The organism is Actinoplanes cyaneus (assembly GCF_016862095.1).
Taxonomy (GTDB): Bacteria; Actinomycetota; Actinomycetes; order Mycobacteriales; family Micromonosporaceae; genus Actinoplanes; species Actinoplanes cyaneus.
In genome coordinates this window covers 57672-98919 of the sequence record NZ_BOMH01000030.1, presented here as the reverse complement: position 1 = coordinate 98919, position 41248 = coordinate 57672, and the positions used below count along the sequence as shown (strand labels likewise).

General features: G+C 71.6%; 37 protein-coding genes and 1 tRNA gene (1 of these 38 running past the window's edge). 19 read left to right on the top strand and 19 right to left on the bottom strand.

What is annotated here, in order from left to right:
• Positions 1-178 precede the first annotated feature (178 nt).
• Entirely contained in the window at positions 179-1978 is a 1800-nt protein-coding gene (locus Acy02nite_RS20085; protein ID WP_203742685.1) for a S8 family peptidase, read from the top strand.
• Positions 1979-2099: 121 nt separating this feature from the next.
• On the opposite strand, the gene Acy02nite_RS20080 is transcribed toward Acy02nite_RS20085, so the two are convergent.
• Positions 2100-2582, bottom strand: coding sequence for an NADPH-dependent FMN reductase (locus Acy02nite_RS20080; protein WP_203742684.1), 483 nt, complete (start codon positions 2580-2582; stop codon positions 2100-2102).
• Positions 2583-2821: 239 nt separating this feature from the next.
• Between Acy02nite_RS20080 and Acy02nite_RS20075 the strand changes: the two genes are divergently transcribed.
• Both Acy02nite_RS20075 and Acy02nite_RS20070 read left to right on the top strand, forming a co-directional pair.
• On the top strand, positions 2822-3385 hold the full coding sequence (locus Acy02nite_RS20075) for a winged helix-turn-helix domain-containing protein (RefSeq protein ID WP_425548228.1): 564 nt from the start codon (positions 2822-2824) through the stop codon (positions 3383-3385).
• A gap of 187 nt (positions 3386-3572) precedes the next feature.
• Positions 3573-4613, top strand: a complete 1041-nt coding sequence (locus tag Acy02nite_RS20070) for a S1 family peptidase (protein ID WP_203742683.1) — start codon at positions 3573-3575, stop codon at positions 4611-4613.
• A gap of 115 nt (positions 4614-4728) precedes the next feature.
• On the opposite strand, the gene Acy02nite_RS20065 is transcribed toward Acy02nite_RS20070, so the two are convergent.
• Positions 4729-5748 carry a hypothetical protein gene (locus Acy02nite_RS20065; protein ID WP_203742682.1) on the bottom strand — a complete coding sequence of 340 codons (1020 nt, stop codon included), beginning with the start codon at positions 5746-5748 and terminating at the stop codon, positions 4729-4731.
• 188 nt (positions 5749-5936) lie between these two features.
• Between Acy02nite_RS20065 and Acy02nite_RS20060 the strand changes: the two genes are divergently transcribed.
• The gene (locus Acy02nite_RS20060; protein ID WP_307872288.1) at positions 5937-6839 is read left to right on the top strand and encodes a serine hydrolase; all 903 of its coding nucleotides are present in this window, start codon (positions 5937-5939) and stop codon (positions 6837-6839) included.
• Here the strand turns inward: Acy02nite_RS20060 and Acy02nite_RS20055 are convergent.
• From Acy02nite_RS20055 to Acy02nite_RS20045, 3 genes are read right to left on the bottom strand one after another with little or no spacing between them, the layout of a single operon-like run.
• The gene (locus Acy02nite_RS20055) at positions 6829-7401 is read right to left on the bottom strand and encodes a DedA family protein (RefSeq protein WP_203742681.1); all 573 of its coding nucleotides are present in this window, start codon (positions 7399-7401) and stop codon (positions 6829-6831) included. The genes Acy02nite_RS20060 and Acy02nite_RS20055 overlap by 11 nt on opposite strands.
• On the bottom strand, positions 7398-8174 hold the full coding sequence (locus Acy02nite_RS20050; RefSeq protein ID WP_203742680.1) for an MBL fold metallo-hydrolase: 777 nt from the start codon (positions 8172-8174) through the stop codon (positions 7398-7400). The genes Acy02nite_RS20055 and Acy02nite_RS20050 overlap by 4 nt, the downstream gene beginning before the upstream one ends.
• Entirely contained in the window at positions 8171-8671 is a 501-nt protein-coding gene (locus Acy02nite_RS20045; RefSeq protein WP_203742678.1) for a DUF1990 domain-containing protein, read from the bottom strand. The genes Acy02nite_RS20050 and Acy02nite_RS20045 overlap by 4 nt, the downstream gene beginning before the upstream one ends.
• A 76-nt stretch (positions 8672-8747) precedes the next feature.
• Between Acy02nite_RS20045 and Acy02nite_RS20040 the strand changes: the two genes are divergently transcribed.
• The 4 genes from Acy02nite_RS20040 to Acy02nite_RS20025 are packed head-to-tail and all read left to right on the top strand — an operon-like array spanning position 8748 to position 13015.
• Positions 8748-9695, top strand: a complete 948-nt coding sequence (locus Acy02nite_RS20040) for a diacylglycerol/lipid kinase family protein (RefSeq protein ID WP_239175036.1) — start codon at positions 8748-8750, stop codon at positions 9693-9695.
• A complete protein-coding gene (locus Acy02nite_RS20035) occupies positions 9692-10696 on the top strand; it encodes a YihY/virulence factor BrkB family protein (RefSeq protein WP_203742676.1) in 1005 nt (334 codons plus the stop codon). Before Acy02nite_RS20040 ends, Acy02nite_RS20035 begins: the two co-directional genes overlap by 4 nt.
• A 35-nt stretch (positions 10697-10731) precedes the next feature.
• A complete protein-coding gene (locus Acy02nite_RS20030; RefSeq protein ID WP_203742675.1) occupies positions 10732-12189 on the top strand; it encodes a phosphatase PAP2 family protein in 1458 nt (485 codons plus the stop codon).
• A 46-nt stretch (positions 12190-12235) separates the two neighbouring features.
• A complete protein-coding gene (locus Acy02nite_RS20025; RefSeq protein WP_239175035.1) occupies positions 12236-13015 on the top strand; it encodes an endonuclease/exonuclease/phosphatase family protein in 780 nt (259 codons plus the stop codon).
• A gap of 217 nt (positions 13016-13232) precedes the next feature.
• Here the strand turns inward: Acy02nite_RS20025 and Acy02nite_RS20020 are convergent, their stop codons facing one another.
• Entirely contained in the window at positions 13233-14525 is a 1293-nt protein-coding gene (locus Acy02nite_RS20020; RefSeq protein ID WP_203742673.1) for an ammonium transporter, read from the bottom strand.
• Positions 14526-14582: 57 nt separating this feature from the next.
• Entirely contained in the window at positions 14583-15053 is a 471-nt protein-coding gene (locus Acy02nite_RS20015; protein WP_203742672.1) for a GNAT family N-acetyltransferase, read from the bottom strand.
• A 28-nt stretch (positions 15054-15081) separates the two neighbouring features.
• Between Acy02nite_RS20015 and Acy02nite_RS20010 the strand changes: the two genes are divergently transcribed.
• Positions 15082-15591 (top strand): mycothiol transferase, encoded by a 510-nt coding sequence (locus Acy02nite_RS20010; RefSeq protein ID WP_203742671.1) that lies wholly within the window; start codon positions 15082-15084, stop codon positions 15589-15591.
• Positions 15592-15647: 56 nt separating this feature from the next.
• Here the strand turns inward: Acy02nite_RS20010 and Acy02nite_RS20005 are convergent, their stop codons facing one another.
• Positions 15648-17231, bottom strand: coding sequence for a GGDEF domain-containing protein (locus tag Acy02nite_RS20005; RefSeq protein WP_203742669.1), 1584 nt, complete (start codon positions 17229-17231; stop codon positions 15648-15650).
• A gap of 91 nt (positions 17232-17322) precedes the next feature.
• The gene (locus tag Acy02nite_RS20000; RefSeq protein WP_203742668.1) at positions 17323-18834 is read right to left on the bottom strand and encodes a fibronectin type III domain-containing protein; all 1512 of its coding nucleotides are present in this window, start codon (positions 18832-18834) and stop codon (positions 17323-17325) included.
• 77 nt (positions 18835-18911) lie between these two features.
• Here Acy02nite_RS20000 and Acy02nite_RS19995 point away from each other — a divergent pair, with 77 nt between their 5' ends.
• Entirely contained in the window at positions 18912-19799 is an 888-nt protein-coding gene (locus Acy02nite_RS19995; protein WP_203742667.1) for a hypothetical protein, read from the top strand.
• Here the strand turns inward: Acy02nite_RS19995 and Acy02nite_RS19990 are convergent.
• From Acy02nite_RS19990 to Acy02nite_RS19975, 4 genes are all read right to left on the bottom strand, one after another.
• Positions 19794-19979, bottom strand: coding sequence for a DUF4236 domain-containing protein (locus Acy02nite_RS19990; protein WP_203742666.1), 186 nt, complete (start codon positions 19977-19979; stop codon positions 19794-19796). The genes Acy02nite_RS19995 and Acy02nite_RS19990 overlap by 6 nt on opposite strands.
• A 211-nt stretch (positions 19980-20190) precedes the next feature.
• Entirely contained in the window at positions 20191-20646 is a 456-nt protein-coding gene (locus Acy02nite_RS19985) for an RrF2 family transcriptional regulator (RefSeq protein WP_203742665.1), read from the bottom strand.
• 66 nt (positions 20647-20712) lie between these two features.
• Positions 20713-21594, bottom strand: coding sequence for a helix-turn-helix domain-containing protein (locus Acy02nite_RS19980; RefSeq protein ID WP_203742664.1), 882 nt, complete (start codon positions 21592-21594; stop codon positions 20713-20715).
• 209 nt (positions 21595-21803) lie between these two features.
• Positions 21804-22235 (bottom strand): SsgA family sporulation/cell division regulator, encoded by a 432-nt coding sequence (locus Acy02nite_RS19975; protein ID WP_020514863.1) that lies wholly within the window; start codon positions 22233-22235, stop codon positions 21804-21806.
• Positions 22236-22510: 275 nt separating this feature from the next.
• Here Acy02nite_RS19975 and Acy02nite_RS19970 point away from each other — a divergent pair, with 275 nt between their 5' ends.
• Both Acy02nite_RS19970 and Acy02nite_RS19965 read left to right on the top strand, forming a co-directional pair.
• Positions 22511-22918, top strand: a complete 408-nt coding sequence (locus Acy02nite_RS19970; protein ID WP_203742663.1) for a TIGR02611 family protein — start codon at positions 22511-22513, stop codon at positions 22916-22918.
• A 78-nt stretch (positions 22919-22996) separates the two neighbouring features.
• Positions 22997-23068, top strand: a tRNA-Val gene (locus Acy02nite_RS19965).
• Positions 23069-23551: 483 nt separating this feature from the next.
• On the opposite strand, the gene Acy02nite_RS19960 is transcribed toward Acy02nite_RS19965, so the two are convergent.
• Entirely contained in the window at positions 23552-25966 is a 2415-nt protein-coding gene (locus Acy02nite_RS19960; protein WP_203742661.1) for a hypothetical protein, read from the bottom strand.
• 46 nt (positions 25967-26012) lie between these two features.
• A complete protein-coding gene (locus Acy02nite_RS19955; RefSeq protein ID WP_203742659.1) occupies positions 26013-26390 on the bottom strand; it encodes a hypothetical protein in 378 nt (125 codons plus the stop codon).
• A 114-nt stretch (positions 26391-26504) separates the two neighbouring features.
• Here Acy02nite_RS19955 and Acy02nite_RS19950 point away from each other — a divergent pair, with 114 nt between their 5' ends.
• A complete protein-coding gene (locus Acy02nite_RS19950; RefSeq protein ID WP_203742657.1) occupies positions 26505-29378 on the top strand; it encodes an AfsR/SARP family transcriptional regulator in 2874 nt (957 codons plus the stop codon).
• Positions 29379-29539: 161 nt separating this feature from the next.
• Here the strand turns inward: Acy02nite_RS19950 and Acy02nite_RS19945 are convergent, their stop codons facing one another.
• Entirely contained in the window at positions 29540-32161 is a 2622-nt protein-coding gene (locus Acy02nite_RS19945; RefSeq protein ID WP_203742655.1) for a glycosyl hydrolase, read from the bottom strand.
• Between the two features lie 170 nt (positions 32162-32331).
• Between Acy02nite_RS19945 and Acy02nite_RS19940 the strand changes: the two genes are divergently transcribed.
• The 4 genes from Acy02nite_RS19940 to Acy02nite_RS19925 all read left to right on the top strand — a co-directional run bounded on the left by Acy02nite_RS19940 (position 32332) and on the right by Acy02nite_RS19925 (position 34834).
• The gene (locus tag Acy02nite_RS19940) at positions 32332-32760 is read left to right on the top strand and encodes a hypothetical protein (protein ID WP_203742653.1); all 429 of its coding nucleotides are present in this window, start codon (positions 32332-32334) and stop codon (positions 32758-32760) included.
• A gap of 201 nt (positions 32761-32961) precedes the next feature.
• Positions 32962-33684, top strand: a complete 723-nt coding sequence (locus tag Acy02nite_RS19935) for a class I SAM-dependent methyltransferase (protein ID WP_203742651.1) — start codon at positions 32962-32964, stop codon at positions 33682-33684.
• On the top strand, positions 33681-34025 hold the full coding sequence (locus Acy02nite_RS19930; RefSeq protein WP_203742649.1) for a hypothetical protein: 345 nt from the start codon (positions 33681-33683) through the stop codon (positions 34023-34025). The genes Acy02nite_RS19935 and Acy02nite_RS19930 overlap by 4 nt, the downstream gene beginning before the upstream one ends.
• The gene (locus tag Acy02nite_RS19925) at positions 34025-34834 is read left to right on the top strand and encodes a nitroreductase family protein (protein ID WP_203742647.1); all 810 of its coding nucleotides are present in this window, start codon (positions 34025-34027) and stop codon (positions 34832-34834) included. Before Acy02nite_RS19930 ends, Acy02nite_RS19925 begins: the two co-directional genes overlap by 1 nt.
• A gap of 10 nt (positions 34835-34844) precedes the next feature.
• Here the strand turns inward: Acy02nite_RS19925 and Acy02nite_RS19920 are convergent, their stop codons facing one another.
• From Acy02nite_RS19920 to Acy02nite_RS19910, 3 genes are all read right to left on the bottom strand, one after another.
• Positions 34845-35873: a hypothetical protein gene (locus tag Acy02nite_RS19920; protein ID WP_203742645.1), complete on the bottom strand. Its 1029-nt coding sequence runs from the start codon at positions 35871-35873 to the stop codon at positions 34845-34847.
• A 146-nt stretch (positions 35874-36019) separates the two neighbouring features.
• A complete protein-coding gene (locus Acy02nite_RS19915) occupies positions 36020-37819 on the bottom strand; it encodes an RICIN domain-containing protein (protein ID WP_203742643.1) in 1800 nt (599 codons plus the stop codon).
• A gap of 105 nt (positions 37820-37924) precedes the next feature.
• Positions 37925-38935: a LacI family DNA-binding transcriptional regulator gene (locus Acy02nite_RS19910; RefSeq protein WP_203742641.1), complete on the bottom strand. Its 1011-nt coding sequence runs from the start codon at positions 38933-38935 to the stop codon at positions 37925-37927.
• 269 nt (positions 38936-39204) lie between these two features.
• Here Acy02nite_RS19910 and Acy02nite_RS19905 point away from each other — a divergent pair, with 269 nt between their 5' ends.
• On the top strand, positions 39205-40929 hold the full coding sequence (locus Acy02nite_RS19905; protein ID WP_203742639.1) for an amylo-alpha-1,6-glucosidase: 1725 nt from the start codon (positions 39205-39207) through the stop codon (positions 40927-40929).
• 267 nt (positions 40930-41196) lie between these two features.
• Positions 41197-41248, top strand: the beginning of a protein-coding gene (locus Acy02nite_RS19900) for a hypothetical protein (protein WP_203742637.1). The gene runs 1229 nt beyond the window's last position; only the first 52 of its 1281 coding nucleotides appear in the window; its start codon is at positions 41197-41199; its stop codon lies off the right edge, out of view.

Genomic DNA, 41248 nt, shown 5'->3' with positions numbered 1-41248 from the left:
CCGGGCAGCGAAGCCGGTGCGGGCTGGGCCGGTCGCCGGCTTTCAGGGGACCGGGTAGCGAGGCTGGTGCGGGCGGCCGGGCGGCTTTCGGGGGACTTAGCGGCGCGGAGTTGGTGCGGGCTGGGGGTAGGACGGGTTCGGTGCTCAAGGGGTCGGGTCCGCGGTCGATCAACGCGGCATGCGTAAGTGGACCCTCGGTGCGTTCCTGACCTCGGCGGTAGCCGCCTCGGCTGCTCTGGCAGCGCCTGCCCCCGCGTTCGCCGCAGGGAACGTCATCGGGGCCGACGCGCCCGGCGCCGTGCCCGGGCGGTACATCGTGACGATGAAGCACCGCGGAACAACCCCGGCCGTGCACAGCCTCGGCACCGGCAGGGTGCTGCGCAGCTTCCACACGATCCCCGGGTACGCGGCGCAGCTGACCGCGGCCGAGGCCCGCCGGCTGGCGGCGGAACCGTCGGTGCGCTCGGTGGAGCAGGACCGGCGGGTGCGGATCGCGGGCATGGAGGGAAACCAGGCATGGAGCCGGGACCGGCCGGCGCGGGTCGCGGATACGCAGGGGAGCCCGGCGCGAGGTGAGGACCGGCTGGTACGGATTGCGGGTACGCAGAAGAACCCGGCCTGGGGGCTGGACCGGATCGATCAGCGCGCCACGAAGGTGTCCGGGGCATTCACGCCGACCGACGACGGTTCCGCGGTGCACGCGTACGTGATCGACACCGGCATCCGGATCTCGCACCAGGAGTTCGGTGGCCGGGCGACGTACGGTTACGACTTCGCGGACGGCGACAGCAACGCCTCCGACTGCAACGGCCACGGTACGCACGTGGCCGGCACCATCGGCGGCACGCACTACGGGGTTGCCAAGAAGGTGCGGCTGGTCGCGGTCCGGGTGCTGGACTGCGACGGCGGTGGCTACCTGTCCGACGTGATCGACGGTGTGGACTGGGTGACCGAGAACGCGGTCCGGCCGGCCGTGGCGAACATGAGCCTGGGCGGCGGCCTCAGCCCGTCCCTGGACTTCGCGGTGGAGGAGTCGATCGCGTCCGGCGTGACGTACGTGGTGGCGGCCGGAAACGAGAACACGAGCGCGACGTCGAGCAGCCCGGCGGACGTGGCCGCGGCGATCACCGTGGGTGCGACCGACGGCCGGGATCGACGGGCCTACTTCTCCAACTACGGCGGCGCGGTCGACATCTTCGCGCCGGGCGTGAACATCCGCTCGTCGGTGTCGAACGGGAACACGGCGACGGCCGTCTACAGCGGCACGTCGATGGCTTCCCCGCACGTGGCGGGCGCGGCGGCGCTGATCCTGGACGCGAGCCCGTCGCTGAGCCCGGCGCAGGTGGCCGCGCGGCTCCTGGCGAACGCCACCACCGGCAAGGTCGCCGACCGCAAGGGGTCACCGAACCGGTTGCTCTTCGTCCCGGCGCCGCCCGCGAAGCCGGTCATCGCGACTGCTCGCGCGGCTACGGGCACGGTCGGTACGCCGTACGGCGGAAGGGTGAATCTGACGGTGGGACGCGCCGGGACCTGGTCGGTCGCGTCGGGCAGCATGCCGCCGGGCCTGAAGCTGAACGGGTCCGGAGTGATCAGCGGGACCCCGTCCGCGCCCGGGAACTACTCGGTGACCGTGCGGTTCACCGACTACGTGCCGCAGGCGGTCACCCGGACGATCGTGATCCCGGTCGTGGCGGACGCTCCGGTGATCGACGACACGGCGCTGCCGGCGGGGCTGGCGGAGGTGGCCTACGAGGCGCAGTTGACCACACTGGACGAGCGGACCGGCACGTGGGCGGTGACCTCCGGCGCCCTGCCGGCCGGGCTGATGCTGGACCCGGCCACCGGCGTGATCGGCGGAGTCCCGGGAGCGCTCGAGGGAGAGACGACGACCTTCACGGTCACCTTCACCGACGCGTGGGGCGGCGCGGCCTCCCAGGAGTTCACGATGACGATCGACCCGGCTTACGAGCAGGAGTGAGGCGGTAAGAAGGATCGACCCGGCGTACGAGCAGGAGTGAGCCGGATGCGACCGCCGCCTCCCGGAGCGAACGGGCGGCGGCGGTCACACGTACCGAAAGGCGTTACCAGCCGAAAAGGCGTTACCAGTCGACGGCGGCGGCGTACTTCTGGGCGATTGCCGCTGTCTCCGGGAGGTCCGCCTCGACCACCGGGAGCCCGGGCTGGATCACTGTCGCCCCGAGCTCGGTAAGGAGTTGGCGCAGCAGCGCCTCGGCGGCCGTGGCCTGCGGCGCGACGCCGGCGGTGACGACCGGCACGGCGCGTTTGCCGGCGAGGGCCTGGTTCTGCAGCTGGTCCAGCAGGACCTTGAGCACCCCGGTGTAGCTGCCCTTGTACGTGGGGGTGGCCACGACCAGCAGGTCCGCGGCGTTCAGCGCGGCCACCGCGGCGGCGGTCGGCTCGTCGCCCTTGGTGAGCAGCCCGGCGCCGAACTCACCGACCTCGATCACGGTGGGCGCGGGCGCGCCGAGCCGGGTGGCGATCGCCTCCCCGACCGCGATGGCCAGGGCCGAGGTTCGTGACCCGGCGCGTGGATTGCCGGACACCACAACGATTCCTGTCATCGGCTTCCCCTCAGATGTCCACCAATTGAGAATTTCTGGTCCTGTCCCACACTGCGGGGTCGTCAGGATCTGGTCAACGGTGATCCCAAATCCTAGTAAGAGCATGGGCGAAGTGGGCAAATGGCGGTCGTCGATGCCGCTACGGGCCGGTCGGGGCCCCGCTGGGCCTGGTGTGATGTGGCGCGCGTGACTACCATGCGGTATGCCTATCTAACAGATAGGAATTGTATCCTTGTCACGTGCCGCCGACCCGGTGGCAGTCGCCGTCGAAGGAGTCGCACATGTCCGCGCTCGCCATCGCCCATCCGCGCGCCACCCATCCTCGCCCCGAGCTGCGACCGGTGCCCGACCTGACGGACGAGGCGCCGGTCACCGTCACGATCAGCATCGCCGGGGGCGCCGGCGGTCGCGACCGGGTGCTGGCCGCGCTGCGGGAGCTGGTCGACGCGGCCGGCGCCGGCGCCGCGGTCGAGGTCGGCGCGCCTGCTGCCGCCGACACCAAGGACGGTGAGATCGTGCTGGACCCGCGGGCGCGCACCGCCCTGCGCGACGGCGCGCGGCTAGACCTCAGCCGGTTGGAGTACGACCTGCTGCTGTTCCTGGCCCAGCACCCGCGCCAGGTGTTCAGCCGGACGCAGTTGCTCACCCATGTCTGGGGTCACCGGCACACCACCAATCGGACCGTGGACGTGCACGTGAGCCGGCTGCGCACCAAGCTGGACGACCCGGAGTTGATCACGACGGTGTACGGGCTCGGCTACCGGCTGGCCGACAACGCGCCCATCGCCGTCCAGGAACGGTGAGGTGCCTGCATCCCGAAGGAGTCATAGCCCGACGCTATGGGGCGTAGGTTTTCCCAGGTCAACAGGGACTTGATCACTGTCGTGGCTGGTTGGACACCCCTTGCGGTTTAATCGATCACTTTAAATACTTGCGAGCATGGGCATGCCGGACCGGTGTGCCACCTACCCAATCCCCCTGGGAGGAAACGTGCTCAACCCGAAGCTTCGCCGACCGATCGTCGGCCTGGCGGTTGGCATTCTCGTGGGCAGCGGCCTGGTCGCCACGTCACCCGCCACGGCAGCCCCGGCCGTGGGTGACGCGTCCTTCGCGCCGTCCGCGCTGGCCAGCAAGCTGGACGACCAGTTGGGCACCCGTGACGCCGGGACCTACCTGGACAGCTCCGGCAAGCTGGTGGTCAACGTCACCGACGCGGCCACGGCGGCCGAGGTGACCAAGGCCGGCGCCACTCCGCGCTACGTGAGCCGCAGCGGCGCCACGCTCGCCGCCGCCGATGCCAGCCTGAAGACGAACCTCAAGACCCCCGGCACGGCGTTCGCCGTCGATCCGGTCAGCAACCAGGTCGTCGTCAGCGTCGACGAGAGCGTCACCGGCGCCAAGCTGGCCGCGGTCAAGGCGACCGTCGCCAAGCTCGGCGACAACGCGCGGATCGAGACCGTCTCCGGCACGATCAGCACCCGGATCTCCGGCGGCGACGCGATCTACGCCGGTGGCGGCCGTTGCTCGCTCGGCTTCAACGTGCGCAACAGCTCGGGCGTCAACTACTTCCTGACCGCGGGCCACTGCACGAACATCGGCGCGACCTGGACCAACGGGTCCACCACGCTGGGCACCCGGGCCGGCACCAGCTTCCCCGGCAACGACTACGGCATCGTCCGCTACACCAACACGACGATCACCAAGTCGGGCGCGGTCGGCTCCCAGGACATCACCTCGGCCGGCACCCCGGCGGTCGGCGCCACGGTCTACCGCCGCGGCTCCACCACGGGCATCCACTCCGGTCGCGTCACGGCGTTGAACAGCACGGTCAACTACGCCGAGGGCTCCGTCTCCGGCCTCATCCGGACCACCGTCTGCGCCGAGCCGGGCGACAGCGGCGGCTCCCTCTACTCCGGGACCACCGCGCTGGGCCTGACCTCGGGCGGCAGTGGCAACTGCTCCTCCGGCGGCGTCACCTACTTCCAGCCGGTCGTCGAGCCGCTGAGCGTCTACGGCGTCTCGGTCTTCTGATCGGATTCCCGCTCCGGCACCGGAGACAAGAATGCCGGCCCTCCCTGCGAGGGCCGGCATTTCTCACGTTCAAACCGATTTCCCGGTACGGCCATGGCCGTACCGGAGAATCGGGTCAGCCTTTGATGTGGTGGTCCTCGGTGCGCTCCTCGCCGCGTCGGCGCAGCAGCCTGAGGCCGGGCAGGCCGGCGATCGCCAGGTGCAGGTCCTCGGTGACCTCGAGGAGCTTGTGCAGGTCGGGGCCGACCTGATCGAGCTTGTTGAGCAGCGGCATCACGTCGTTGACCATGTGGTCGCGCAGCGCCGGGAGCTCGTCGACCATCTTGATCGCCGCGGTGACCTCCTCCGGCGTCAGCTCGTCGACGAAACGGGCGGCCAGCGGCGCCGCCTTGCGCAGCGTCGGCTCGTAGTCGTCGAGGAGCTCGGTGGCGACGCTCGCGGCCTGGTCGGCGCGCACGACGACCCGCGAGGCCCGCTCGGCGACGGTCGCCGCCTCGTCCACGATGCCGCGGGCCGCGGCGCTCACCTGGCCGGCCTCGGTCACGAGGTCGCGGGCGGCGCTGCTGATCGAACCCGCGTCGGTGACAACGCCCCGGGCCGCCGCGCTGACCGCGCCCGCCTCCGCGACGATCTCGGCGGCCGAGGTGGTCAGCGAGCCGGCCTCGATGACGATCGAGCCGGCCGCGTCGGCGGTGGTGGCGGCCCGGCGGACCAGATCACCGGCCGCGGTCGAGATGGCGCCGGCCTCGTCGATGGTGAGCGCCGCGGCCGTGCTGATCGCGCGCACCTCGCCGAGCAGCGCCTCGGCCGCGGTGGTGATCGTGCGGACCTCGGCGATCGCCGCGCCGGCGTCGGTGGTGACAGTGCGGACGCCGGTGATCGCACTCTCCGCCGCGGTGGTCACCACGGTCACCCGGGAGAGCAGGTCCTCCACCTGGCCGATCGCCAGCCCGGCTCGGTTGACCAGCAGCTCCGCCTGACCGAGCAGGCTCAGGGCACGCACCGGAACGCTGGCCACGGCACCCGCTGTCTCGATCACCTGGCCGATCGCGGCGCGGGTCAGGTCGGCGGCGACGACCGGCGCGGCCAGCGCGGCGCGGGACATCTGGACGGCTCGGGACAGCAGTGACGCCATGCCCCCATTCTGCGCCCCGCGAGCACGCCCGGCGCGGCGGAGCGGCCAAGGGGAGACGGACGGCACGCCCCGGCGCGGGGTGACGGACCGTGGCGAGGCCGCGCCGGACGGTGGAAATCCGGATGATCCCGCATGATTCACAGCCGACAGGGCCGCCATCAGCCGCCTGAAGACGGCATCATGCATGCGTGCGGAGTTCCTCGAAGTGGCTCGTGACGATGGCGGTCGTGATCGTCCTGGGAGGTGTTGCCTTGCTCGCCAAGGGCGTGTTCGGCGGCGACAGCGCCGCTGCCACCTTCTTGACCGGCGGCACCTCGGCGGGGTCGCCGTCCCCGGCCGGGCCGAGCAAGGAGGAGCTGGCGAGGGCAGCCTGGGAGAAGAAGGCGAAGACGCTGGACGCGGCGCTGACCAAGTACGCCGCGACCGTCCCCGAGTTCTCGCTGGCCGTCCTCGACAAGAAGACCGGCTTGACGTACGCGTTTCGTGGCGACGAGAAGTACGAGACCGCCAGCATCGTCAAGGTGCAGGTGCTCTCCTGCCTGCTGCTGACCGCACAGGACACCGGCCGCAAGCTCACCTCGCAGGAGGACGCCTGGGCCAAGAACATGATCCGCAACAGCGACAACGACTCCACCACCGCGCTCTTCAAGAAGCTGGGCAAGCAGTCCGCCATCCAGAAGTGCGACAAGCGCCTCGGCCTGACCGCGACGACGGTGAACAGCTCGTGGGGCCTGACCCGGACCACGGCCGAGGACCAGGTGAAGCTGCTCGCCCAGCTGGTGTCGGACGCCAGCCCGTTGTCGGCGTCGTCCCGGCAGTACGCGCACACGCTGATGAGCACGGTCAACCCGAAGCAACGGTGGGGTGTCCCGGCCGCGGCGAAGGACGGTGAGCAGTTCACCGTGAAGAACGGCTGGCTGCAGCGGTCGACCGAGAACGGCCTCTGGATCATCAACTCGGTCGGCCGGATCACCGGTGACGACGTCGACGTCTCGATCGCGGTGCTCTCCCACCTGAACAAGACCGACACCAGCGGCTACAAGATGGTGGAGACGGCGGCGAAGATGACCCGGACCCACCTCAAGTACTAGCGGCGGCCGACCGGCGCTTGGTCCACCAGCTCACCGCCTGGTTGACGACGAGGATCAGGGCGATCGCGGCGACGATGCCCTGCCACGGCTGCGGGAAGATCGAGCCGCCGGCCACCCCGATCGCGGCGTAGACGACCGACCACAGCGCGCAGGCCGGCAGGTTGGCGCTCACGAACGTGCGCCAGGAGAGACCCGCGAAGGCGGCCGCGAGCAGCACCGGGACGCGGCCGCCGGGGATCAGGCGGGACACCAGGAGCACCTGGATCTCGTGGGCCTTCAACCTCTCCTTGACCGAGGCCAGGTGCTCCTCGTCGCGCAGCCAGCGCAGCCGCCGGGCGAGTTGCTCGCCGCCGAACCGGCACATCGCGTACATCACCAGGTCACCGGCGTACGCGCCGGCCGCGCCCGCCGCGATCACGAGGGCGATCGTCACCGGGTGATGCTCGTGGAAGGCGAGCGCGGCGCCGCTGCTGACCGCCGCCCCGGTCGGCACGACCGGGATGATCGCGCCGAAGCAGACCACCGCGAAGAGCCAGGCCAGCGCACCGAGCGTGGCGATCACGCGGCCGGCCCCAGAGCCAGCGTCCCGCCGTGGGCCAGGACCCGGACCCGCGTCTCCGGCGAGGTGCGCGCGGCCAGCTCGGCGAACCGGCTGCCCGGCTCGGCGAACATGTGCTGCCGCACCCGGCCCATCCCGATCGGCCACAGCGTGCCGTAGTGCACCGGCACCGCCCAGGACGCCTTCACCCGCCGCAGCGCCTCGGCGCCGTCGACCGGGTCGAGGTGCCCGTGCGCCGCCAGCGTCGGCCCCCAGCCGCCGACCGGGATCAGCGCCAGGTCGAGCGGCCCGAGGTCGTGCATCTCGTCGAACAGGCCGGTGTCCCCGGCATACCAGGTGCGGGACTCGCCCTCGACCACGAAGCCGATGGCGGCGGCCCGCTGCCGGGACCACGGGCCACGTCCGCCGTCGTGCGCGGCCGGGACGGCACGCACCCGCACCGCGCCGACCTCGACCTCGTCACCGGGCCCGACCTCGACGCACCGGCGCGCCACCTCCCGGCCGAGAGCTCGCGCGGTGAAGGCGGCCGCTCCGCGGGGCACGATCAGAAGCGGACTCCCGGGCACGGCCTTGAGCGACCCGACGTGGAAATGGTCGGCGTGCAGGTGCGAGAGCAGGATCACGTCCGGAGCGCCGGGGAGCCGTGGCGACGGGCCGGCCATCCGCCGCAGATGCGCGAGCCGATCGGTGAGCACCGGGTCGGTGAGCAGCGTGACACCCGAGTCGGCGAGCCAGACGGTGCTGTGGCCCCACCAGGTGACCGATGTCGTGCTCACCGGCCCACGGTACCCAGCCGCCGGAGCACCTGTCCGCACCGGAACGCGTACGCCCGCTGGGCGAGCACCGCGAACGGGCCGGCCAGGCGCATCAGCGCGCCGGCCGGGCGGCTGAACGCGGTGACCGCGAACCACACGCCGCCGCGCTCGTCACGCTCGACGACGAACGCCTCCTCGCCGGTCGCCGGGTGGCCGGGCAGTGTTCCGTACCCAAATCCGATCTTGTCGTCCTCCTGGGTGGTCCAGACCACCTCGCAAGGGGCACTGACCGGGCCGAGGCCGATGGTGAGGCGCACGCCGGGGGCGGCGCGCCGCGCGTCGGTGCGGATCGTCGCCCCGGTGGCGCGGTGCATCCGGAAGGTCAGGACCGCCTCGCCCGCGGTGCTGAAGACCCTCTCGCCGGAGCCGAGGCGCGTCCGATGGCGCAGGTGGCGGTATCCGTCCGGCAGCGGTCCGGTCCGGGTGAGGCCGATCTGGGGGTACGTCAAGCGGGTCACCCGGAAAAGTGTGCCCTTCCCGGGACCGGATGATGCCTGAGTCGCAGCTGTGACGTTGCTCGGGCAAAATGTGGCCGTGACAGGACCTCGCTCGGCCGTTGTGGTGAACCCCGCCAAGGTGGCCGATCTCGATCATTTCCGGCGCACCACCCGGTCCACCCTGACGAGGGCCGGCTGGCCCGAGCCCGCGTGGTACGAGACGACCCCGGAGGACACCGGCCGCGGCCAGGCGAAGAAGGCCGTCGCCGAGGGGGCCGAGCTGGTCTTCGCCTGCGGCGGCGACGGCACGGTGACCGCCGTGGTGACCGCGCTCACCGGCACCGGCGTGGCCCTCGCGGTGCTGCCCGCCGGCACCGGGAACCTGCTCGCGGCCAACCTCGGGCTGGGCACCGACCCGGCGACCGGGCTGCAGGTCGCGCTCGAGGGCGGCCGCCGCAAGATCGACGTCGGCGTGATCGGCGACCAGTGCTTCGTGGTGATGGCCGGGATGGGCTTCGACGCCATGATGCTGCAGGACACCTCGGAGCGGGCGAAACGGCGCATCGGCTGGCCGGCGTACCTGTTCGGGGCGGCCAAGCACCTGCTGGACCGGCCGATGCGGGTGCGGATCCGGCTCGACGGGGGTGCGCCGATGCCCCGCCGCGCGCAGACCGTGATCGTCGGCAACGTGGGCCGCTTGCAGGGCGGGGTGCGGCTGCTCAAGCGGGCGGTGCCCGACGACGGGCGGCTCAACGTGGCGATCGTGAGCCCGAACAACCTGGTGCACTGGGCGTGGCTGATCGCCGGGGTGGCCAGCCGGCGCGAGCGCGTGCCACGGATGGAGACGTACACCGCGTCCCGGGTGGAGATCTACAGCAACCACGCGCAGCCCCGGCAGCTCGACGGCGATCTCATCGCCGCGGGCAAGGCCATGAAGATCTCCGTACGCCACAAGGCCCTTCTGCTCTGTGTGCCGCAGCCGGACGCGGATCCGGACCTCGCCTACGACGCGCGGGCCGTCGCCAAGCGGGCCGAGGCGCGATGAGCAGCACCGAGCCGGTCCCCGAGACCAAGACGATGGCCGGGGACGAGTTGTCGGCCGACGACGCGTACCTGGCGCTGCGCAACTACGGCGGGTGGCCGCTGCTGCGGGACGCGTTCATCCGCTTCCGGTACGGCGACGGGTTCAGTCACTCGCGGGCCTTCGCACTGCAGCTGTGCCTGGCGATCGTGCCGTTCCTGATCGCCCTCTCCGGGCTCGCCACCGACCTGGGCGTGGAGGCCGGCGGCGAGGTCGTGGCGGACACGGTGATCGCGCTCACCCCGGGCGCGAGCGAGCCGGTGGTCCGCGAGCTGCTGGTGGACGACGACCGCACCGAGGACGCCGGCGAGGTGGCTCTGGTGCTCGGTCTGATCACCGGCCTGATCGCGCTGACCACCGCCATGGCCCAGGTCGAGCGCGGCGCCAACCGGATCTACGGTGTCGAGCGGGACCGGCCCGCGCTGTTCAAGTACACCCGGGCCACGGTGCTCGCGTTCACCGCCGGGCTGCCGGCGCTCTTCGGCTTCCTGATCCTGGTCGCGGGCCGGGCGGCCGGCGAGTCCGCCGAGGATCGTTTCCACATCGCCGGCTGGATCCGGGTCGGGTGGGACGTGGTGCGCTGGCCGCTGAGCCTGGCGCTGATCGTCTTCGCGGTCGGCGCGCTGTTCCGGCACTCACCGCGGCGCCAGCAGCCGGCGCTGTCCTGGCTGCTGTTCGGCGCGGTGGTGGCGACCGTCCTGTGGTGGATGGCGAGCCTGCTGCTGGCCGGGTATGTGCGGGTCAGCGGCAGCTTCGGCGCGACCTACGGCCCGCTCACTGCGATGATGGCGCTGCTGCTCTGGGCGAACCTCACCGGGATGGCGTTCTTCCTGGGCCTGGCGTTCGCGGCCCAGCTGGAGGCCCGCCGGGTCGGGGCGAAACCGGCCCAGCCGGACCAGTGGGAGCCGCGCGAGGACGTGCCCCAGCAGCGCACCGCCGGTGTACCGAGCGACTCCACGGGGTAAGAGACGCGGCACCCCGACCACCCTGGGAGCGTGCCGTGTCGTCTGACAATCGCCTCGTGGAACGGACCGGCTGGGCGCCGGTCCGGCACTTCGCCGAGCGCAGCGTTCTCGGCTTGATCGCGGTGATCGCGGTCGGCCTCGGGTTCGCCGCGTTGCTGCTGCTCGTGCGGTTCCACTGGACGCCGCTGCAGGATCTGGACCACGCCGTCGCCGACGGGCTCAACCGTCAGGTCGCCGGGTCCGGCACCGCGGTCAAGGTGCTGCAACAGATCTCGTCGTTCGGCGGGCGGGTCTTCATGATCTCGCTGGTCACCATCGTGGTCGCGGTGCTGCTCATCCGGCGGCGGCAGCGGCTCGCGCTCTACCTGATCGTCACCGGGGCCGGGGCGATGATCCTCGACCCGTCCCTGAAGACGCTGGTCGGGCGGGTCCGCCCGGTGGTGGAGTCGCCCGTCGCACACGCCCCCGGCAACAGCTTCCCCAGCGGGCACGCGCTCGGCTCGATGGTGGTCTACGGGATGCTCGCACTGGCGCTCCTCCCGGCCGTACGGCGGAAATGGCGTCCGGTGTTCCTCGGCCTGATCGCACTGATCGTGGCGCTGATCGGGTTCAGCAGGATCGCGCTCGGCGTGCACTTCCTCTCCGACGTGCTCGCCGGGTGGCTGCTCGGCATCGCGTGGATCAGCACCACGGCGTACGCGTTCCGGGTCTGGCGCCGCGAGACCGGGCACACCCCGTCGCGGCCGGCCGTGGAGGGCCTCGAGCCGGAAGCCGCCCGGGATCTCGAACTGGCGCCGGCCGAGAAGGCCGTGCTGCCGCACCCGTGGGTCAAGGGCGCGGAGATCCTGGTCGGGTGGGTGCTGACGTTCGGCCTGCTCTACGGGGTCGGCTTCACCGTCACGCGGTGGAACCCCAGTTGGGACGACGGGTTCTGCCGCTGGCTGCAGACCTTCCGCACCCCTGATCTGGACAAGCTGAGCTGGCTGTGGAGCAAGGCCGGCGACACCCACGCGATCCTGGCGATCTCCCTGGTCTTCTGCCCGCTGGCGCTCGCCCTGTGGCGGCAGTGGCGGCCCGTGCTGTTCGTGGTGCTGGCCATGATGGGCGAACTCACCCTGTTCCTGACCAGCGCCGCCGCGGTGGGCCGGCCGCGACCCGGCGTCGAGCAGCTTGACGGGCAGATGCCGACGTCGTCGTTCCCCTCCGGGCACATCGCCGCGACGATCTGCCTGTGGAGCGTGATCGCGATCATCGTGACGGCCCGGGTGCGTCAGCCGTGGCGGTGGGTGTTCCCGGTGCTCGCGGTGCTGATGCCGCTCGGGGTGGCGGTGTCCCGGATGTACCGCGGCATGCACCACCCGACCGACGTGTTCGGCGCCTGCCTGCTCGCGGCGGCCTGGCTGTCGGTGCTCTGGTGGGTCGTCCGGCCGAACGCGCACGCCGTCACCGCCCACGAGGCCGCGGTGGAGAACCGGCAGCTGGTGGTGGCCTGATGGTGCTCGACGACCCTTCCCTCGGAGGTCAACGATGCTGCGCTTCATGACGTGGAACATCAAGACCGGTGGGGTGGACCGCGGGCAGCGCTTCCGGCTGCCGGCCATCGCCGAGGTGATCGCCGCGGAGAAACCCGACATCCTGTGCCTTCAGGAGCTGCGGGACTTCACCCGCAACGACGAGCGGCGGATGACCGAGCTGGCCGGGGCGGTCGGGATGACGGCGCACCTGGCCCGGTCCCTGATCGGGATGCCGGTGGCGGTGCTGATCCGTGACCCGCTGGTGTTCACGCACACGGCGAGCGTCACCTGGCGGCTGCACCACGCGGCCGCGGTCGCCGTGATCGCCACCACGAGTGGGCCGTTGACGGTGGTCAGCGCACATCTGAACCCGTTCTCGCCGTACCGCCGGATGCGGGAGGCCCGATGGCTCGCCGCCCGCTACGTCGATTCCTCCGCGCGTGTCGTGGTCGCCGGGGACCTCAACGGGCTCGACCCGGTCAGCGACCACACCGAGGCGCTGGCCAGTCAGCACGCGCTGTTCCGCAAGCGGCACCTCTACCCCGACGGGCGGGTCGACAGCCGCGCCCTGGCGGCGTTCGGGTCGGCCGGGCTGGCCGACCTGTGGCGCTCGGCCGGCAGCGGGGACGGGCGGACCGTGCCGACCACGCAGGGCGGCGGGCGCGAGTTCGGCGGCATGCGCCTCGACTACGTGCTCGCGACGTCCTCGGTGGCGGAGCGCGCCCACGACATGCGGGTGGTCCGCGGCGGCCCCGCCGAGCACGCCTCCGACCACTATCCGGTCCGGGTCGATCTCGACCTGTGACCCGGCCGCCGGGCGGGTTCGCGAGCTTCGCCCGGGGCCGGCGTGGGCCGCGGTGTGGGGTTCCAGCTGGTCCTCATGGACGTTATTCGTGCCTCATTACGTCCATGAGGACCAGCTGGGGGCGGGAGCGCGGCTGGGGAGCGGGAACGGCGGTGCTCGCGGGAGTGCCAGGGGCGCGGGCTCACGGCGTACGCGCGAAGGGGGTTGATCTGCGGGGTCAGGCGTCGACCGGGCGGTGGATCGCGGGGCGGGAGGCGTGGCCGGAGTTGGCGCCGGTGACGCCGAGGTCGTAGGCGGATTCGCCGTGCACCGCCAGGTCGAGGCCACCGTGTTCGTGCTCGGGGTCGACGCGGAAGCCGATCGTGCGGTTCAGGACGGTCGCGACGATCCATGTGGCCGTGAACGAGAACGCCGCGACCGTGATCGCCGCGAGCGCCTGACGCCCGAACAGGGAGAGGCCGCCGCCGAAGAACAGGCCACGCGGGCCGCCCGTCGCCGTGGCGGTGGCGAACAGACCGATCAGGATCGTGCCGAGGAAGCCGCCGACGCCGTGCACGCCGGCCACGTCCAGGGAGTCGTCGAGGCCGAGCCGGTGCTTGAGGCCGACGACGTACCCGCACAGGGTGCCCGCGGCGACGCCGATCAGCAGGGCGCAGAACGGGTTCACCGAGCCGCACGCCGGGGTGATCGCGACCAGCCCGGCGACCGCGCCCGACGCCGCTCCGAGCGTGGTGGCATGGCCGTCACGCAGGCGTTCGACGATCAGCCAACCGGCGATGCCGGCGGCGCCGGAGACCTGGGTGTTGAAGAACGCGAGGGCCGCCGACCCGTTCGCGGCGAGCGCCGACCCGGCGTTGAAACCGAACCAGCCGAACCAGAGCAGCCCGGCGCCGAGCACGACCAGCGGCAGGCTGTGCGGGCGCATCGGCTCGGAGCGGAAGCCCAGCCGCTGACCGAGAACGATCGCCAGCGCCAGGCCGGACGCACCCGAGTTGATCTCGACGACGGTGCCGCCGGCCAGGTCGAGGATCCGCAGGTGGGCGGCGATCCAGCCGTCCGGGGTGAAGACCCAGTGCGCGATCGGTGCGTAGACCACCGTCACCCAGATCGCCACGAACACCACCCAGGTGCTGAACTTCGCCCGGTCCGCGATCGCGCCGCTGAGCAGGGCGGCCGTGATGATCGCGAACATCATCTGGAACGCCGCGAAGACCAGCGTCGGGGTCGAGCCGGTGATCGAATCCGGTCCGACGCCGGCCATCCCGGCCAGGCTGAGGTTGCCGATCAGGCCACCCCCGGTGTCCGGCCCGAACGCCAGCGAATACCCGAAGGTCACCCAGATCACGCTGACCACGGCCAGGCAGGCGAACGTCATCATCAGCATGTTCAGGGTGCTCTTGATGCGCACCATGCCGCCGTAGAAGAGGGCCAGGCCGGGGATCATCAGCAGCACCAGAGCGGCGCTGACCAGCAGCCAGGCGGTGTCCCCGGAGTTCAGGTGTGCGGGCATGCGGGTCAGCGTCACCGCGATCGGTTTCGGCCCGGGCACCCAGGGATTTCCGACGTGTTACAACCGGATCTCCAGGGTGATCTCGTCGCGGAGAGGGATGCCGTGCTCGCCGATCAGCGGGATCGACGGCTTGATCCGGCGGGCGGCGTCGACCGCGTCCGGCGCGACGGCCACGATCCGGAAGCCCCGGCGCTGGTAGAAGCGCAGCGCGTCCAGGTTGTCGTTGGTGGTCACCACCCAGAGCCGGGCCGGGGCGAGCTCCCGCGCGGCCTCGACCAGGGCGCTGCCCACGCCGGCGCCGGTGGTGAACGCGTTCAGCGAGACGATCTCCAGGGCGTCGCCGTCGAGGTGGTACGTCAGCAGGCCGGCGACCTCGCCGTCGCGCTCGGCGATCAGCGCGGGCAGCCCGGCAGCGTCGTATGTGACACCGTGCACCACCAGCAGCGAACCGTGCCACGCCTCGCTGACCAGGCGTTGCACCGTCGCACGATCGTCGGCCCCGGCACGCCGTACCCGCAGAGCGCTCATCCCGTCATCCAACCCGCATACTCGCGGCATGACGATCGAGTTTCCGTCGCCTACCCGCCCCGCCGCCGGCACCGCTGACGTCTTCTCGGGCTACCTGACGTACTTCCGCGAGACCCTGCTCGCCAAGGTCTCGGCGCTCCCCGAATCCGAGCGCAGGACCAGCCGCCTGCCGTCCGGCTGGACGCCGGTCGAGCTCGTCAAACATCTGCGGTACGTCGAGCTGCGCTGGATCGAGTGGGGCTTCGAGGGAGTGGCATTCGACGACCCGTGGGGTGACCGCAACGTCGACCGCTGGTACGTCCCGCCCGGGGAGAGCTTCGCCGAGCTCGCCGAGGCGCTGCGGACGCAGGGCGCGCACACCACCGAGGTGATCGCGAAGCACGAGCTGAGCGCCGTCGGCAAGCCGGGGCCGCGCTGGGACGGGGCCGAGCCGCCGACCCTGGAGCGGATCCTGTTCCACCTGGTCCAGGAGTACGCCCGGCACGTCGGCCACGTGGACATCGTGGTGGAGCTGTCGGTCGGCGCCGTCGGCGAGTGACCGCCCCGGCCGCTCGCCGGGACGCCGTAGGACGCCCCGGCGAGCAGGCTGGGGCGTCAGATCACCGTGTCGGCGACCACGCGGTCGCGGCCGTTGTGCTTCGCGGCGTAGAGGTTGCGGTCGGCCTGGGAGAGCAGCGTCTTCACGGCGCCGAGCCCGTCCAGCGAGGTGGTGACCCCGATGCTGGTGGTGACCGGGAGGGTGCCGGTGATCGGCCCCCAGGCGTGCGCCCGGATCCGCAGGCGCAGGCGCTCGCAGCGGACCGCCGCGTCCTCCGGGCCGACCCCGGGGAAGACCAGGAGGAACTCCTCGCCACCCATCCGCGCCGCGAGCGCCGGCCCGGGGGTGGCCTCCTCCAGCAGCTCGGCCACGTTCTGCAGGACGCTGTCACCGGTCGCGTGCGAGAGCGTGTCGTTGACCCGCTTGAAGTGGTCCAGGTCGACGATGGCGAGCGAGATCGGCCCGCCGCCGGCCGCCGCCTCGGCGAGCAGGGCGGGGAGCCGCTCGTTGATGTAGCGGCGGTTGTAGAGCCCGGTCAGCGCGTCCCGATGCGCCATCTCGCGGAAGTGCTCACTGGCCCGCCGCGCCTCGTTGGCCTCGAAGACCGCCTGCAGCGCGCGGGCCCGGGCGTCACGCTGCGCGGATAGCAGAGCGGTGGTCTCGGTGTGGAAGGCGCGGTGCTCCTCGTACGCCTCGGCGTAGCGCCCGGTGGCGGCGTAGAGCGCGGCCTGCTCCTCGCGGATCCGGGCGCGGACCGCGGCCAGCCCGCGCTCCTCGCAGATGCGCAGGTTGGCGTCGAGGGCGGCCTGGGCCTCCGGGTACCGCCCGGCCAGGCGCCGGGCCAGCGCCAGGGTGAGCTGGCACTCGGCGATCGCGTCGCCCTCGTTCGCCGCGACCAGGTCGGCCAGCACCGGGGTGAGCAGCGCCTCCACCTCGTCGTAGTGGCCGCCCATCAGCTCGACGCGGGCCATCGTGTCCAGCTCGTTCGCGCCGAAACGGTGACCCGTCCGGGCCTGCAGCTCGTGCATCTCGGCGACCATCGCGCGGGCGGTGGCCTCGTCGTCGACCTCGTAGGCGCTGTAGACCATGTTGTTCAGCGCCAGGATGGTGTTCTCGTGGTCGCCGCCGGCCACGGTGAGCGCCAGGGCCTCCCGCGCGCGCCGTGCGCCCTCCGCCCGGGAACCCGACTCCTCCAGGGCCACCGACAGCGACATCAGCAGCTGGGCCCGCATGGTGACGGGCCAGTCGTCCCGCATGTGCGCGACCGACTCGACGGCGTGCTTCAGCCCGTCCGCGGAGTCACCCACGTACCGGTAGAACAGTGACAGCTGGCGGTGCGCCCGAGCCAGCAGGTGCAGGGAATGGTGCTCCTCCGCCCAGGCCCGGACGCGGTGCGCGCTCTGCCCGCCCTCACCGATCCGCCCCTCGCGCAGGTCGACCGAGGCGAGCAGCAGCTCGGCGCGCTGGAAGAGCTCCTCGGCACCGAGTTCCCCGGCGCGGCGGCGAAGCTCGGCAGCCGGGTCGCCGACGGTACGGAACTGGGAGTTGGGCCTGCTCTCCAGCTCCGCCACGGCGGCCTCGAGGGCACCGAGCTCGTCGAGCCCGGTGGTGGGGACACAGTTCGCCGTCTCGGTCGTCACTGTCCCTGCTTCCTGTAGTCGCCGTGACGGCCAAGAATCCGGTGCCACGGGAGCAACACGGTTCCCCGCCGGGTGCGATCCGGGTGCACGTTCACCGGGCCGTGCAGACCGGGGCGGAAGAGGCGAGCTGGCCGCCGGGCGTCTGCACGGCGACGGTGAAGCAGTAGTCCTGCCGCTCGTCGAGCTGGTAGACCTCGTAGGTGGTCGCGCCGGGGGAGAGCCGCTGGAACTCGGAAGCCGACTGCCCGCCGCGCCCGCCGGAGATCACCACCGGCCCCGTCGCCGACTCCGGATAACCCCAGCTCAGCGTAACCCCGGCGCCGTTGTCGCGCAGGGTGACCCGCTCCGGGGAACCGGCCGCGCCCGGGCCGGCGCTGAACACGACCGGCCGGACGGTAGCGGTGGTCGCGGCCGGTGACGTGGTGGCGCCGTCCGCATCCGGCAGGGTCATGATCACCACGGCCGCGGCGGTCGTCACGCCGGCCGCCAGCGCCATGGCGAGCAGTGCCGGGTGGCTGCCGCGGCGCCGCCCGGCACTCCCGGGCGGTGGGTCCTCCGTGGTGGTGGCCCGGGCTGCGGCGGCCGGGCCGTGACCCGGCGCGCGGTGCCCGGGCAGCGGCGGCGGGGTGTCGGCGCGGGCGTGCCGGCCGACCGGGTCGCCGGGCAGGATCAGGTCGCTGAGGTAGAACGGCTGCTGGTAGACGGTGCCGTTGGCGTCGGTGGCCAGATTGTCCGGCGGGGGCTGGGTGGCGTCGTCGAGCGTGTCGTCCGGCGCCGGCAGGAACCTCGTGGTCGGTTTCCGGCCGCCCGGATCGGGGACCGTGGGGCGCCGCGGAAACGGCCGGAAGCCGCCCGGCCGCAGCTCGGTGTCGTCGTCGCGCCCCGGCCGGGTCATCCGCCCGCAGGTGTGCCGGCCCGAGCGCTCGCCGGCGACCAGCGCGGCGGCCTGCCGGGTGAGCGGGTGACCGGCCGGCAGGTGCTGCTCGCCCAGACGCAGCGCGGTGGCCAGATGATCCCGGGAGGCGGCGTCGCGACCGCACTCGCGCTCCATGGCGCCGAGCCGGGCCAGCATCTTGATGCCGGCGGGCGAGGACTCACCATGCGTACGCTGGTGGCGGCGCCAGGCACCGGTCAGCCGGGCGCGGGCCGCGGCGCAGTGCCCGGCCGCGTGCTCGGCGGTGGCCAGGTCGGCCTCGGCGGCCAGCACGCGCGGCGAATCCGGGTCGTCGACGTGCGACAGCTCACCGATCAGGTCGTGGTAGACGAGAGCGGCCCGCCCGTACTGCCCGATGCGGTGCAGGACGGCGGCGTGGGTGGCGGCGGCGGCTATCGTGCGCTCGTCGCGCGCGCCGTGCAACTGCTCTTCCGCGGCGTGCGCGAAGGCGGCCCAGAGACGGGCGGACTGCGGGTCGCCGAGCGCGATCAGGACCCGGGCGAAGAGGGCCGCGGCGACGGCCAGCTCGGCGGTGGCGCGGCGGGGGTCGGCGTCCGCGGTGCGCAGGACCTCGGCGAGAACGGCTCGGGCGCCGGTGAGATCGCCGGCTGAGGAAAGGTTCTGTGCCTGGGCGGTGAGTTCGGCGAGCGGAGGAGCCACGTACCTCATAGTGCTCGTGCGAATACCCTAGGTACAAGTCTTGGGGTGCGACGGCCGATGCGAAGTGGACGGGGTAGAACATCCGCATGTCAGTCACCACTGTCAAACGCGAACTGCTGATCCGCCATCTCGAAGCGTGGGCGCCGGCAGCGTTGCACCGCGGGCGCCGTGCCATCTATCTGCACGGATACGCCGACGTGGACGCGGGCGCGAGCGCCGAGGCGGCCGTCCGGGTGCTCGCCGATCTGCCCGATCTGGCCCGTGGGCGCGAGCTGTCCATGGTGGCCGTGGGTGACGACATGACGACAATCACCACGCGGCTCGGCGAGGTTCAACAACAGGCGGGGGCCGGGGCGGGACTGTCCGTTCTTGCCATCGCGGCGCCGGCCGAGGTCGCGTTGCGGGCGGCCGGGGCACGAAACGTACCGGCGCTGGGTTTCCTCGATGCCGGAAGCGCGAGCGAGCCGCCGGCGGTGACCACGGTGCAGGCCCTGTCGGCCGGGAAGCCGGCCGAGGCGCTGCTGGTGCTGCCACCGGAATCGTCGGTGGCACCCTATCGGGACGCGGGGTTTCCGCTGCTCACCGCGGCGGAGCTGGCGACCGGCGACGAGCCGGGCCAGGTGGTGGTGTTCGTGACCGGGTCCGGTAAGAGCCTGGAGCACTTCAAGGAGGCGCTCTGGGCGGTCGACGAGTTCGCCGGGGTGCGGCTGCGCGACCCCGGTGACCCGGAACGCCACCTCATCGACATCTCGCTGCAGCCGCACCCCGGCCCGTTGCGCCGGGAGATCCTGGCGTACCTGGCCGGGGTGGGTGCGGCGACGGTCAGCGACCTGCGCACGTTCGCGCTGACCGAAACGGTCTATCGAGCCGCGGACGCGAACCGCGTCCTGCATCTGATGCTCGAGGCCGGAGTGATCACCCGCGACCCGGACCACGGCCGGCTCGGCGGGGACGTGCTGATCACCGCGTCATGACCGGGAGCGGGACTTGTCCTGCTTCCAGGACAGCGGGCCGGGCAGATCGACGCGGTGCGCGCGGGTCTTGGAGTTCCACGACCAGCGGCCGATCTTGAGGCTCCAGGACGAGAAACCGTTCTCGGTGAAGTTCAGGATCAGCGGACCGAACTTCTTGCGGCTGCGGAAAACGAGGCCCATCGGAACGTCTCCTTCGGGGGGAACAGCTGTGCGATTGACAGCACGTTTCCCGATCGGACGTTTCGACAAACGTCACCACGCGTCAGCTCACGATCAAGCCCATCTCCCGGTACGCGATGAGAGGCCCGTCCCGGTCGGTCGCGCGCCCCGGCTGGCTCTCGGGGTGGTCATCCGAGTCGGACAACCACCCTGAGGACCAGCCGAGAACCCGTCAGCGAGGCTGCCAGGCGTCCGGGCGCGTGGTGAGCTTGCGGACGTGGGCCGGCATCCGGCCGCTGATCAACTCGGCCAGGCTCACCTCGTCGAGCACCTCGCGGACCGCTGCCCGAACGGCGATCCACAGATTCGGCAGGTTTTCCGCGGCACCCGTGTACTGCGTCTCCTCCGGGCGCAGACCGCGCACCCCGGCGAGCGGGCCGTCGACCGCCCGGATGATCTGGCCGATCGTCACGTCCCGAGGTGGATGGGACAACGTGTACCCACCCTCGGCGCCGCGCTGCGCCCGCACCACCCCGGCGCGGCGTAGATCGGCGAGCACCGCTTCGAGGAACTTGCGGGGCATTTCCTGGTCTTGGGCAATGGCCTGGGCGGACATCAGTGCCGGGTAGGCCTGCGCCAAACTGAGCGCTGCCCGGACCGCGTAGTCGCCGCGCGCGGAGATCTGCACGCGACCATTCTGCCTCGCCCGTGCTCGCAGGATGCACATACCCCAGGGCGATATGGGAATTGACCCTCAGTCAGCGGGCAGTCGCTGTCCGGGGATGCCTCCGGATTGCTCGGTGGAGCCGCCCCGGAAGTGCCCCGGACTCAGCCCGGTCTCCCGGTGGAAGAACCGCCCGAAGTTGGTCGGCTCGGCGAAGCCCAGACTCCGGCCCACCTCGGCCACCGACAGATCGGTGGCGGCGAGCAGCCGGCGGGCCTGCAACGCCACCCGGTCGTCGACCACCTGCTTGGCGGTCCGGCCGGTCACCGCGAGGCTGGCCCGGGTCAGCGTGCGGACCGAGCAACCCAGCTCGGCCGCGTAGTCCTCGACCCGGCGGCTGTGCGGATAACCCTCCTCCAGGCGGCGCCGGAACCTCTCGAAGGTCCGCCGCTCCACGTTCGCGGGATCCCCGCCGTCGCCGGCCAGCAGATGGATCCGCAGGAGCAGGGCGGCGAGCTGATGGCGCAGCAGGGCGGCGGCGATCCGGCCCGGCGGGCCGGCCGCGTCGGCCGCGAGGTGGTCGAAGGCGGCGCGGAACACCTCCGGGTCCGGCAGGACCAGTGGTGTCCGGCCCGGCCCATCCGGATCGTCCGGGAACAACCCGGGAAGTTCCTCCGGCCCGAACAGCCCCGGCCGGAAGACGACCGTGGCGGTTCGCGGCGGGGGACTGCCCGTCTCGAAGTGGACAGCCTGGCCCGGACGCACCCAGAGGAGGGTGCCCGGACCGGCGAGGTGTGCGGTGAAGTCGACGTCGGCATGCATGGGCCCCGTGGTCGTCAGCACGAGTGCGTGACACTCGAGCAACCCGGTGGCGGATCCCGCCGCCACCGGCAGGGCGCATGCGCCGACCCCCGCCCACTCGGGCGGTTCACTGGAAGGCGCGCGCTCGGCGCGATGAATGAGTGCTGGCATCGTGCCTGACGGTAACCGTCGATGGACGTCGACGCATCCCTTACTGCACCGACCGGGCTTTTTGTCTGTTTCGTGCCTCGGTATTCGCTATACGTCCGATTCCGATTCCTTTTCGGAGATCCAGACCTTTCCCGGATAAAGGACGACCCGTACGGACCGGCAGTGTCCGTACGGGTCGTCCCTGGCCGCTTTTGTGAACTATCCGGCTGTCACCTACCGGCGAGCAGACGGTTGACCGCCGCGTCCACGTCCAGGTGTTCGGATTCCCGTCCACGAGGCACCACCACGTAGGTGCGTCGCAGGAATCGGACGAGGACGCTGCGCGGCACCTCGAACAGCGCGTTGCCGTCAGGTGACGACAGCGCCAGAGCGACGAAGTCCCCCCTCGGCGTAGCCCACGGCCACACCCGGACATCGCCGATACCGGCCGGCTCGTCGAGGCCGGTGACCAGCAGTTCCCTTGCGAAGGACCAGCTCACGGCTTCCCCACCGGCTGATTCCGCATGGAACAACACATGGACCGCGTACGGGTCCGCCGGGTCGTAGCGCAGACTGGCGCGCACCGGCAGTGCCGTCGCGTCTGGCGCTACGAGCCGCAGCGAGGTCTCGACCTCGACGGTCGTTGGACGAATGGTACTCATGGACGAACTCCCCCCGGCACCGCTGCGAGGCTGGTGAACCCCGCGTTTCCCATACTCAGGTGATCCCTGTCATTACGCTCCGCCATACGCTGATCTCACCCAGTAGTGGGAAGACGGTTCCGAAAACCCCTCCGCGCAGGACGTAAAAAGATATCTTGTCCTGTTCTGCCCATGTACTCGGTCCGCCCGGCGTCGGGTGGTCCAGCAGTTGACTTACTCCGGTAACGTCCATTTGTCCCGGGCGGTGACGGGGCCCCGGGACACTGGGGGATGAAATGGGTGTAAAACCGGACGTGAAGGCTTCCGACGTGCGTCTGCTCGACCGTATCCGTTCCAACTCCACGGGGCGTCTCGCTCTGAAGATCGGCATCGGGGTGCTCGGCACCCTGGTGGTCGCGGTGGGCATCGTGCTGATCCCCTTCCCGGGGCCGGGCTGGGCGATCGTGATCCTCGGACTCGCCATCTGGTCCGTCGAGTTCAGCTGGGCCAAGCGGTTGCTGGAGTTCACCAAGCGCCACGTGTTGTCGTGGACGCACTGGATCGGGCGGCAGAGCCTGGTGATGCGGGCGTTGATCGGTGTCGCGTGCATGGTGTTCGTGGCGTTCATCGTCTACTTCACGGTCCGCTTCAGCCTCGGCATCGACCTGATCCAGGTCGGCCGCGACTTCCTGGAGCGCCACTGACCCGGGCTGCTGTTCCCTCGCGGGGAGCCCCCGGTTTTCGTGGGCCGGCCGCCGTCCGGTAGAGTTCTATCTCGTTGAGGGCGATTAGCTCAGCGGGAGAGCGCTCCGTTCACACCGGAGAGGTCACTGGTTCGATCCCAGTATCGCCCACAAGTATTCTGAGCTGCGAAAAGGCCTGCCGTGATGATCCATTGCGGTGGGCCTTTTGTCATGATTCCGGGAGCAGGCCGGGTTGAGCGCTCCTGGACCAGGATTGCTCTGCTCCACGGTTGACCTCCACCAGGCCGTCGGCCCGGTCGCCGCGCTCACCATCCGCGGGATGCTGCAGACCTTCGTCGCCGGCGGTGGCTCGATCCTGCTGTCCAGCCACGTGATGGCCGTGGTCGAACAGATCTGCGACCACGTCGCGGTGATCGACTCCGGCCGGGGGCACGATCTACGGTGGCACCGCCGAGACCTGGCCGTAGGTACTGGCCCTGCTCGCCGCGACCCTGGGTGGCGGTGCCGTCCCGATACGGCACCAGCGGCAACACCGTGTCGCCTCCGAGCAGGCCGCGGGCGATCCTGCCCCCGACGGGAAACGGACGCTGGAGGACGTCAGTCGGTGATTCCGTCCGCGACGCGCGCGGACGGCTACCGCGTAATGCCGACGCTGATCGGCATGGCGGCGGGCGGCGGGCCCTGCTGGTCGGGCTCTGACAGCCGAAGTACGTGCCCCGGCCAGCCCATCCCAACGGGATTCGGGTCACTGGTCTTGGCTCTGGAGAAGACCGCCTTGACGCGTAGCGTTCGCTTGAGGTCCACGGTGCAGATGTTCTTCTTGGCACCGCTGACGGTTGAGCAGAACAGCCAGTTCACCAGGCAGGAGTCGCAGGGGATCGCGGTCAGGTCGAAGGGCGAGGGGATCGCCGTGAAGTCGTAGGGGCACTCGCCGGAAGTGCAGTCGTCCCTTCCTCGTCCTGGTTCGACGCGGCCTGAGGCGCCCTCACCGTCCACGACGATCTCGACGATCAGGGTGACGACCGCGGTCCCGGACAACTGCGCCGAGAGATCGGCGAAGCCTTGCAAGGGCAGGATCAGCCGTCCTGCGTGCTCACCGATCCGCTGGGGCCGGAACAGCACGGTGAAGGGACAGGTGGCGTGCGCCGGAACGATGCCTCCGCAGGCACCGAAGTCCTCGGAGATCACGAAGGCCGGGTCGGTGACGCGGGGGCGGCCCAGGACCAGGGGCACGTCCCGGCTGTTGCGCACCTCGAACGGTCGCGTCGGCAGCTCCTGGCGCTGGGTGGTGCGGAACCGGTCGAACTCCGCGCGGCTCGGCGTCAGCGTCGGCAGCGGACCGCGGACGGGCGGGACGGTCGGTCCCGTCGTCGTGGGTTGCGATGTCGATGGCGGTGTCGTCGGGGCACTGGGTGTCCGGACGGGTGTCGCCGGGACGGGCGTCGTCGGGACGGGAACCGGCTGTGAACTCTGACCCCGTGGCTCGTCCCCGCTCCGGGCCGCGTCCATGAAGCCGGTCACCAGGATGACGACGGCGACGATCGCCCCGATGACGGCGCCGAGCCGGGCGAGCCGTCCGGGTTGCACACGTCGGCGCACCGCCGGCTCCCGGGCAGGAGCCGGGACGGCCGGGGCCGCCAGCAGGCCGAGGTTGTGGCGGGTGACGTCCGCACCGCGCTCGTCACCGAGCCGGCGCCGCTGCTCCCACGCCCGGGAGAGCTGGCTGCGTGCCTCGTCGGCGTCGCCGCTGCACAGCGCCAGGGTGCCCTGTTCATGACGGAACGCCGCCTCGGCCGCGGTGTCGCCGAGCCGGTGCGCGGCATCGATGCCGATCGTCAGGATGCGCCGACAGGTCGCCCAGCGCCCGGCCAAGGTGAGGATGGGTTCCACTACCTCGACGAGCGTCGCCACCGCCTTCCACTGGCGCCGCTTCGCCATCTCGCCGATCAACGTGACGACCGCCTTGGCCAGCGACAGGGCCTCGTCGGCGCCCGGGTCGGCTGATCCGAGGTAGTCGGCGATGTCCCGGGCGACGGTCGTCATGTCGAACGTACGGAAGAAATGCTCGGCGTTGCCGGAGTCCGCCCGGCAGGTGGGCAGCCCGAAGCGGTCGTTCTCCGTCTCGACGACGCCCAGGTCCCATAGCTTGACCAGCGCCTCCCGGGCCTTGCCCACGTCGCCGACGACGTCCGCCCACTCGGCCGGCACCAGGGCGCCGGCAAACACGGCGAGAAGCCCCAGCACCTGGCGCTCGGTGCGATCCAGGTTGCTCAGGCCGCGCCGGCTCAGCGCTTTGCCGTCGCGCTCGGTGGCGTCCGCGAGGCTTTCCAGAGTCGACTCGTGCCGCCGGACCAGAGCCGCGGCCTGCCGTAGCCACAACGGACGGCTGCCCAGGGCCGCGGCCAGGCGCTCGGACGCCGCCTGCTCGGAGATGCTCAGCTCGCGTCCGAGGTCCCGGCTCAGCAGGATCAGGGCGTCCGGACCGCCGAGCCCGGGGAGTTCGTCACTGATCAGGCCGAGGCCACGGACCGGCTGCTCCGAGCCGACCACGACAGCGCAGGCCGACAGCCGGTCCACCAGCGCGGCCACGGTGTCCTCGTCGTCGGCGTCCAGGTCGAGAGCGACGACCGGCCGGATCTCGGAGAGCGCCCGGCCGGCCCGATGCGGCGTCGCCCGCTCCCCGGGGCCCAGTGCGCCGATCTCCTGGAGCAGACGCTGGATCACGTCGTCCGCGTCCTCACCCGCCGCGACCTGCAGGTAGGTCGCACGCCGTCCGAGCGCCTGCCCGGCGGCCGGCGCCAGATGCCGCAACAGGCGCGTCTTACCGATGCCGCACGGCCCGGAGAAGTTCACCACGCGGCCGTGGCGCAACGCCGTGATGGCATGGGTCACCTGGGCCTGCCGTCCCAGCGGCGTCGCCACCGTCGTCGCCGGGCTGCGCCGCCCCGTGCCGGGAACGGCGGCCGCGCCCTCGCCGCGTCGCCGGACCAGGCCGCCCGCGCCCTCGACCAGGTCGATGTGGTAGTCGCCGTAATTCACAGCCCGCATGACGTCGACCGTCGCCGGACGCTCTTCCGCCGCGCTTATCCGCCGGTTACCGGCCCGCCGGGCGCGCCGGTCCGGTGCCGAGCAGGTCGATCGCCAGGATCCGGTCCCCGGCCACCTCGCAGTACAGCTGATGCTCGATCTCGATGGCGGCATCCCGCCCGTCGCGCAGTGACAGCCGGTAGGCGATGGCGAGCCGGTCCCCTACGGTCCAGGCTTGCGACCGCAGGACGCCGATACTGCCCCACCCGCCGATCCAGACGTTGAAGCGATCGGCGACGGCGCGGGATCCGACCTGCACCACCGCGTCGCCCGGGAAAAGGCCGCGAAGCCGTACCGAGGGATCGAGGCACCGGGCCAGCGCGCGGAAGTCCGGCGTGCAGACGGCGGCGAGGAAGTGTTCCGCGACGGGGGGAGGTTCACGCATCGTCACACCTTCCGATGCCGGCAGTGTCGCGTTGACGATTGCCCGCGTACCTTCCGGTGCGTTTACTCAAGCGCTACTTTCAGCACCAAGGCTCGCCTCGGCAAGGGGGCGGAAGTGGAGTTCGGAGTTCTCGGCCCGGTGAGGGTGACCGACGACGGCATGGATTTGCCGATCGGCGGCCCTCGACACCGCGTCCTTCTGGCCACCCTCCTGGTGCACCCGGGCGCGGTGGTCTCCGCCGACACCCTCGTCGACGTCCTGTGGGGAGCGCATCCGCCGCGCAGCGCACCGGACATGGTGCACGTCCGGGTCAGCGAGCTGCGGCGCCGGCTGAGCTCCAGCCCGTCGCACCGGAGCGGGCTGGTGGTCACCCGGCCGCCCGGCTACCTGCTCGCGGTGGATCATCCGGACACGGTGGACGCCATCCGGTTCGACGCTCTCCTCGCGTCCGGCCGGAAGGCCGCGACCGGCGGAGATCCGCTGGCCGCGGCGGCGAGATTCGCCGAGGCGCTCGGTCTGTGGCGCGGGCCGCCGTTCCCGGAGATCGCCGACCGGGTCTTCCCGCGCGCCGAGATCGCCCGGCTCGAGGATCTCCGGCTGCAGGCCCTCGAGTCGCGCCTCGACGCCGACCTTGTCGTCGGCCGCCACGCCGAGGTCGTGCCGGAACTGCAGGGACTCGTCGTCGAGCATCCGCTGCGGGAACGCTTCTGGTATCAGTTGATGCTCGCGCTGCACCGCAGCGGCCGGTCCGGGGAGGCGCTGGGCGCCTACCGGACCGCCCGGGACCTGTTCGTCGAGGAACTCGGCGTGGAGCCTGGCGCTGCCCTCGCCGGCCTGCACAGCCGGCTGCTGCGGCGGGAGTCGCCGACGCCCGCCGGCGAGCAGCGGACCGCGCCGCACAACATGCCGCCGGCGCTCACCAGCTTCGTGGGCCGGCAACGGGACCTTGCCGAGATCGCGGCGCTGCTCGGCGAGGCGCGTCTGGTCACGCTGACCGGGGTCGGCGGCGCGGGCAAGACCCGGCTGGCGGTGGAGACCGCCGCGACCCTGGTCACGGAGTTTCCCGATGGGGTCTGGTTCGTCGACCTCGCTGCCGTCACCGACCCCCGGCTCATCACCGCGACGGTGGCGTCCGTGCTGGGGGTCAACGAGCACCCGGAGCGCGATCTGCTCGATCAGCTGGTCGTCCGTCTGCGCGGGGCCCGGATGCTGCTGGTGCTCGACAACTGCGAGCACCTCTTCCCCGACGTCGCGGAACTGGTTCGCGGCCTGCTCGGAGCCGTCCCGTCGGTTCGTCTGCTCTGCACGAGCCGGGAGCGGCTGCGCATCACCGGCGAGGTGCTGCACCCGGTGTCCGGCCTCGAGTCCGTCTCGGTCGACGGCAGGACCGACGACCGGGCGGATGCGGTCGAGTTGTTCGCCCAGCGTGCCGCCTCGGTTCGGGCGCGGTTCGAGATGACCCCGGACGTGGCAGCGGCCGTCGGCCGGATCTGTGCCCGGCTGGACGGCCTGCCGCTGGCCATCGAACTCGCGGCCGCCCGGGTGAGCGGCCTCAGCCCGGCGCAGATCGCCGCCGCCCTGAGCGACCGGCTCCGGCTGGTGACCCAGGGCAGTCAGGCTGCCATCCCGCGGCACCGCACGCTGCGCGCCGTCATCGACTGGAGTTACGACCTGCTGGACGAGACCGAGCGCCGGGTTCTCGACCGGCTCGCCGTCTTCGTCGGCGGCTTCACTCTCGAGGCCGCGGACCGGGTGTGCCGCGGCGACGACAAGGACCTCGACCTGGTCGAGACGGTCGGCAGCCTGGTGGACAAGTCCCTGGTGACGGCCGAGGTGTCGGGCGGGCCGGACTACCGCTACCGGCAACTGGAGACCGTACGCGCCATCGGGCTGGACCGGCTCGACGAGCGCGGCGAGACGGCGGCGGTCCGCGAGCTGCACGCCGTCTACTTCACCGAGCTGGCGGCGTCGGCCCGGGACGGGCTCCGGGGCCGGATCCAGCTCACCTCGCTGAATCAGATCGCCGCGGAGCACGGCAACCTCCGTGCGGCTCTGACCACCTGCCTCGACGGAGGGAACGCCGAGTCGGCCGCGACCATAGCCGGCTCGCTGTATCCGTTCTGGGATCTCCGCGGCCACTACCGTGAGGGCCGGGATTGGCTGGCGCGGGCGCTTGCCACCGGCACGGTCTCTCCCCGTACGCGGATCGGCGCCCTGATGGGTGTGGCGACGCTCGCGGCCATTCAGGGTGACGGCGCCGCAGCGCTCGCGGCCAGCGCCGAGGCGGCCGACCTGAGCCGGCGCACAGGAGACGCCGCCGGGCTCTCTCACGCCCTGCAGTACCAGGGTTTCATCGCGACGTACGCGGAGGAGTTCGACGAGGCCACCGTGCTGCTCGACCAGGCCTGGGCCGCAGCCGGACAGGCGGACGCGCCGTGGGAACGCGCCTGGACGTTGATCTTCATGGCGGCCCTGGAGCTCGGCAAGGGGGACTTCCCGCGCGCGGTCGAGATCAGCCTGCACGCCGACCGCGAGTTGACCGCCGTCGGTGACATCGAGGCCCAAGCCTGGACGCAGTCCATCCGGGCGGGCGCGCTGTGGGCGGCCGGACGGCCCGGGGAGGCCGTCACGGAGATGTACGGCGCGGTGCGCGACTTCCGCGACCTGGGCGGACAGTGGGGACTGAGCCTCGCCCTGCTCCTCGCCGGGGTGGTCCTGGAGGCCAACGGGAAGCCGGCATCCGGGGTGCGGATGATCGCCGCGGCGGAGGCGCTCCGCTCCTCCATGGGCGTGACGATCCAGCCGTTCCTCCAAGGCTGGCTCGACCGGACGATGGCGGCCGCCGAGGTCACCCTCGGCGCACCGGCGGTCCGCCGGGAGTGGACGGTGGGCGAGCGTCTCTCGCCGGCCGCCGCGGCGGTGGAGGCGTTGCGCGAGCTGGACCGCGGCTCCGGCGTCGCGGGCCTTGCGCCAGTCGAGGACGGGTGAGCCGTGAAGACATCCTCGCCGGCCCGGCACGGAGGGGCGTGGGGACGGCCTATCGGCGGCGCATCCCCGAACGGTGTACTCCACCGCCGCCGGGCTGGTCCAGCTTCGCGAGGGCCGGGGCACACCCCGCTCGGCTGGACCTCACGCCAGTGATCCGCCGGTCAGTGCGGTAGCTGCTTCAGGTCGTAGGACCAGATGCCGCGACCGTGGGTGGCCGCGTACAGGCGCCGCCCATCGGGATCGGTACGGATCTGCAGGGTGGTCGTGGTGGGCAGGGCACGGCCGAGCACGTACCAGCTCCGCGCGTGCCGCGGCCGGTAGAAGACCGCGTTGTCGGTGGCCGCCACCAGCCCGCCGCCGCGAACCAGCTTGACCGAGTCGGCCGGGATGTCGGGCAGGTTCCCGGAGATGTCGGTCCAGTGCTCGCCGGCATCGGTGGACTCGAAGACGTGGCCGACCCCGGCGCCGGGCCCCTCGGTCCAGCGGCGGGAGAAGCCGTTGATGGCGACGACCACATGCCGCGGGTTCGCCGGGTCGACGTCGAAGCCGGAGACGTACCGGTTCGGGAGGGTGCCGTCGACCGGCAGGGTGAGCTGGTGCCATCCGGTGCCGTCGGTGCGCCCGACCGCGATGCCGCGGGTGAAGCCCTGGTTGTTGCAGGGCCCGCACCAGCCGGCGTAGACCAGGCCGCCGGTGGTGACCACGGCGGTGGCGGTGTGCCCCTCACCCAGGTCGAACAGGTTGATCCAGTCGGCGGACGACCGGATCGCGTACCCCTTGGTGTTGAGCCACACGTGCCGGCCGCCGGCGACCCAGGTCGCCGGATCGCGCGGATCGGCGTTGAGCGGGGCGATGAACCGGGCCTCGCCGGTCTCGTTGTCCGGCGGCGGGACGTGGTAGCTGGTCGCCAGGCTCGGGTCGGTGGTCCACCGGCCGTCGTTGACCGCGCAGTTGTTCGTCACCCAGACGTCGAGGTAGACGTACTCCTCGGCGATGTTGCAGCCGTTGCCCGGGTCGACGATGGTGTCGCCGCCGTCCCCGCCGAAGTTGGAGCCCATCACCCGGTCGCCGGGGCGCAGGACGGACTGGCCGTTGTCCTGCAGGCCGCCGGAGACCGCGACGCCGCCTCGGTCCCGGCCGACGCCGACCGAGTAGTACTGCAACACGTCGATGGTGCCGTCGTTGAGGGGCGTCCAGTCGGTGGCGTGACCGGCGGCGTCAGCGGAACCGCGCAGCGGCCGGCGGTAGGTGCCACCGTCGTCGCCGACCACCACGTACCGCTTACCGTGGTAGGTGCCGATCGCCACCGAATGCTGGTCGGGGTGGGTGGTCTGGTGACAGTCGCCGGTCTGCTTGCTCGGGTCGATGCTCCAGCAGTCGAACCCGAAGTTCCAGTACGGACCCGGCGTGGTCCAGGTCGTCCCGCCGTTACCGGTCTCGAAGACCTCCTCCAGACCCAGGTACACATGGTCCGGATCGGTCGGGTCGACCTGCAGGAACTGGTTGTACCAGGCCTGCACGCCCGGCATGTATCCCGGATCGGTCAGCGCCGAGCCGGACGCGGCCAGCTTGTGATAGTCCGCCGCCAGCGTCCACGGGCCGAACGGCGAGCCGGACCGCGACACGTACACGCCGTGCAGGTTGCTGTCCGGGTTGGTGGCGAGCTGCGCGGGCGACTGCTCGATCGCGTAGTAGCGGGAGCCGTCCGCCGCGGCGGCGAAGGTCACGGTGCCGACGTTCGGGGCGTCCGAGGCGATGTCACCGGCGAGCGTGACGCGCTGCCAGGCGCCGCCGGCGCGGGTGTAGAAGCCGTTGTACGTGTCGCCGCTGCGCCACCCGGCCGCGATGATCACCCGTGCCGGGTTCGCCGGGTCGGCCGCGAAGTCGTTGATGATGTTCTTGTACGGCGCGTTCGGGTCGGTGGCCTGCGCGCCGCCGGGCAGGAAGTCCGGGTTCGGGACGAACTCCCGCTTCCACGGCCCGGACAGGTCGGTGACCGAGTGGCTGTACGCCCCTCGATTGGTCGCCACCCACGCGGTCGTGCCGAAGATGCGCAGCTTGCGGATGATCGTGCTCTCCAGCTCGGTGCCGCCGACCCGGTCGCGGACCGAGAAGGCGCCGGAGCGGGGGTTGCGCAGCACGTAGACGCCGCTGCCCACGAACGACGTGGCGCTGGTGTTGCCCTCGCCGGTCGCGTACCAGAGCCGCCCGGCCCGGTCCAGGCGCAGGTCGCCGGTGGACGGCGACGGCAGATTCGTGGCGATCGGCTGCCAGTGGCCGCCGCCGGTGCGCGAACGCCAGACCCCGCCGTTGGCGGCGCCGGCCCAGACATATCCGGCGTCGTCGGCGGCCAGCCCGGTGATGCGCCCGGTGACCGGTCCGGCGCCACCGGAGGAGTTGCTGTTGATGTCCCGGTAGCGCGGGTCGTCGGAGTTGTACGGGAGATCGGTGACGTGCTGCCAGCGGCCCGGCGTGCGGGGCATCGCCTGCAGCGCGCGCCACGCGGCGGTGTAGGCGCCCGGGGCGACGATGCCCGGGGCGGAACGGGCTTCGGCGTACTGTTCGGCCTGCTCGGCGATCTCCTCGGGATCCTCGCCCTCGTCGGCGGCCCGCGAGGCGGCCTTCGCCTGCCCCGCCTGCGCCATGCGTTCCTGGGCGACCTGCAGGTGGCGGCGGTACGGTCCGGGGCGGGAGTCGTCGCCGGGGGCGGCCACGGCGCCGGCCGGGACGAGCCCGATCACGGTGATCGCGGCGGCTCCGGCGGCCAGGAACCGTCTTTGCATGCTGAGTCTGCGTCGAGGCGACACTGCCTGAACCTCCCCAATGGACGACCCGCCGGCCCGCGGGAGCGCTCCAGTGAAATCTTCAGGACCAGGTCACCAGGCACAATCATGAAGTTCTATTCGTGTGTAGATTGAGGAAACCGGCACAGCGGTCCATGCGTCACATCTGCATGCGTAAGTGTCTGCTTGTTCCCGGTGTGCTGCTGGCCCTCGCCGCCTGCGGCAGCACCCCGAGCCCCGTGCCCGTCGTCAGCAGCCGCGTGCCCGCCTCGACCGGAGCCACCGTGCCCACCAGCAGCCCGCCGCCCGCAGCCACCCCACCGTCCGGCAGCCGCCGGCCCGAGCCGTCACCGGGCACGTCCCGGGGCGACCCGGACAACCCCGTGGACCGCGTCGGCGCGCCGATCGTGCTCACCGGCACGGTCGGGAATGCCGGCGGCTGTGTCGTGCTCACCGTGAACGGCCGCCGGTGGGCGCTGGTCGGCGCCGCGGCCGCGCGGCTCGCCGGTGGGCAGACCGCCACCGTGCGGGGCCGGCCCGTCCCGGTGCCGGCGGACTGCGACGCCGCCGCGGCTCTTGCCGTGGACGCGGTCCGCTGAGACGCTCGGCGTGGCAGGCGCACGAGGGCCTCGGCGGCCGTCCGGAGTGGAGGGACCGGCGGTGCTCGTGCGCTCCGGAGCGATGTGACGTCCGCTTCGTTAGCCGCGCTGATCATGCGGGTATGACATGCCGGGAATCGACCGTCGTGCGCACGCTCGCCGAACGGCTCGTGGAACGTCAGAGGGAGCGGGGCCAACGACATGAGCAGCACCGGCACGACGCGCTCCCGTGCGGGCCTGACCCGGCGCGACACCGAGTCCCGGGAGTTCATGGACGCTCCGGACTGTGACCCCGACCGGCTGGAACGCACCTACCGGCAGTTCCGCACCGTCAACCGGCTCGTCTCGGGCTGGCGACGCGTCTACCGGCACTGGATCCGGCCGCACCTGGACCCCGACCGGCCCACGACGCTGCTGGACATCGGCTTTGGCGGCGGCGACATCGCGCGCGCCCTCACCCGATGGGCGGCGCGGGACCGGCTGACGCTGCGCACGGTGGCCATCGACCCCGACGAGAGAGCACTTCGGCACGTACGCCGGTTGCCGGCGGCCGGCGTCCGCTTCGAGCAGGCGTCGAGTGCGGACCTGGTGGCCCGCGGCGACCGGTACGACCTGGTGATCTCCAACCACCTCCTGCACCACCTGGAGCCGGACGAGCTCGCCGCTCTCCTGGCCGACAGTCAGCTGCTGGCGCGCCGGCTCGTCGTCCACAACGACCTGTCGCGCGGGCGTGCGGGCTACGGTTTCTACGCCGCGGCCACCGTGCCGTTCGCGTGTGGCTCGTTCATCCATCAGGACGGGCTGCTCTCGATCCGGCGCAGTTACCGGCGTCCGGAGCTGCAAGCGGTCGTCCCGCCCGGCTGGCAGGTCAGGTCGATGTTCCCGCAGCGCCTGCTGCTCACCCACGCGGCAGCGCACCGATGAGCGAGCGCGCGCCCGTGACCCCGCGCCTGATCACCGCCGCGGCCGTGAGCTATCTGTGCAACGCCGCCTTCGGTGCCGCCGTCGCCGCCGGTGCGATCGACAACCGGCGCATCCGCTGGGTCCACCATGCCCTGTACGTGGTGACCTCCTCACTGACCGTGGGCGCGCTCGCCGTCAGCGCCGTCGAGCGCCGAGCCGCCGGCCTGGCGCTGCTGCCCGCTGCCGGTCCGCTCATCGCGCTGCCCTACGCCGGCGGGAAGCTGCGCCGGCACGCCGCCGTCGCGGGGTCGGCCGCTCCCGCGTACGCCATCGCCCTTGTTCTCGCCTGGAGGAAACGCTGATGGACTTTCTCGATGTGGTGCGCCGCCGGCGGACCACCAACGGCGCGTTCCTGCCCGACCCGGTCTCCGAGGAACACCAGCGCCTGCTGATGGAGGTCGCGGGACGCGCCCCGTCGCAGCTGAACAGCCAGCCGTGGCGGTTCGTGATCGTGGAGGACCGCGCGACGATCGAGACCGTCGCCCGGATCAGCGGCGAGAGCATGACCGAGGCGATGTCCAACGGCACGTTCTTCGAGCGCTACAAGCCGTACTTCCGGTTCAGCAAGGACGAGATGGAGCGCCGTCGCGACGGGATGCTGTTCGACCGTCTGCCCGCGCCGCTGCGACCGTTCACCAGCCAGGTGTTCACCTCCCGCGGCCAGAAGCTGATGAACGCCATGCGCGTGCCGCAGACTCTCGGCGAGGAGAACCGCAAGCTGGTGGCCGGCTCTCCGCTGCTGCTCGGCGTGATGCTGGACCGATCCGAGTACCGGCCCGGGGAGCTGTCCTCGTTCTACTCGGTGTTCAGCATGGGCGCGGCGATGGAGAACGTCTGGCTCACCACCGTCGAGCTCGGCATGGGCATCCAGTTCATCTCCTTCCCGATGGAGGTTCCGGGGCGCTGGGACGAGATCGTCCGGCTGCTCGAGGTGCCTGACGAGCTCGAACTGATGGCCGTCTACCGCCTGGGTTACCTGCCCGAGAAGCAGCGGCGGCCACCCATCGACTGGACCAGTTCGCAGCGCAAGCTGCCGTCGCAGTACGTCTTCCGCGGCACGTGCGCCACCCCTCAGCAGGGGTGGGACCAGGAACCGGCGGGCGCGCCGTGACGGTGAGCCGCTAGTCGGCGGTGCTCCGGGACTCCTCGGCGTCGCCGAGCTCGCGCTGCGCCTGCTCGGTGCTGTCGCCGGTGTTCTTGCCGAGCATCGACCTGGCCCGGCCGAAGGCCTTCACGCCGAAACGACCGACGGCGCCGACGCTCTCCGCCCCGGTCTCCAGGACCTTGTGCGTCACCTCGCTGCCGGCGTCGAGCACCTTGTCACGTGCCTCCTCGCCGGTCTCGAGGACCTTGTCGCGCACCTCCACGGCCGCGTCCCTCCAGCGCCGGGCGTTCCACGTCTGACGATCGGAGGTGAGGCCGAGCCGTTCGCCGAAGGCGACGACGGCGGTCCCCACGTGGTTGGTCGAGTGCACCACGGCGCGGGAGGTGGTGGGGTTCAGCAGCACCTTCGCGTTGGCGGTGCCGGCCGCCGCGTCCATCCGGGCCATCAGGCGCCCGGCGCCACCGGCGATGAGGTCCAGGCGTTTCTGCCGGGCGATCCGGATCGCGACACGGTGCTCCTCCAGTTCCTCGGGGGAGGAGTCCAGGACCCGGTCGAGCTCGAGGACGGCGACCGCGTCCTGCAACTGGAAGCAGCGGGCCAGGACGGCGAGCCACTCCTGCACCGTGATCTCGGCCTCCTTGGTGGTCCGGGCCAGATCGCCGACCTTGGTCTGCGTCTCCAGCTTCTCGGCGACGGCGTCGAGCTGCCGCACCGCGTACGCCTGGGTCCGGGCCAGCGACACGGGGGTGGCCTGCACCTTCGACCAGGTGATCTCGGAGACCCGGCCCACCCGCTCGCGGATGGTCAGCGCCTCGTCGACGACGAGCTCCACCCCGATCATGTCGGCGACCACGGCGTCGGTCTGCGCGCGCAGCACCGCGTCGACCTTCGCGTCGATCACGGCGAGGTAGTCGGTGATCTCGTCCATGGTCTGCTTCATCGCGAGCTGCGCCATGAGCCCGGCCACGCCGGTCAGCAGCGCCGGGTTGGTCAGCGGGGGGGGTGGGCCGGTGTCGTCGGCCTCACCATGGCCCACTCGTCTCACCGATCTTGAATATGGAGGATGTCGCGCAGCATGGGGGCCCGGCGGCCCGCCCGCAGGACGGGAAACGGCGAAGGGATGGCGGGCGGGCTCGGACTCGATGGGATGTCCCGTCTCATCGGCAGGTCAGATGGTCCTGGCGTGCCGGGTCAGCGGCCGAGCAGTCGCCAGGTCTGGTTGAGCGGGCTGTTCCGGGTCGCGGGGTTGCAGGTCCACTGGAGGACCGCCGCCCGGGCGGCGGTGGAGACGGCGCTGACGTCGACGCACTTGCCGCTGTGCCGGGCCACGAGCTGGTAGTCGTGGCTGTCGTTGCCGGCGTAGGTGACTTTGCGGAGGGTGAACTGCTGATCGGTGGCGCCGCCGGCGCAGGTCCGTTGCTGGACGGCGGCTCCGTCCGCGGTGGAGGCGGCGTCGACGCCGAGGCATTTCCCGGACTGCTGGTTGACCACGGTGTAGGCGCCGACCACCCCGGTGACCGGGCGGAAGTTCCAGAGTTGCTGGTCGCCGCCCTCGCAGTAGTACTGCTGCTGCTGGTTGCCGTCCCGGGTGGCCAGGTCGGTGTTGTCCAGGCACTGCTGGCTGTGCTGGGCGACGGCGACGGACTGGAAGCCGCTGTCGGACGGCGGTAGCAGGGTGATGGTGAAGGTGTCGTCGGCGGTGGTGTGGGCGAGGTTGACGGTGGTGGCGTTCCCGGCCAGGGTCACTGTCGAGTCGGTGACGGTGATCGGGCCGGGGACGGCGCCGCCTCCGTTGTGGGGGATGCGCTGGACTCGTACCCGGACCTGGTTGTTCGCGACGATGCCGGTGGTGGCGTCCACCCGGTTCAGGCGCACGGCGACGTTTCCGGTGGTGCCGCCCCCGCCGACGAGGATTCTCGCGGTACCGGTGGCCTTGGTGGTGAACGCGTCGTACGCGGGGCTGGGGGTGGTGGAGACGATGCTGCCGGTCTGCCCGGCGTAGTAGCGGTAGACCCACCATTCGCCCTTGGGCAGGTGCTGGCCGGCCGCGTTGCGGACGAGCAGGTTTCCCAGGTCGTTGTGCAGGTTGCCCGCCGAGGCCCAGTTGGCGCGTAGCCCGTCCGCGCCGGCGCGTTCGAGGCGGGCGATGTACCACGAGCCGTCGCCGGGGTTCTGCTCGTCGGGGGCGCCGTACTCGTTGATCTGGTACGGGCGGGGGTGGGCGATCCCGCGGGCGTCCAGGGACGTGGTGGCGGCGGCCACGTTGGCGACGGGGTCGCCGGGCAGGGAGTGCCAGCTGAAGATGTCCGGGACCACGTTGTTCGCCCGGACGTGGTCCAGGAACTGGGTCCACCAGCCCGTCGAGGTCGCCGGGACCCCGGCGTGGCTGGGTCCGACGATCGGCGTGCCGGGCATCTCGGCGCGCAGTCGCCGGTAGGTGCGCCGCCACAGCTCGAAGTACTGCGCCTGCGAGCGGTTCCAGAAGATGCCGAGGTTCGGTTCGTTCCAGATGTCCCACTGCACCGGCACACCGGTCGCCTTGACGTCGGTGATGAGCCGGGTCAGGAAGTTGTCGTAGTCGGTCCAGTCGCCGTTGTCGCCGGGGAAGCGGGAGATGCCGGCGCCGTCGGCGCCCCACAGGTCGTGGGGCAGCAGGACGAAGGTGCCGCCGAGGGCGTGGGTGCGCAGCAGCTGGGCGCGGGTGGAGTTCCACCGGCGGTCGTAGCCGCCGTTGGACCAGCCGCCGGGACTGCCGAGCTGGGCGCCACCCGCCCGCATGCCCCGGAACTTGACGTCGGTGAAGAAGTGGTCGGCCGGTCCGGCGGCGTTCTCGGTCATGCCGTAGATCCAGCCGGAGGCCCGATAGGACGGGGTTCCACCGGCGACGGAGAAGTCGACGCCGATGGCTTCGTCGGCTGCTCGGGCGGGGGAGGGGACGGTGAGGAGCAGGGCGCCGGACAGCAGCCCAGCGGCGACATGGCGCAGGGACATGGTGGTCTCCTGTTCTCCGGGGAAGCAGGGGGTATCGCGGGACGAGCCGGCGGCTCCTCCCGGGAGATTCGGGGTGTGCTGACCCCGGCGGCGGTGCCGCGCGGGTCAGCGGGGCGCGGGACCGGTGCTGGCCCGCAGCGAGACGGGCGGGGCGAGCAGCAGGTGGCGTGCGGGCGCCTCCGGGGCGGCGATGCGCTCGAGAAGCAGGTCGACGGCGCTCGCGCCCATCTCCACGGTGGGGATGTCCGCGGCGGTGAGCTGCGGCCGGAAGTCCTCGGCCCAGTGCCGGGCGGCGACACCGGCGAGGGACATGTCGCGGGGCACGACCAGGCCGGCGCGTTCGAGGCCGCGCTGGAGGCCCGGCAGGGCGGCCTCGTTGATGGTGACGACGGCGGTGACGTCCGGATGCTGATCGCGGAGTTGCTCGAAGCAGCTCTCGCCGGCCGCGGCGTCGTCGGCGCAGGTGAGCTCGACGCCGGTGAGGCCGCGCTGGGCGACCGCCTCGGTGAAGCCCGCGAGGGCACGGTGCGCCGGTCCGTAGCCGATGGCGAGGAGCTCGGCCGATCGGTTGACCAGGGCGAGGCTGCGGTGGCCCAGGTCGGCCAGGTGGTGCACGCAGCGGGCGATCAGGGTGGGGTAGTCGACGTCCACCCAGCAGGTTCCGTACGGGTTGGCGGTGTGCCCGATCGTGACGAACGGCAGCCCGCTCTCCCGCAGGCGGACGACACGTTCGTCCTCGAGGCGGATCTCCATCAGGATCACGCCGTCGACCCGGCGTCCGGTGACGACGCGTTCGAAGGAGCGGTCGTGGTCGCCGCCGGACGGTGACAGCAGGACGTCGAGGTCGGCGCGGGCGGCCGCTTCGACGACGCTGGCGACGAAGCCCAGTTGCATGTCGGTCAGGCGCTGGTTCGCCGGGGGGATGACCAGCCCGAGGGTGCGGGTGCGGCCTTCCTTGAGGGCGCGGGCCGCGGCGTTGGGGCGGTAGCCGATCTCGTCGATGACGGCTTGGATGCGTCGCCTGGTCTCGCCGGTGACCGGTCGCTTGCCGCTGAGCGCGTACGACACGGTGCTGCGGGACACCCCGGCCCGGCGTGCGATCTCACCGATGTTCATCAGCACACTCTCCACGGTCGCGACGGCGCACATCCTGCGGGCAGCTTGGCGCAAGCGGCGGATGACCATGCGGCCGGGTCGAAGGGATCATCGAACCGATTCGCTACAGCACCGTAGGCAGTGACGTTCGCCGATGTCAATCCTGTGACGTGAAGGTTTCGAACTGCTCCTCAAGTAGCGAAATGTAATCTTGACCGCATCGGCAGGCGCCCCTATCGTCTGGCGAACCGAGTCGTCGAATCGATTCGCAGAAAGCAGGAGCACCACCCATGACCGTCGTGCCCTTCGCCATCCAGGAGATCCCGTTCAGCTACCGCGGCTCCTGGTTCGACATCTCCCCGGTGATCGCCGAGAAGACCTGCGCGGAGGATCTGCACCTGGTCTCCCATCAGACCGGCATGCACCCGGTCCTGCGCTTCGAGGCCCGCCACCGGGGCGCCCGCGTCGAACCGGCCGTCGTCGCGACCCCGGCCGTGCTGTCCTGGCGGCACGAGGGCGGCACGATCGACCTGGTCTACCAGAACCCCGACACCATCCGGCTGCGCGGCACCGGCCTCGGCCTGCGGATCGCCGCGGCGGCCCGCACGCTCACCCCGTTCGCCGGCGCCTACCTCTACCGCGACCCGGCCGACGACACCCACGTCTTCACCTCCTACGAGACCGGCCGCCGCTACCGGATCACCGTCCTCGCCGGCGAGCCGGTCACCACCCGCGGCGTCGAACTGCTCGGCGCCGGCGAGCGCCACGTGGAGCTGCCCGGGGAAGGCGGATGGGAGATCGCCGTCGAGGAGTACGCGACCGCCCGCGCCCCCTACCGCGGCGGCATCCCCTTCGACCAGGTCGCGGCCGGCGCCCGGGCCGCGTTCGCGTCGTTCGCCGACGCCGTCGCGCCGTGGCGCAGCCCCGCCACCCCGGCCGCCGAGCTCGCCGCCTACGTCATGTGGTCGGCCACCGTGGCACCCGGCGGCTTCCTCGCCCGCCCCGCCGTGCTGATGTCCAAGCACTGGATGGACAAGGTGTGGAGCTGGGACCACTGCTTCAACGCCATCGCCCTCGCCGCCGGCGACCCCGAACTGGCCTGGCACCAGTTCATGTTGCCCTTCGACCACCAGGACCCGGCCGGCGCGCTGCCCGACTCGATCGCCCACTCCGAGATCCTCTACAACTTCGTCAAACCGCCCATCCACGGCTGGGCCTTCAGCCACCTGCGGCGACTGCTGCCGCAACCGCTTCATCACGATCAACTGCTGGCGGCGTACGAGCGGATGAGCCGCTGGACGCGTTTCTGGCTCGACCGGCGCCGGGTGCCGGGCCACGAGTTGCCCTACTACCAGCACGGCAACGACAGCGGCTGGGACAACGCCACCACGTTCGACAACGGCCGCCTGTTGCAGACCGCCGACCTCGCCGCGTTCCTGGTCTTCCAGTTGACCGAGCTGACCGGCCTCGCCACCGAACTCGGCGAGACCGGCGACGCCGAGCACTGGGCGACGACCGCCCACGCCGTCAGCACCGCGATGCTCGAGCAGCTGTGGAACGGCAGCCGGTTCCTCGCCCGCCGCCCGGCCGACGGGCAGACCGTCACCAGCACCAGCCTGCTCGACCTGATGCCCATCGCCCTCGGCGCGGAACTGCCCGGGCACGTCCGGGAACAGCTGGTCGCGGCCCTGCGCGGGCACCTCACCGACAACGGGCCGGCGACCGAGCCGATCGACTCCCCGCACTACGACCCGGACGGCTACTGGCGCGGCCCGATCTGGGCGCCGTCGACCGTCCTGATCGAGGACGGGCTGCGCCGGGGCGGCCACGAGGTTCTCGCCGACGAGATCAGCGAACGCTTCCGGGCCCTGTGCGAGAAGTCCGGCTTCGCCGAGAACTTCGACGCCGAGACCGGCGCCGGCCTTCGCGACCGTGCCTACACCTGGACCGCGAGCAGCTACCTCATCCTCGCCGCGGCGTACGAGAACCGCCGCTCCGGCACGACCACCGGATGACGGCGTGCGGCGCGATCCGGCATCGCCCCGGAAGGCGCGGGCTCGCCCGAGAAGGCGATCCGGACCGTGGGTCCCCGCGCCGGCCGGCCGGTGGCGCGCGGTCGCGTGGGCAACGGCCCTGCTCCGCCGTACGGCGACGCCTGTCTCTGCCTTTGCGGCGGTCACCTGCGGGATATTGATGTGGGGGATGGTGACCCGGGGTCGTACACTCCCAGTCCGCGGCACCGGGGGAGTGCCGCGTACCCCTCGAAACGGAGATTCTCGCGCATGAAGCGCTTCCTGGCCGGCGCCCTCGCCGGTGGTGTCACTCTCACGCTCG

Excerpts from the sequence above, each read along its gene's own strand:
- Acy02nite_RS20085 (WP_203742685.1), top strand. The coding sequence starts at position 179 with ATGCGTAAGTGGACCCTCGGTGCGTTCCTGACCTCGGCGGTAGCCGCC.
- Acy02nite_RS20080 (WP_203742684.1), bottom strand. The coding sequence starts at position 2,582 with ATGACAGGAATCGTTGTGGTGTCCGGCAATCCACGCGCCGGGTCACGA.
- Acy02nite_RS20065 (WP_203742682.1), bottom strand. The coding sequence starts at position 5,748 with ATGGCGTCACTGCTGTCCCGAGCCGTCCAGATGTCCCGCGCCGCGCTG.
- Acy02nite_RS20035 (WP_203742676.1), top strand. The coding sequence starts at position 9,692 with ATGAGCAGCACCGAGCCGGTCCCCGAGACCAAGACGATGGCCGGGGAC.
- Acy02nite_RS20025 (WP_239175035.1), top strand. The coding sequence starts at position 12,236 with ATGACGTGGAACATCAAGACCGGTGGGGTGGACCGCGGGCAGCGCTTC.
- Acy02nite_RS20020 (WP_203742673.1), bottom strand. The coding sequence starts at position 14,525 with ATGCCCGCACACCTGAACTCCGGGGACACCGCCTGGCTGCTGGTCAGC.
- Acy02nite_RS20015 (WP_203742672.1), bottom strand. The coding sequence starts at position 15,053 with ATGAGCGCTCTGCGGGTACGGCGTGCCGGGGCCGACGATCGTGCGACG.
- Acy02nite_RS20010 (WP_203742671.1), top strand. The coding sequence starts at position 15,082 with ATGACGATCGAGTTTCCGTCGCCTACCCGCCCCGCCGCCGGCACCGCT.
- Acy02nite_RS20000 (WP_203742668.1), bottom strand. The coding sequence starts at position 18,834 with ATGAGGTACGTGGCTCCTCCGCTCGCCGAACTCACCGCCCAGGCACAG.
- Acy02nite_RS19995 (WP_203742667.1), top strand. The coding sequence starts at position 18,912 with ATGTCAGTCACCACTGTCAAACGCGAACTGCTGATCCGCCATCTCGAA.
- Acy02nite_RS19990 (WP_203742666.1), bottom strand. The coding sequence starts at position 19,979 with ATGGGCCTCGTTTTCCGCAGCCGCAAGAAGTTCGGTCCGCTGATCCTG.
- Acy02nite_RS19980 (WP_203742664.1), bottom strand. The coding sequence starts at position 21,594 with ATGCCAGCACTCATTCATCGCGCCGAGCGCGCGCCTTCCAGTGAACCG.
- Acy02nite_RS19975 (WP_020514863.1), bottom strand. The coding sequence starts at position 22,235 with ATGAGTACCATTCGTCCAACGACCGTCGAGGTCGAGACCTCGCTGCGG.
- Acy02nite_RS19970 (WP_203742663.1), top strand. The coding sequence starts at position 22,511 with ATGGGTGTAAAACCGGACGTGAAGGCTTCCGACGTGCGTCTGCTCGAC.
- Acy02nite_RS19960 (WP_203742661.1), bottom strand. The coding sequence starts at position 25,966 with ATGCGGGCTGTGAATTACGGCGACTACCACATCGACCTGGTCGAGGGC.
- Acy02nite_RS19955 (WP_203742659.1), bottom strand. The coding sequence starts at position 26,390 with ATGCGTGAACCTCCCCCCGTCGCGGAACACTTCCTCGCCGCCGTCTGC.
- Acy02nite_RS19945 (WP_203742655.1), bottom strand. The coding sequence starts at position 32,161 with ATGCAAAGACGGTTCCTGGCCGCCGGAGCCGCCGCGATCACCGTGATC.
- Acy02nite_RS19940 (WP_203742653.1), top strand. The coding sequence starts at position 32,332 with ATGCGTAAGTGTCTGCTTGTTCCCGGTGTGCTGCTGGCCCTCGCCGCC.
- Acy02nite_RS19935 (WP_203742651.1), top strand. The coding sequence starts at position 32,962 with ATGAGCAGCACCGGCACGACGCGCTCCCGTGCGGGCCTGACCCGGCGC.
- Acy02nite_RS19930 (WP_203742649.1), top strand. The coding sequence starts at position 33,681 with ATGAGCGAGCGCGCGCCCGTGACCCCGCGCCTGATCACCGCCGCGGCC.
- Acy02nite_RS19925 (WP_203742647.1), top strand. The coding sequence starts at position 34,025 with ATGGACTTTCTCGATGTGGTGCGCCGCCGGCGGACCACCAACGGCGCG.
- Acy02nite_RS19915 (WP_203742643.1), bottom strand. The coding sequence starts at position 37,819 with ATGTCCCTGCGCCATGTCGCCGCTGGGCTGCTGTCCGGCGCCCTGCTC.
- Acy02nite_RS19910 (WP_203742641.1), bottom strand. The coding sequence starts at position 38,935 with ATGAACATCGGTGAGATCGCACGCCGGGCCGGGGTGTCCCGCAGCACC.
- Acy02nite_RS19905 (WP_203742639.1), top strand. The coding sequence starts at position 39,205 with ATGACCGTCGTGCCCTTCGCCATCCAGGAGATCCCGTTCAGCTACCGC.